This window comes from Novosphingobium sp. PhB57 (assembly GCF_004342985.1).
Lineage (GTDB): Bacteria > Pseudomonadota > Alphaproteobacteria > Sphingomonadales > Sphingomonadaceae > Novosphingobium.
On record NZ_SMBO01000001.1, the window covers coordinates 342507 to 400177 of the forward strand.

The 57671-nt window shown below is 66.4% G+C and carries 41 protein-coding genes and 2 tRNA genes (2 of these 43 cut by a window edge); 31 read left to right on the forward strand and 12 right to left on the reverse strand.

All coding sequences use genetic code 11. The features are described from left to right. Positions 1 to 951 carry the 5' portion of an imidazolonepropionase gene (gene hutI, locus EDF58_RS01495; RefSeq protein ID WP_132262059.1) on the reverse strand. 264 nt of this gene lie to the left of the window's left edge, so only the first 951 of its 1215 coding nucleotides appear in the window; it begins with the start codon at positions 949 to 951; its stop codon lies off the left edge, out of view. Positions 952 to 1037: 86 nt separating this feature from the next. On the opposite strand from hutI, the gene EDF58_RS01500 reads away from it, so the two are divergent. Together EDF58_RS01500 and hutC are read left to right on the forward strand one after the other, a co-directional pair. Next, complete coding sequence (locus tag EDF58_RS01500) at positions 1038 to 2420, forward strand: formimidoylglutamate deiminase (protein ID WP_132262061.1); 1383 nt, start codon at positions 1038 to 1040, stop codon at positions 2418 to 2420. After that, a complete protein-coding gene (gene hutC / locus EDF58_RS01505) occupies positions 2417 to 3145 on the forward strand; it encodes a histidine utilization repressor (RefSeq protein ID WP_132262063.1) in 729 nt (242 codons plus the stop codon). The genes EDF58_RS01500 and hutC overlap by 4 nt, the downstream gene beginning before the upstream one ends. A 34-nt stretch (positions 3146 to 3179) precedes the next feature. Here the strand turns inward: hutC and EDF58_RS01510 are convergent, their stop codons facing one another. From EDF58_RS01510 to EDF58_RS01520, 3 genes are all read right to left on the reverse strand, one after another. Next, complete coding sequence (locus EDF58_RS01510; protein ID WP_165921314.1) at positions 3180 to 4043, reverse strand: aldose 1-epimerase; 864 nt, start codon at positions 4041 to 4043, stop codon at positions 3180 to 3182. A gap of 171 nt (positions 4044 to 4214) precedes the next feature. Further along, a complete protein-coding gene (locus EDF58_RS01515) occupies positions 4215 to 5399 on the reverse strand; it encodes a ThuA domain-containing protein (RefSeq protein WP_243654031.1) in 1185 nt (394 codons plus the stop codon). A gap of 93 nt (positions 5400 to 5492) precedes the next feature. Beyond that, positions 5493 to 6389, reverse strand: coding sequence for a LysR family transcriptional regulator (locus EDF58_RS01520; protein ID WP_132262068.1), 897 nt, complete (start codon positions 6387 to 6389; stop codon positions 5493 to 5495). 255 nt (positions 6390 to 6644) lie between these two features. On the opposite strand from EDF58_RS01520, the gene EDF58_RS01525 reads away from it, so the two are divergent. The 19 genes from EDF58_RS01525 to EDF58_RS01615 all read left to right on the forward strand — a co-directional run bounded on the left by EDF58_RS01525 (position 6645) and on the right by EDF58_RS01615 (position 33992). Then, the gene (locus tag EDF58_RS01525; RefSeq protein WP_243654032.1) at positions 6645 to 8120 is read left to right on the forward strand and encodes an efflux transporter outer membrane subunit; all 1476 of its coding nucleotides are present in this window, start codon (positions 6645 to 6647) and stop codon (positions 8118 to 8120) included. 1 nt (position 8121) lies between these two features. Further along, positions 8122 to 9453 (forward strand): efflux RND transporter periplasmic adaptor subunit, encoded by a 1332-nt coding sequence (locus EDF58_RS01530; RefSeq protein ID WP_132262072.1) that lies wholly within the window; start codon positions 8122 to 8124, stop codon positions 9451 to 9453. Between the two features lie 11 nt (positions 9454 to 9464). Next, positions 9465 to 10241 (forward strand): ABC transporter ATP-binding protein, encoded by a 777-nt coding sequence (locus EDF58_RS01535; protein WP_132262074.1) that lies wholly within the window; start codon positions 9465 to 9467, stop codon positions 10239 to 10241. Continuing rightward, complete coding sequence (locus EDF58_RS01540) at positions 10241 to 11449, forward strand: ABC transporter permease (protein WP_132262076.1); 1209 nt, start codon at positions 10241 to 10243, stop codon at positions 11447 to 11449. Before EDF58_RS01535 ends, EDF58_RS01540 begins: the two co-directional genes overlap by 1 nt. Before the next feature lie 12 nt (positions 11450 to 11461). Then, entirely contained in the window at positions 11462 to 12226 is a 765-nt protein-coding gene (fabI, locus tag EDF58_RS01545) for an enoyl-ACP reductase FabI (protein ID WP_132262078.1), read from the forward strand. Between the two features lie 281 nt (positions 12227 to 12507). Further along, entirely contained in the window at positions 12508 to 12771 is a 264-nt protein-coding gene (locus EDF58_RS01550) for a GlsB/YeaQ/YmgE family stress response membrane protein (RefSeq protein ID WP_132262080.1), read from the forward strand. 86 nt (positions 12772 to 12857) lie between these two features. Then, a complete protein-coding gene (locus EDF58_RS01555) occupies positions 12858 to 13865 on the forward strand; it encodes a L,D-transpeptidase family protein (RefSeq protein ID WP_132262081.1) in 1008 nt (335 codons plus the stop codon). 149 nt (positions 13866 to 14014) lie between these two features. Further along, positions 14015 to 15061, forward strand: coding sequence for a 2-hydroxyacid dehydrogenase (locus tag EDF58_RS01560; RefSeq protein ID WP_132262083.1), 1047 nt, complete (start codon positions 14015 to 14017; stop codon positions 15059 to 15061). Positions 15062 to 15069: 8 nt separating this feature from the next. Beyond that, positions 15070 to 16572 carry an L-lactate permease gene (locus EDF58_RS01565; protein WP_132262085.1) on the forward strand — a complete coding sequence of 501 codons (1503 nt, stop codon included), beginning with the start codon at positions 15070 to 15072 and terminating at the stop codon, positions 16570 to 16572. A gap of 736 nt (positions 16573 to 17308) precedes the next feature. Beyond that, positions 17309 to 19525, forward strand: a complete 2217-nt coding sequence (katG, locus tag EDF58_RS01570; protein WP_132262086.1) for a catalase/peroxidase HPI — start codon at positions 17309 to 17311, stop codon at positions 19523 to 19525. A 211-nt stretch (positions 19526 to 19736) separates the two neighbouring features. Next, entirely contained in the window at positions 19737 to 21155 is a 1419-nt protein-coding gene (gene ahcY / locus EDF58_RS01575) for an adenosylhomocysteinase (RefSeq protein WP_207912788.1), read from the forward strand. A 207-nt stretch (positions 21156 to 21362) separates the two neighbouring features. Next, complete coding sequence (locus EDF58_RS01580) at positions 21363 to 23717, forward strand: PAS domain-containing sensor histidine kinase (protein WP_132262090.1); 2355 nt, start codon at positions 21363 to 21365, stop codon at positions 23715 to 23717. Beyond that, on the forward strand, positions 23714 to 24205 hold the full coding sequence (locus tag EDF58_RS01585) for a tRNA (adenosine(37)-N6)-threonylcarbamoyltransferase complex ATPase subunit type 1 TsaE (RefSeq protein ID WP_132262091.1): 492 nt from the start codon (positions 23714 to 23716) through the stop codon (positions 24203 to 24205). The genes EDF58_RS01580 and EDF58_RS01585 overlap by 4 nt, the downstream gene beginning before the upstream one ends. A 98-nt stretch (positions 24206 to 24303) precedes the next feature. After that, entirely contained in the window at positions 24304 to 25302 is a 999-nt protein-coding gene (locus tag EDF58_RS01590; RefSeq protein ID WP_132262093.1) for a phosphotransferase, read from the forward strand. After that, positions 25299 to 26024, forward strand: coding sequence for a nucleotidyltransferase family protein (locus tag EDF58_RS01595; protein WP_132262095.1), 726 nt, complete (start codon positions 25299 to 25301; stop codon positions 26022 to 26024). Before EDF58_RS01590 ends, EDF58_RS01595 begins: the two co-directional genes overlap by 4 nt. Then, complete coding sequence (locus EDF58_RS01600; RefSeq protein ID WP_243654033.1) at positions 26017 to 29052, forward strand: PD-(D/E)XK nuclease family protein; 3036 nt, start codon at positions 26017 to 26019, stop codon at positions 29050 to 29052. Before EDF58_RS01595 ends, EDF58_RS01600 begins: the two co-directional genes overlap by 8 nt. Further along, positions 29049 to 32603 (forward strand): double-strand break repair helicase AddA, encoded by a 3555-nt coding sequence (gene addA / locus EDF58_RS01605; RefSeq protein WP_132262097.1) that lies wholly within the window; start codon positions 29049 to 29051, stop codon positions 32601 to 32603. Before EDF58_RS01600 ends, addA begins: the two co-directional genes overlap by 4 nt. A gap of 81 nt (positions 32604 to 32684) precedes the next feature. Further along, positions 32685 to 33005, forward strand: coding sequence for a thioredoxin (trxA, locus tag EDF58_RS01610; protein WP_132262099.1), 321 nt, complete (start codon positions 32685 to 32687; stop codon positions 33003 to 33005). A gap of 204 nt (positions 33006 to 33209) precedes the next feature. After that, positions 33210 to 33992, forward strand: a complete 783-nt coding sequence (locus EDF58_RS01615; RefSeq protein WP_132262101.1) for a DUF4019 domain-containing protein — start codon at positions 33210 to 33212, stop codon at positions 33990 to 33992. A gap of 58 nt (positions 33993 to 34050) precedes the next feature. Here the strand turns inward: EDF58_RS01615 and EDF58_RS01620 are convergent, their stop codons facing one another. From EDF58_RS01620 to argJ, 3 genes are read right to left on the reverse strand one after another with little or no spacing between them, the layout of a single operon-like run. Then, positions 34051 to 34863, reverse strand: coding sequence for an inositol monophosphatase family protein (locus EDF58_RS01620; protein WP_132262103.1), 813 nt, complete (start codon positions 34861 to 34863; stop codon positions 34051 to 34053). 23 nt (positions 34864 to 34886) lie between these two features. Next, positions 34887 to 35525 (reverse strand): glutathione S-transferase family protein, encoded by a 639-nt coding sequence (locus tag EDF58_RS01625; protein WP_132262105.1) that lies wholly within the window; start codon positions 35523 to 35525, stop codon positions 34887 to 34889. Between the two features lie 2 nt (positions 35526 to 35527). Then, a complete protein-coding gene (gene argJ / locus EDF58_RS01630) occupies positions 35528 to 36754 on the reverse strand; it encodes a bifunctional glutamate N-acetyltransferase/amino-acid acetyltransferase ArgJ (protein ID WP_132262106.1) in 1227 nt (408 codons plus the stop codon). A 150-nt stretch (positions 36755 to 36904) separates the two neighbouring features. Between argJ and EDF58_RS01635 the strand changes: the two genes are divergently transcribed. Further along, complete coding sequence (locus EDF58_RS01635; protein WP_132262108.1) at positions 36905 to 37183, forward strand: hypothetical protein; 279 nt, start codon at positions 36905 to 36907, stop codon at positions 37181 to 37183. Positions 37184 to 37286: 103 nt separating this feature from the next. Further along, the gene (gene secA, locus EDF58_RS01640; RefSeq protein WP_132262110.1) at positions 37287 to 40025 is read left to right on the forward strand and encodes a preprotein translocase subunit SecA; all 2739 of its coding nucleotides are present in this window, start codon (positions 37287 to 37289) and stop codon (positions 40023 to 40025) included. A 336-nt stretch (positions 40026 to 40361) separates the two neighbouring features. Here the strand turns inward: secA and EDF58_RS01645 are convergent, their stop codons facing one another. Then, a complete protein-coding gene (locus EDF58_RS01645; protein WP_243654034.1) occupies positions 40362 to 41723 on the reverse strand; it encodes a GGDEF domain-containing phosphodiesterase in 1362 nt (453 codons plus the stop codon). A 133-nt stretch (positions 41724 to 41856) separates the two neighbouring features. Here EDF58_RS01645 and EDF58_RS01650 point away from each other — a divergent pair, with 133 nt between their 5' ends. The 3 genes from EDF58_RS01650 to EDF58_RS01660 all read left to right on the forward strand — a co-directional run bounded on the left by EDF58_RS01650 (position 41857) and on the right by EDF58_RS01660 (position 44331). Next, positions 41857 to 42636, forward strand: coding sequence for an NAD kinase (locus EDF58_RS01650; RefSeq protein ID WP_132262111.1), 780 nt, complete (start codon positions 41857 to 41859; stop codon positions 42634 to 42636). A 120-nt stretch (positions 42637 to 42756) separates the two neighbouring features. Further along, a tRNA-Asn gene (locus tag EDF58_RS01655) sits at positions 42757 to 42831 on the forward strand. Positions 42832 to 43038: 207 nt separating this feature from the next. Continuing rightward, complete coding sequence (locus tag EDF58_RS01660) at positions 43039 to 44331, forward strand: HAMP domain-containing sensor histidine kinase (protein ID WP_243654035.1); 1293 nt, start codon at positions 43039 to 43041, stop codon at positions 44329 to 44331. Positions 44332 to 44435: 104 nt separating this feature from the next. On the opposite strand, the gene mfd is transcribed toward EDF58_RS01660, so the two are convergent. The 3 genes from mfd to EDF58_RS01675 all read right to left on the reverse strand — a co-directional run bounded on the left by mfd (position 44436) and on the right by EDF58_RS01675 (position 48864). Then, positions 44436 to 47921, reverse strand: coding sequence for a transcription-repair coupling factor (gene mfd / locus EDF58_RS01665; protein WP_132262115.1), 3486 nt, complete (start codon positions 47919 to 47921; stop codon positions 44436 to 44438). 103 nt (positions 47922 to 48024) lie between these two features. Next, entirely contained in the window at positions 48025 to 48306 is a 282-nt protein-coding gene (locus EDF58_RS01670) for a succinate dehydrogenase assembly factor 2 (protein WP_132262116.1), read from the reverse strand. A 135-nt stretch (positions 48307 to 48441) separates the two neighbouring features. Next, positions 48442 to 48864: a host attachment protein gene (locus tag EDF58_RS01675; protein ID WP_132262118.1), complete on the reverse strand. Its 423-nt coding sequence runs from the start codon at positions 48862 to 48864 to the stop codon at positions 48442 to 48444. 109 nt (positions 48865 to 48973) lie between these two features. Here EDF58_RS01675 and recG point away from each other — a divergent pair, with 109 nt between their 5' ends. Then, complete coding sequence (recG, locus tag EDF58_RS01680) at positions 48974 to 51031, forward strand: ATP-dependent DNA helicase RecG (protein ID WP_132262120.1); 2058 nt, start codon at positions 48974 to 48976, stop codon at positions 51029 to 51031. Between the two features lie 66 nt (positions 51032 to 51097). On the opposite strand, the gene EDF58_RS01685 is transcribed toward recG, so the two are convergent. Beyond that, complete coding sequence (locus EDF58_RS01685; RefSeq protein ID WP_132262121.1) at positions 51098 to 51688, reverse strand: hypothetical protein; 591 nt, start codon at positions 51686 to 51688, stop codon at positions 51098 to 51100. Between the two features lie 354 nt (positions 51689 to 52042). Here EDF58_RS01685 and EDF58_RS01690 point away from each other — a divergent pair. The 4 genes from EDF58_RS01690 to EDF58_RS01705 all read left to right on the forward strand — a co-directional run. Beyond that, a tRNA-Pro gene (locus EDF58_RS01690) sits at positions 52043 to 52119 on the forward strand. A gap of 272 nt (positions 52120 to 52391) precedes the next feature. After that, positions 52392 to 54581, forward strand: coding sequence for a TonB-dependent receptor (locus tag EDF58_RS01695; RefSeq protein ID WP_132262123.1), 2190 nt, complete (start codon positions 52392 to 52394; stop codon positions 54579 to 54581). 112 nt (positions 54582 to 54693) lie between these two features. Then, positions 54694 to 55893 (forward strand): helix-turn-helix domain-containing protein, encoded by a 1200-nt coding sequence (locus EDF58_RS01700; RefSeq protein WP_132262125.1) that lies wholly within the window; start codon positions 54694 to 54696, stop codon positions 55891 to 55893. Positions 55894 to 55994: 101 nt separating this feature from the next. Then, positions 55995 to 57671: the 5' portion of a TonB-dependent receptor gene (locus EDF58_RS01705; protein WP_132262126.1), read on the forward strand. The gene runs 612 nt beyond the window's last position; only the first 1677 of its 2289 coding nucleotides appear in the window; the start codon lies at positions 55995 to 55997; the stop codon falls past the right edge of the window.

The following is a 57671-nucleotide window of genomic DNA, read 5'->3' on the forward strand; positions in this document are numbered from 1 at the left end:
CGTGGCGAGCGCGATGGGCACGCGGGCCAGGCGCAGCGCTTCGATCGGGGGCAGCACTGTTTCGCGGCAGAAATAGTAGGCGCCGGGCAGCAGGGTGGCGACCGTGCCGGAAACGGCCATCGCGGCGATGCCGGCTTCGTCGAGATGTTCGAGGTGATCTGCCGAAAGCGCCCCGTGGCGTGCGGCCAGGGCGGCGCCGTGAAGGTTGGAAAGTTGCTCGGCATGGAGCTTGACCGGCAGGCCCAGCGCCGTGGCGGCGCGGAACAGGCGCTCGGTCTGGTCGGGCGAAAAGCCGATTCCCTCGCAGAAGGCGTCCACCGCATCGGCAAGGCCGGCCTGCGCGGCGGCGGGGAGCATGACGGTGCAGAGATGATCGATATAGGCGTCGGCATCGCCTGCGAATTCCGGGGGAAGCGCATGGGCGCCGAGGAAGGAAGTGACGATCCGCACGGGCCGAACCTCGCCGAGGCGGCGGGCGGCGCGCAGCATCTTGAGTTCGCTGGCAAGGTCGAGGCCATAGCCCGACTTCACTTCGAGTGTCGTGACGCCCTCGGCCAGCAGGGCGTCGAGACGGGGAAGGGCGGCAGCGACCAGTTCGTCCTCGCCGGCCGCGCGGGTGGCCTTCATGGTGGAGACGATCCCGCCGCCGGCGCGCGCGATCTCCTCGTAGGAAGCGCCTTCCAGCCGTAGTTCGAACTCACGCGAGCGATCGCCGCCGAAAATGAGGTGGGTGTGGCAGTCGATCAGTCCCGGCGTGATCCAGCGGCCTTCGCAATCGATCACTTCGGCGGCATCGAATGCGGGAGCATCGGCCTCGGGACCGGCGTACAAGATCATGCCGTCCTGCGCCGCGATCACGCCCTGCTCGACAATGCCCAGGGGCTCCCGGGCCGACCCGGCACTGGCCATCGTGGCCAAACGGGCGTGTTTCCAGAGCCTGTCGCAGCGCATGACGAGTCGATCCTTATTGCTTGCCCCGGTTATTGCATCGGTCGTTTTTAATGTATAGACAAAATAGCGAAGGAGTTCCGAAAGCGATGTCCGCCATTTCGCCCGAAGCCATGTCCTCCGCGATATTTGTCGACCTTGCCTTGCTGGAACAGGGCTGGGCCAGCGACGTGCGATTCATACTCCGGGACGGGCGGATCGCCGCCATCGAGCGCGATACGGCGGTGCGCGCGGGCGACGAGCGCCACGGCTGCGTGCTCCCGGCGCTGGGCAACCTGCATAGCCATGCCTTCCAGCGCGGCATGGCCGGCCTGGCCGAGCGCCGCGGCGCGACCGACGACAGCTTCTGGACCTGGCGGGACGTGATGTACCGCTTCCTCGATCGCATGGACCCGGACGACCTCCAGGCCGTGGCCGCCATGGCCTACGTGGAGATGCTGGAGAGCGGCTTCGCGCGGGTGGGCGAGTTTCACTACCTCCATCATGCCCCGGACGGCCGGGCTTACGACGATCCGGCGGAAATGAGCGCCGCCATTGCCCGCGCTTCGGCGGAAACCGGCATCGGGTTGACCTTGCTGCCGGTTTTCTACGCCCATTCCGGCTTCGGCGGGCAGGCTCCGAGCGAAGGACAGCGGCGTTTCCTCCACGACCTCGACGGCTTTGCGCGCCTGCTGGAAGGCGCCCGATCGGCGGTCAAGGGATTGGATGAGCCAGTGGTCGGCCTTGCCCCGCACAGCCTGCGCGCCGTGTCGCCGCAGCAGCTTGGCGCGCTCGAAAGCATGGCAGGCGGCCTCCCCATTCACATCCACATTGCCGAGCAGGTCCGCGAAGTGGAGGACTGCCTTGCCTGGAGCGGGAGCCGTCCGGTCGCCTGGCTTCTGGACAATGCCGCGGTGGACCATCGCTGGTGCCTCGTCCACGCCACGCACATGACCCCGGAGGAAACGCGGCGGATGGCCCGCAGCGGCGCCGTGGCGGGGCTCTGCCCGGTGACCGAGGCCAATCTGGGTGACGGCCTCTTTCCGGCGCGGGACTTCCTTGCCGCGGGCGGCTGCTGGGGTGCCGGCAGCGATTCGAACGTGATGATCGATGCGACCGAGGAACTGCGCCTTTTCGAATATGGCCAGCGGCTGCATCATCGCGGGCGCAATATCCTCTCCAGCCCCGCCATGCCCTCCACGGGCGAGGCGCTTTGGGGCCAGGCGCTCCGCGGCGGCGCGCGGGCGCTGGGGGTAAAGGGCGGGCTTTCCATCGGCTTGCCGTTCGATGCCCTGTCGCTGGACCTCGACCACCCCTCGCTCACGGCGCGCGGCGCGGATCGGCTGCTGGACGGGTTGGTCTTCGCGGCCGGGCGCGGGGCCGTGGATTGCGTGTGGCGCTTCGGCGCGCAGGTGGTAAGCGGTGGCCGGCACCGCGCGCGACACGAGGTCGTCCGGCGTTACAGGGACAGGTTGGGCAGGCTGATCGGGTGAATAGACCGCTCCACGAACGCATCCGGCAGGATTTCGAGACGCGGATTCTCGCGGGCGCGCTGGCGCCCGGCGAACGGCTGCCGACCGAGCAGGCGCTTATGGCGCATTACGACTGCGCGCGCATGACGGTGAACAAGGCGCTTTCGGCGCTGGCCACGGCTGGCCTGGTGGACCGCCGCAAGAAGGCCGGCACTTTCGTCGCCCGCCCGCGCGTGCATTCCATGGCCATGGATATTCCCGACCTCGGCGCGCAAGTGGCCGAGCGCGGCCAGGCCTATCGCTTCGATCTGGCGCTGCGGCGGGAAATGCACGCGGCAACGGGCCGGGCGCAGGCCCCGATGGAATGGAAGGTCGATGGTTCCGTGCCGCTGCTGGAACTGGAGGGCATTCACTTCGCGGACGGCGCGCCTTTTGCGCTGGAGCATCGCTTCGTGAACCTGACCGCCGTGCCGGAGATCCTCGACGCCGATTTCACGGGTTCCTCGCCCGGAACCTGGCTCCTGGAGCATGTGCCCTGGACCGAGGCCGACGCCCGCATCACCGCGACGGGTGCCGGTGCGACGGAGGCGCGCCTGCTGGCGGTCGAACCCGGCGCGCCGTGTCTTTGCGTGGAGCGCAAGACGTGGCGCGGCTCCGAGCCGATCACTTATGTGCGGCAGCTCTTCGTCGCCGGGGCTTACGAACTGACCGCGCATTTCGGACCCGGCGCGCGCCGCGACACCTGACGCGGCACTCTGATCTTGCCGTGGCCCGACAGACTTATGCGGCAGGGGGCAGGGTTCGGGCGGAAAGGGTCATGCTGACGGTGGCGGTCTGGCCGGGTTCGAGCCAGGCCAGTGTTTCCGGGGCGCGGTTGATGGCGTCGGTGGCGTGGCTGACGGGCTCCACGCAGAAGTAGTCCTGACCCTGGGGCGTGAAGACCACCGTCGTCGTCAATTCCTCGGAAGGCGCGATCGTCAGGCCGAGGCCGCGTGCCGGCCAGTCGATTTCGAGCATGCCCTCGCGGCCGGTATAGGCGGTGTCGACGGCGCGGGTGTCCACGGATTCGCCCTGCCACCAGTCGATCGCTTCCTCATGCTCGTCAAGCGAACTCGGCAGGCAGTCAGGCGTGTTGTACCATTCTCCGCGATGCAGTCCGCGATAGACGGTTTCGGCGTCCCGGGGGAAATAGGGGTGGAAGCCGAGGCCCGCCGGCATCGGCGCATCGCCCAGGTTGGTGATGCTGAGCCTGTTGGTCAGCCCTTGCGCACCGAGTTCGAAGGTTTGCCGCGCGCGGTAGGGCCAGGGCCATTCGCCGCCGGGGTAAGTGTGCTCCAGCAAGGCGTGGTTGTCGTCTTGTTCGATTACCGACCAGGCCGTGAGCCAACCGAAGCCGTGCAGCGGATGGGGGTGGTCGGACCCCGGGAAGTTCGGCGCAATCGTGCCTTTGCGCGCGCCGGTGTTGAAGCGGCCTTTGGCGATGCGGTTGGAGAAGGGGACCAGCGGAAAGCTCCCGACATCGAAGATCGTGCTGCCGCAGGCGGGGCGCATCAGGGGTTCGCCATGCCAGTCCAGCCGCAGCACGGCGCCGCCGCGTTCCGGTGCCAGTTCGAGTCGATAGCCTTGCGCTTCGAGGATGATCATCGCTTCCGGTCCACTCCCATGGGACGCGCCTACCTTGTGTTTCGGGCCTGAACGTCCAGGTCTGAACTTACAGGCCCGATCTGCCTGCAAGATCGCGCGGCGGGTTTTCGGCGGGGTGGAGGTAGCGCTAACAAAGGGGGCGTGGCAAGACCCTGCCATGATCGGCAGCGATCATTCTCCTGCTACGCACGCCTTCCGCTGCGAAACCCAGGCCAGGGCGTTCTTCACCATCGTGCGGTATTCCGCGGTACTGTACGTTTCCGGACGGTGCCCGATCGCTGAGTAGAACATCCGGCCCTTGCCCAGGCACTTGCTCCAGGCGATCGGGTGGTCGCCCATGCGCAGGTCCTGCCCGCCCACGCCCTTGGGGGCGTAAGTGTTTTCGTCCAGAGTGGCCAGGACCGTGGCGCCGGCTTTGCGCGGATTGGTGGTGAACGAGTACCACTCGTCGTTCATCGTCCATTCCGCGGGAAGCCCCTTTGCGAGCGGTGAGGAAGGCGTTTCCAGCCGGACTTTCGCGTCCTGGAACTGGGGCGACATCGGATGGCCGGCGAAACGCGCGCCGATCAGGGTATCGGCGTACCAGTCCCAGAAATAGGCCGGATCCCCCGCTGAGCCATGGACGGCCAGGAAACCGCCGCCATTTTCGAGATAGGCCTGCAGGGCTTTGCGCTGGGTGAGGGTGAGCACGTCGCCGCTGACGTTGTTCCAGATCACCGCGTCGAAATTGCGCAGGGTCTCGGCGCGGATGGCCCCGCCCTTTTCGGTGGAAGTCACGCTCCAGCCGTTCTCCCGCGCGAGGTCAACGAAGAGGGCATGCGCGGCTTCCACGCCGGGGGTATCCTTGAAGCCGTTGATCTTTTCGAAGATCAGCAGGCGCGGCGCCCTGGCTGCGGATTTGCCTTCTGCGGATTTCCTGGCGGCGGGAATCTCCAGACGGTCGTCGTCGTAGCGCGCGCAGCGGGCCTTGCGATCGGCGTCGGTGACCGCCAGCTTGCGCAATTCGCCGTCGGCGCGGTCCACCGCATCGGCGGGCATGCCGAAGAACCCGGCGGCCTTGCGCAAAGTGAGAATGGCGGCGAAGCTGGGCGTCTGGGTGCCCATGAAACGCGGCGGGGCACGGTCCAGCGCGGCACCCATGTCACGCGAGACGATGGCTTTGGCCTCCGGGCTGAGCAGCAGGTCTATCAGCGGGGAATCCGCGGAGAACGGAGCATCGCGCAGCGGACAATCGAGCACGGCGGTGCCGGCCATCGTGGCTGGGGCAGGCCCTGCCATGGCCGAGACTGTAAATATCGACGCAGCAAAAAAGGAAGCGGCCAGCGCAGCGCAGGCTTTCAGGGTCCGTCTCATCATGGTTTCCAGCTCTCCCGGTCTGGTCCGTCCTGCCTAAAGCAGGGCCATGATTTGGCAAGTGCCACGAAGAGACCGATAGATCCGTTTCCGCCGCTATTCTCCGCGGTAGCGCAAGGCGTCCACCACCAGCCGGAACGCCGCCGAAGGCTGGCGGCGGCTGGGGTAATAGAGGTGGTAACCGGAGAAGGGCTGGCACCATTCGTCCAGCAGCGGCACGAGGTGCCCGGATTCGATGTGCGGCCTGGCGTAGGTGTCCATCATCATGGCGATCCCCGCTCCGTCGAGCGCAGCGCGCAGGATCATCGCCATGCTGTCGAAGGTCAGCTGGCCGTCGACGCGAACGGTCAATTCGCGCCCGTCCTTCTCGAACTCCCAAGCATAGAGATTGCCGCGCGAGCGGAAGCGCAAGTTGATGCACTGATGGCCGGCGAGGTCGTGCGGCGTTTCGGGGATGCCGTGCCGTGCGACATAGTCCGGGGAGGCGACCGGAACCAGCCGCGCATGCGGGCCGATGCGGACGGCGATCATGTCGCGCGCGATGGATTCGCCCAGTCGTACACCGGCATCGAAGCGCTCGGCGACGATGTCCACGAAGCCTGCGTCGATATTCAGTTCCACGTTGATGTCGGGATAGAGCGGCAGGAATCCCCGTAGCGCCGGCCAGATCACCGAATTGGCCGCGTGTTCCGAGGCTGTCAGGCGGACGGTGCCGGCCGGCTTGTCGCGCAGCTCGCTTACCGTGGCCAGCCCCATCGCGATCTCGTCCATGGCGGGGCGCAGGGTGCCGAGCAGCCGCTCGCCCGCCTCGGTGGGGGATACCGCGCGGGTGGTGCGTGACAGCAGGCGCACGCCCAGTCGCGATTCCAGGCGGCGGATCGTATGGCTCAAGGCCGATTGCGAGGACCCGAGCTTGGCGGCGGCGCGCGTGAAGCTGCCTTCGTCGGCGACGGCGATGAAAGCGGTGAGATCGGCGAGGTGTTCGCGTTGCATTGATGAGCGCTTATCATGACTGTCATGCGCTTGGCGACGGATAACGCACGGCCGCCGGGGATGGCGACAGCCGATGAAATTCCGTCGGAAAGCCGCGTCCCGTCGGAACGACGGTCGGGCTGCGGCGCCAGTGCCGATAGTCGGGAACCGCGGGCGATGACAAGACTTTGTAATTGCCGAAGCTTCTTCTTGACCTTTGTTCCCGAAACAGATCATCTTCGCCCTGGTCGAGGGATCACCTGGAGCCCGATGATTTTGCGAGCTGGATTCGATCGTTTCCTAATCGTCCCGCTCGCGGCAAGCCTGCTTGCCTCTTGCGCGGTCGGTCCCGATTACAAGGTCCATGGCGCGCCGGAACTTGGCGTGCCGGACCAGTGGTCCGTGACGGCGCCCCCGCAGGCCGAAGACCTGACGCGCTGGTGGCGCAACTTCGACGATCCCATCCTGACGCAATTGGTGGAGCAGGCGGCCGCCGCCAATCTCGATCTCGAACAAGCTGTGGCGCGCCTGCGCCAGGCGCGGGAATCGCTGGTGGTGAGCCGGGCCGCGCTGTTTCCATCCGCGAGCGGATCGGCCGGTGTCAGCCGGACCGAGGCGCTGCGCGGCGGCGGCACCGTCATCACCCTGCCGGACGGCACGGTCACGCAGACCGGCGGCGGGGGTAGTTCCAGCTTCTCGCTCGGGCTGGATGCCAGCTATCAGCTCGACCTGTTCGGCGGCAATCGCCGGGCGGTGGAAGCCAGCAAGGCCCAGTTCGAAGCCTCCGGGTTCGACTATGCCACCACTCTGCTGACGGTGGAGAGCGAAGTGGCGCGCAATTATGTGCTGGCGCGTGCCTATCAGGCCCAGCTTGCCAATTCGCGGGCCAGCCTTGCCATTCAGGACGACAATCTGCAGATCGCCGGCTGGCGCGTCATAGCCGGACTGGTGTCCTCGCTCGACCAGGAACAGGCCCGCGCCAGCCGCGCGCAGACCGCGGCGGGCATTCCGCAGATCGAGCAGCAATATAACGCCGCCGTCTCGCGCATCTCGGTGCTGACCGGGCAGGCGCCGGGGGCGGTGAAGCCGCTGCTGCAGACCGTCCAGCCGATCCCCAAGGGCCCCGGCCAGGTCGGCGCCGGCATTCCCGCCAACGTCCTGCGCCAGCGGCCCGACGTTCGTTCGGCGGAGCGCCAGCTTGCCGCCACCACCGCCCAGATCGGCGTCGCCAAGGCGCAGCTGCTGCCCCAGCTCAACATCAGCGGCAGTCTCGACACCAATGCGTCGAGTTTCAGCAGCTTGTTCGACACGATCACCGGCGGCCTGTTCGGCGGCATCAGCCAGGCGATCTTCAACGCCGGCCGGTTGAACGCACAAGTCCGCTCCAGCCGGGCGGCGGCGGACGGTGCCTTTGCCGCCTACCGTTCTTCGGTGCTGACGGCGCTGGAGGATATCGAGAACGCCGTGGTCGCCCTGAGATCGGCCGAGGAGCGGGAGCGGCAATTCGCCATCGCGCTCGATGCCTCGACCAATTCCGCCTTGCTGGCCCGTGCGCAGTATCGCAGCGGGCTGACCGACTTTACCACGCTCAACACGCAGGAAAGCGCGCTGATCTCCGCCCGCAACGGGTTGGTGCAGGCGCATTCCGACCGGGCGACCGCCCTGATCGCGCTTTACGATGCGCTCGGCGGCGGCTGGGATCCGACATCCGACTACACCGTGCTGGCAACCGAGCCCCGGGGAACCAACTGAGATGGCCGACGAAAAACTCGACGAATTCCTGGGTGCGGAAAAGAAGCCGGTATGGCGCCGCAAATGGGTGTTCTGGACTGGCCTGGTGGTGCTCGTCCTGTTCTCGCTCCTGCTCGTGCGCTGCTTCGGGACGACCGAGAAACAGAACTACGCCACCACCAAGGCCGAGAAGGGGCGTCTCGTCACCAGCGTCTCGGCCACCGGCAAGTTGGCGCCGACCACGCAAGTGACGGTGGGCTCGCAGCTTTCCGGCCTCGTCGTGAAAGTGCTGGTGGACGTCAATGACCGGGTGAAGGCCGGGCAAGTGCTGGCCGAGATCGACCCCGAGCAGATCGAGGACCAGATTCGCCAGGGCCAGGCCCAGTTGAACGCCAATCGCGCGCAAGTGGACCAGGCCAAGGCGACGCTGGCGGAATCGCAGGCCCAGCTGGCGCGGCTCGAGGAAGTCTCGCGCCTGTCCGGCGGGAAGGTGCCGTCGAAGACCGAGCTTCAGGCCGGACGCGCCGACATGCAGCGCGCTGCCGCAGCGGTGAAGACGGCGCAGGCCAATGTGGTGGCGGCCGAGGCCTCGCTGGCGCAGAACCAGACGCAGCGGGCGCGGGCGCGGATCATCTCGCCGGTATCGGGCGTGGTGCTGGCACGGCAGGTCGATCCCGGCCAGACCGTGGCCTCCTCGTTCAACACGCCGACCCTGTTCGTGATCGCCGAGGACCTCAGCGAGATGAAGCTGGAAGTGGCGATCGACGAGGCCGACGTCGGCACCGTGGCCGAGGGGCAGAGCGCCAATTTCACCGTGGACGCCTTCCCCGGCCAGACGTTCCCGGCGAAGATCACCCGGGTGGAAATCGCCTCCAACCTCACGGCATCTTCGGCCAGTTCCTCCAGCTCTTCCAGCAGTTCCACCACCAGCACGAGCGGTCAGGTGGTGTCCTATGCGGCCGATCTTTCCGTGGCCAACCCGGATTTCAAGCTGCGCCCGGGCATGACCGCCACGGCCGATATCGTCACTTCGGACAAGAAGGACGTCATGCTGATCCCGAACGCGGCTCTGTCCTATAGCCCGCAGGCGACCGGCAATGCCAAGAAGAAGGGCGGCGGCGTGACCGACGCGATCGGGTTCCGCCCGCCCCGCCGCGGCCAGCGCGCGGCCAAGAGCGCCACGCTCGACCGGGGGACGCGCCAGACGATCTACGTGCTGACGGCCGAGGGCAAGCCGCAGGCGATCGAGATCGTCACCGGCAGCACCAATGGCCAGCAGACCGAAGTGGTTTCGGGCGATCTCAAGCCAGGCATGCCGGTCATCACCGGCGAGCTTGCCGGGACCGGGAGCTGAGGGCAGGGCACATGGCCGGCAGCGCTCCCGTCGCCACCCCGATCATCTCGCTGCGGGGGATCACCAAGGTGTTCGGCACCGGGGCCACCGCGTTCCGGGCGTTGAAAGGCGTCGACCTCGACATCGCGGCGGGAGACTTCGTGGCCGTCATGGGGCCGTCCGGTTCGGGCAAGTCGACGATGATGAACATTCTCGGCTGTCTCGACGTATCGACCACCGGCGAGTTCCTGTTCCATGGCCATCACGTCGAGAGCCTCGACCGGGACCAGCGCGCCCTGCTGCGGCGCCGCTATCTGGGTTTTGTGTTCCAGGGCTTCAACCTCCTGGCGCGCACTTCCGCACTGGAAAACGTCGAACTGCCGCTGCTCTACCGGGGCGATGTCAAGCAGGACCGCCGCAAGGAGGCCATGGCCGCGCTCGACAAAGTGGGGCTTGCCGACTGGGCGGGGCATACGCCGGGAGAGCTTTCCGGCGGGCAGCAGCAGCGCGTGGCGATCGCGCGCGCCATCGTCACCAATCCCGAGGTCCTGCTGGCCGATGAGCCGACCGGCAACCTCGACAGCCAGCGCTCGGTGGAGATCATGGAGTTCCTCTCGGTGCTCAACCGCGATTCCGGGATCACCGTGCTGATGGTCACCCATGAGCCCGACATGGCCGAATATGCGCGGCGGATCGTCCACTTCAAGGACGGCCTGATCGACCGGATCGAGCAGGGGAACGGAGCGCCGGCGGCTGGGCTATCGGCGGCCGGGCTATCGGCCGCAACACCCGATGGCGTGCCGGGCTGATGCTGGGCACAATCTTCCTTCTCGCGCTGCGCTCGATCCGGCGGCACATGTTGCGCTCGCTGCTGACCATGCTGGGCATCGTCATCGGCGTGGGTGCGGTGGTCTCGATGGTGACCCTGGGCAAGGCGACGACGGCGGCGGTGACGCAGCAGATCGCCGCGCTGGGCACGAACATTCTCCAGGTGCGTCCCGGCCAGGGCTTCGGCCGTGGTGGCGGCGGTCCTTCCCCGCGCGATTTCGACCCTTCGGATATCGTGGCCATCCGCCAGCAGGTGGGCGGGGTCATGGCCGTGGCGCCGCAGGCTTCCTCCAGCGGAACCGCCATCTACGAAGGCGCGAACTGGTCCACCACGATCAACGGGACGACCTCGGACTATTTCAAGATCCAGCCCTGGCCCTTGCAGGAAGGCCGCCTGTTCAACGAGGACGAGGAAACCGCCGGCAAGTCGGTGTGCATCATCGGCTCGACAGTGAGCACCAACCTGTTTCGGAATGCCGACCCGATCGGCAAGCGCTTCCGCATCGGCAACGTGTCCTGCGACGTGATCGGGCTGCTGACCACCAAGGGACAGGCCGGCTTCGGCGGCGACCAGGACGACATCGTCATCATGCCGATCAAGACGGTGCAGCGCCGTTTCCTGGGCACGACGTCCATCCGCACGATCCTCGTCGGCGTCGATGACAACTATTCCACCGAGCAAGTCCAGCAGACCCTCACCAGGCTGCTGCGCGAGCGCCGCCACCTGACCGAAGGCAAGGACGACGATTTCAACATCTTCGACACCAAGCAGATTTCCGACACGCTGACTCAGACGACGACGATGCTCACTCAGATCGTTGCCGCCGTCGCTGCCATCAGCCTGGTCGTGGGCGGGATCGGCATCATGAACATCATGCTGGTCTCGGTGACCGAGCGCACGCGCGAGATCGGCATTCGCCTCGCGATCGGCGCGGTGGCCAACGAGGTGCTGCTGCAGTTCCTCGTGGAGGCGGTGGTGCTCTCCTGCCTCGGCGGAGTCATCGGTCTGCTGCTGGCACAGCTCGTGGTGGGCGTGGCCACGCCCCTGATGGGCCTGCCCTGGATATTCGATCCGGTCGTCAACCTGGGCGCCTTCGCGGTTTCGGCGGTGATCGGCGTGGTCTTCGGCTATTTCCCGGCGCAGCGCGCGGCCAGCCTCAACCCGATCGACGCACTTCGTCACGAATAAGGAGAGCGGCGTATGGCCGGATTGCCGTTACGCGGACTGATCGTGGGCATGGCGAACGACCAGTCTCTGGCCTGGGGCTGCGCCGAGGCGCTGCGCGCGGACGGTGCGGAGCTGGCCGTGACCTTCCAGGGCGACAAGGCGCGGTCCCATGTCGAGCCGCTGGCACAGGCCCTTGGCGCGCCCATCTTCCTGCCGCTCGACGTGACCGCGCCGGAGCAGATGGAGGCGCTATTCACCGAGATCGCCGCCCGCTGGGGACGGCTGGACTTCCTGCTCCACTCGGTGGCCTTTGCGCCCAAGCAGGACCTGCACGGCCGGGTCGTGGACAGCTCGGTGGAGGGCTTCACCAAGGCCATGGACGTGTCCTGCCACTCGCTGATCCGGCTTGCGCGCTTTGCCGAACCGCTCATGGCCGAAGGCGGCTCGATCCTGACGATGAGCTTCTACGGTTCGGAGAAAGTCGTGCCCGGCTACGGCCTGATGGGGCCGGTAAAGGCGGCGCTGGAGGCCAGCGTGCGCTACCTGGCCGACGAACTGGGGCCGACGGGCATTCGCGTCAATGCGCTGTCGACCGGGCCCGTCCGCACCCGTGCCGCGTCCGGCCTGTCGCATCTGGACGAACTGATCCGGCTGGCGGCGGAAAAGGCGCCGCTGCACCAGTTGGTGACGATCGAGCAGATCGGCCACATGGCGGCCTTTCTGCTCGGCCCGAAGGCCCGTTTCGTGACGGGCCAGACGATCTACGTCGACAGCGGCTACAACAGCGTAAGCGGTTAGGCGGCCTTTCGAGGATGCCGCGGCGGAACTGAAACAGTGAATTCGCGCGTCGTGGAATATCGCCCGGGTTCCGAATGCGCCGCGATCGCGGCGCATTCGGTAGAAACGCCTATGTATCTGTTGACGTTTTGAACAGACGGGCGCAGCTTCCTGTCTGACGGGTTCAAGGTTCGGATAAGTCGCCGATTTCATTCTCTTGGGCCCGGTATTTAAGATCTTCGCAGTCATTTCTACAGAGCAGTTGTCCCCGCGCGTCGCGAGGAATTGGTCGGGAGAACGTCATGGGCTGGATTATCGCATTGATCGTTGGCGGCATCGCCGGCTGGCTTGCCAGCCTGGTCATGAACCGCGATGCCTCGATGGGCATCTTCTGGAATATCGTTGTGGGCTGCGTGGGCTCGGTGATCGGCAACCTCATCGCCAACCAGTTCGGCATTGGTGGATCGGTGAAGGAATTCTCGATCGTGGGCCTCCTGGTCGCTTTCCTGGGGGCGGTGGTCCTTCTGGCAATAGTGAACCTGGTCCAGCGCGGCCGCGTGCGCTGATCGAATGCCGACCTGCTCCGGGCCGCGGCGCGGAGCAGGTCGGCACCGGTCCGGGCGGCGCGAACTCATCTGCTACAGGGATTTCGATGCGACTATTGAAGGTGCCGGTGCTTTGCGCATCGGCGGTCTGGTGGATGGCCCTGGCGGCGGCACCCGCTCATGCGCAAGGCGCCAAGGCGACGTCCCCGCCTGAATTCGCGCGGCGCATGGAGCACCTCAAGCCCGGCGAATGGGTCTGGGCGCCGGACGTTTCGCCAACCGGGCCGATCATGGTCTATGTGGACCTCTCAAGGCAGATCGGCATCGTCTACCGCAACGGCGTGCGGATCGCCGCGACCACGGTCTCCAGCGGCAAGGCGGGCCATGCCACGCCCACCGGCGTGTTCACGATCCTCCAGAAGGACGCGAAGCACCGGTCCAGCACTTACAACAATGCACCGATGCCCTATCAGCAGCGCCTGACCTGGGACGGTGTGGCGCTCCATGCCGGGGGACTTCCGGGCTATCCCGAAAGCCATGGCTGCGTGCACATGCCCTATGGCTTCGCGAAGGAGCTTTTCGCCATCACCAAGCTGGGCGTGACGGTCGTGGTGGAAGGCGATGCCGAGAAGCACGTCCGCACCAGCGACAACAGCCTGCTCGTCCCCTTCGACGACAAGGGCCGGCCGGTCGATCGCACTCCGCTGTCCGGCGGGGAGCAATATCGCTGGCGCCCGCAACTAGCGCCCAGCGGGCCGCTGTCGATCATCGTCTCCAAACTGGACCAGCGGGTGGTCGTGCTGCGCAACGGCATCGAGATCGGCCGCAGCGTGGCCGAAGTGAACGATGACGATCCCGGCTCCCACGTCATCACGATGATCCTGCGGGACGGCAAGCCGCGCTGGGTCTATGTCGGCCTGCCCGGCCACGGCGATGACGAAGGGCGCGAAGTGGACGAGGCGATCGTCAATCGCCTGCGCCTGCCGCGGCCCTTCTACGAGAAGGTCAAGGCGCAGCTCGCGCCCGGCACGACGATCCTGGTCACCAATTCGCGCGTGGCCGAAGGACCGCCCGAGCACCTGACGGTGATCGACGCGGTCATGCCCAAACCCTGAACCTTACTGGTCTCGCTTCACGCCTCGGGATGGGGTGTGCATGCACCGGGCTGACCGGAGCGGCGCGGTCTGCCGAACCCGGCTCTTCCGGTTGTGCGGACCGATTGCAGTGGTAATCTGAAAATTGTCCTGATGACAGGAGGACTTCCTTGAAAGTTGCGGTCTTCAGCACGCGTCCCTACGATCGCGAATTCCTTGACAAGGCCAATGACGAGGCCGGTGCCGGTCACACGTTGTTCTATCTGGAGCCGCGCCTGAATTCGCACACCGCCCATCTGGCGCGGGGCCATGACTGTATCTGCGCTTTCGTGAACGATCAGCTTGGGCGCGAGGAACTGGAAATCCTGGTCGCCGGCGGAACGCGCATGATCGCGCTGCGCAGTGCCGGGTTCAACAATGTCGATCTCGACACCGCTCGCGAACTGGGCCTGCGCATAGGCCGCGTTCCCGCCTATTCACCCGACGCCATCGCCGAGCACGCCGCGGCGCTGATCCTTTCGCTCAACCGCAAGATCCACAAGGCCTATGCCCGCGTGCGCGAGGGCAACTTCGCCCTCGAAGGCCTGCTCGGTTTCGATCTCAGGGGCAAAGTGGCCGGCGTGATCGGCACCGGCAAGATCGGCATCAACTTGGCCCGCATTCTCAAGGGCTTCGGCTGCGAGGTGCTGGCCAGCGATCCTTTCGAAACCCCGGAACTCACAGCCATCGGCGGCCGCTATGTTCCGCTGGACGAACTGCTGGCCCGCTGCGACGTGATCAGCCTCCATTGCCCGCTGACGCCGGACACCCATCACCTGATCGGCCGGGAGGCGATCGGCCGGATGAAGCGCGGGGTCATGCTCATCAACACCAGCCGCGGCGCGGTGATGGATGCCCGCGCGGTGATCGCCGGGCTGAAGAGCGGGCAGGTCGGCTATGTCGGGCTGGACGTCTACGAGGAAGAGGAGGACCTGTTCTTCGAGAACTTGTCCGACCGGGTGATCCGCGACGACGTGTTCGTGCGGCTGATGACGTTTCCCAACGTGCTCATCACCGGCCATCAGGGCTTCTTCACGCGCGAGGCGATGACCGCCATCGCCGGCACCACGATCGACAATATCAGCACGTTCGAGCGCAGCGGCGCGCCGCGCCATCCCGTGCCGCCCGAGCCGGACCTCGTGCCGCAGGAGCCGCTGGCCGCCGGGCAGGGGGACTAGCCCCGCCGATGGCCGCGCTGGCGCTCGTTCCGATCCTGGCGCTCGTGTTCCTGATGACGGGGCTGCGCTGGTCGGCGGCGGCAGCCGGTACGGCCTCGGCCGTGATCGCGGCGATCGTCTCGGTCGCGGCCTTCCAGTTCGGAGACACGCCCGCCGATCTGGCCGGGCCCGTGCTGGAGGCCGGCTTCACGGCAGCGACGATCCTGTGGATCGTGTTTCCCGCGCTCTCCATCCACGAATACCAGATGCGGACCGGCGCCACCGGGGTGATCGGGGAGTGGTTGTCGTCGATCTCGTCCGATCCGGCGGCCACGGCGCTGCTGGTGGGCTATTTCTTCGCGATGTTCCTGGAAGGCGCCTCGGGCTTCGGCACGCCGGTGGCCATCGTCGCGCCGATGCTGGTCGCGCTGGGCGTGGCGCCGGAGCGGGCGCTGCTGGTCGCCCTGATCGGCCATGTCGTGGGCGTTTCCTTCGGGGCGGTGGGCGCGCCGATGGTGCCGCTGGTGGAGGCCGGGCCGGTCGACGAGCGGCGGCTATCGCTGGCCATCCTGCTGCTCCATGCCTGCATCGGCTGGAGCCTGGCGCTCATCGTCGTGAGGCTCGGCAGTGTGACGCTGCGGCACGGCGGCGCCGCTTCGTGGCAGGTGGCGGCAATGGCGGCGGCCTGCTTCTTCCCGGCGGCCGCCTTGATTGCGGGGCTGGCCGGGCCCGAACTGCCGACGCTGGGCGGTGCGCTGCTGGGCGGGGCCCTGTTCATCGTCTGGCTGCGCCGCGGAGCGCCGCCGACAGCGCGGGCGCAAGGGCCGGAGACGAAAGCCTTGCTGCGCGCCGGATTGCCCTATCTTCTGCTGGTCGCACTCATTCTTGCCAGCCGCCTGATCGATCCGCTGCGCACGGCCCTGCGGTCCTATCATGTCGAGTGGACCTACCGGCAGGGCTTCGGCGACCAGATGCTGCCGTTCTACCACCCCGGCACGATGCTCTTGCTGGCCTTCCTGCTGACGGCGCTGATCAACGGCTTTCGCCCGCGCCTCGTCGCCGGGTCGATGCTCGCCGCGCTCCGCCGCCTGCCGCAAGTGGCGATTGCGCTCGTCTCCGTGCTGACCCTGGCGCGCTTCATGGTTCACGGCGGGCTGATCGATGCGCTGGCCGTTGGGGCGACCGGCCTGTTCGGTCAGGCCTGGCCGCTCGCCGTGCCCCTGGTGGGGGCGCTGGGGTCGTTCGTGACGGGATCGGGAACGGCCTCCAACATCATCTTCGCGAACTTCCAGGTGGCCGCGGCCGATGCCGTGACCCTGCCGCACTGGCTCGCGCTGGCGGGGCAGAGCCTCGGTTCGGCTATCGGCAACATCATGGCGCCGCACAACATCGTGGCGGGCACGGCGACGGTCGGATTGGTCGGGCACGAGGGGAGGGCACTCGCCCGCACGGCGCCGATCTGCCTTGCCTATGCGCTGGCGGGCGGGGTGATCGTGCTGATCGTGCGTTGGGCCTTGGGCCTGCTCACCTAGAATTGTTCGGGGAATTTCAGTCATGTTGCAGTGATATCTTGGTATGCTGCAGTCATGTCATTTGCTGATGTCTTGGTTAATTCAGTAATTCTTCACCGATATCGCCTGAGACGATGTTGAGTATTATGTCTTGCGGGTGTAATAATCCCGGCTGATAGCGAGCGCGACATGATCACGAACCTCTCTTCCTCCGGCATTGCCACGCGGGTTTCCCGCCGCAGCAGGGCGGCAGGCCGGGGTTGGGAGCAGCGACGTGATCGTCCCAGAGATGCGGGAGGGCCGCGGCCTTCCCCCCAGGCGTGCAACGGCGGGTCCTGACCTGCCTTTGCCACTTCCGCCTCCTGTCCACATGTCCACCGAGAGCGACAGGAGGCGGAAAAACGCCCGGCCCGGCATCTCGTTCGATCGGTGCCGCGAACTTCGCGGGTCACGATCTTTCGAACGGACTCTCATCACTTTCCCCCCGATCGATGATCGGAATTTTGCGTGAGCCGGCAGGCGTGCGGCGCTTGATCGTGGCTGCATATCTGGCAAGCTGCAGGCGGTGCCGAAGGGCGCCGGGAGAGTGGCCTTGCCGGGTTTCAGGCCCGGTTGGAGACGACAAGGGTTTTCAGGATCGGTCTGGAGCGGGCGCGCCCGTGGCCAGTCGATAGCGCGCCGGATGGTGCGGCGCGGACAGTTCCAAACCGTTCGATGACAGGACGGAATCGACAGACCCGACCGGAAGGAGAATGACATGGACGCGAAGACCAGCGGCTGCCCGATGCACGGCGAGCCGGTAAGATCGCTGCTTGGCCGCACCAACCGTGACTGGTGGCCCAACCAGCTTTCCCTCGACATCCTCAGCACCAGCGGCGCCAGCGCCAATCCGCTCGGCGACGACTTCGACTATGCCGCCGCTTTCAAGTCGCTCGACTATGCGGCGCTCAAGGCAGACCTCACCGCGCTGATGACCGACAGCCAGCCCTGGTGGCCGGCGGATTACGGGCACTACGGACCCTTCTTCATCCGCATGGCCTGGCACAGCGCGGGCACTTATCGCACCGGCGACGGGCGCGGCGGCGCCTCTTCCGGCAACCAGCGCTTCGCCCCGCTCAATTCCTGGCCGGACAACGCCAATCTCGACAAGGCGCGGCGTTTGCTCTGGCCGATCAAGCAGAAGTACGGCGCCAAGCTGTCCTGGGCAGACCTGCTGATCCTCACCGGCAATGTCGCCATCGAATCGATGGGCGGCCCGACTTTCGGCTTCGGCGGCGGGCGAGAGGACATCTTCGAGCCTGAAAAGGACGTCTACTGGGGCACCGAGGAAGAATGGGTGGGCCAGGGCGCCGAGACACGCATCCAGCCCGAAAAGGAGATGGCGCTCGAAAACCCGTTGGCCGCGATCCAGATGGGCCTCATCTACGTCAATCCCGAAGGTCCCGGCGGCGATCCCGACCCTGTCGGCTCGGCCCGTGACATCCGGGAGACGTTCGCGCGCATGGGCATGAACGACGAGGAGACCGCGGCGCTCACGGCGGGCGGCCATACTTTCGGCAAATGCCATGGCGCCGGCGATGCGGCGAAAGTGGGCGCCGAACCGGAAGGCGCGGACATCGCGCAGCAGGGCCTCGGCTGGCAGAGCGGACACGAAAGCGGTTTCGGCGATCACACGATCACGTCGGGTCTCGAAGGCTCGTGGACGCCTACGCCGATCCAGTGGGACATGAGCTTCCTGCACATGCTGCTGGACTACGAATACGAACTCGTGCGCAGCCCTGCCGGCGCGCAGCAATGGCAGCCTGTCGCCCAGAAGCCCGAGGACATGGCGCCCGGCGCACATAGCCCCGAACGCCGCGTGCCGACGATGATGACCACGGCCGACATGGCCTTCAAGGTCGACCCCGAATATCGCAGGATCCTGGAAGGCTTCCGTGCCGACCCGAACCACTTCGCGGATGCTTTTGCGCGCGCCTGGTTCAAGCTCTGCCACCGCGACATGGGTCCCAAGGCGCGTTACCTCGGGCCGGAAGTTCCGGCGGAAGACCTGCTCTGGCAGGATCCGATCCCGGCCGCCGACCATGCTGCGATCGGAACGGCGGACGTGGCCGTGCTCAAGCAGAAGATCCTCGCTTCGGGCCTGACCGTGGGCGAACTGGTCTCCACCGCCTGGGCTTCGGCATCGACATATCGCGGGTCGGACCACCGCGGCGGCGCCAATGGCGGCCGTATCCGCCTTGCCCCGCAGAAGGATTGGGAGGTCAACGAACCCGAGAAGCTCGCGAAAGTCCTCAAGGTCTACGAAGGCATCAAGGCTGAATTCGACGGTTCGGCCGGAGGCAGGAAAGTCAGCGTGGCCGACCTCGTCGTGCTGGGCGGCAACGCCGCGATCGAGAAGGCCGCAGCCGATGCGGGAACGCCCGTGGATGTGCCGTTCCTGCCCGGTCGCACCGATGCCACGCAGGAGCAGACCGATGTGGAAGGCTTCGCGGTGCTGGAACCCCGCGTCGACGGCTTCCGCAATTACCTGCAGGTGGCCTTCACCGTTCCGACCGAGGAACTGCTGATCGACCGGGCGCAGCTCCTTGGCCTCAGCGCGCCGGAGATGACGGTTCTGGTCGGCGGCCTGCGGGTGCTGGGCGCCAACTACGGCGGCTCGAAGGACGGGGTCTTCACCGATCGCGAAGGGCAGCTCACCAACGACTTCTTCGTCGGCCTGCTGGATATGGGCACGGCGTGGAAGCAGGTGGACGACCAGGCCGACGAGACGTTCGTCGGTACCGACCGCGCCAGCAACACGCAGAAGTGGACGGCAACGCGGACGGACCTGGTGTTCGGCTCCAACTCCCAGCTTCGCGCGCTCAGCGAAGTCTATGCCTGCGCCGATGCAGGGCCGAAGTTTCTCAAGGACTTCGTCTCGGCCTGGACCAAGGTGATGAACGCGGATCGGTTCGATCTGGCCGGAAAGGCGTAAGATAGCGGAGCCCTCGCGAAGGCGGGGGCTCCCCTGCCTTCTGCGAGCGAATTTGCCTCCTCGGGCGGATTTGGCGAACAGGCGGGAAGCCATATAAAGATATCTTTATATTTGCGTCGCGAAAGCTGACGGGGTAGGGACCATGCATTCGAGACGCCGGGCTTTGCCGTTCGGCGTCTCCACGCAACGTCCAACGTACCAGGAGCTTCCCGTGGCCACTGCCCAGATCGCCCACGACTACGCCATTACCGATATCTCGCTTGCCGATTTCGGCCGCACCGAGATCAACATCGCCGAAACCGAAATGCCGGGCCTGATGGCGCTGCGCGAGGAATTCGGCGCTTCGCAGCCGCTCAAGGGCGCGCGCATCACCGGCTCGCTGCATATGACGATCCAGACCGCCGTGCTGATCGAGACGCTGGTCGCGCTCGGTGCCGACGTGCGCTGGGCCACCTGCAACATCTTCTCGACCCAGGACCACGCTGCCGCCGCCATCGCTGCTGCCGGTATCCCGGTCTACGCGATCAAGGGTGAATCGCTGGCCGATTACTGGGACTACGTCGGCAAGATCTTCGACTGGTCGACCGAAGAGAACCCTGACCTCACTGCCAACCTCATCCTCGACGATGGCGGCGATGCCACCATGTTCGCGCTCTGGGGCGCCCGCGTCGAAGCCGGTGAGCCGCTGTTCGAGCCCACCAACGCCGAAGAAATCGAATTCGTCCGCGCGCTGAACGCCTTCCTCAAGGCGAAGCCGGGCTACCTGACCGCTTCGGTCAAGGCCATCAAGGGCGTTTCGGAAGAAACCACCACCGGCGTTCACCGCCTTTACCACCTCGCCAAGGACGGCAAGCTGCCGTTCCCCGCGATCAACGTGAACGATTCGGTCACCAAGTCGAAGTTCGACAACCTCTATGGCTGCAAGGAATCGCTGGTCGACGCGATCCGCCGCGCCACCGACGTGATGCTGGCCGGCAAGGTCGCTTGCGTTGCCGGCTTCGGCGACGTCGGCAAGGGTTCGGCTGCCTCGCTCCGCAACGGCGGCGCCCGCGTGATGGTCACCGAAATCGACCCGATCTGCGCCCTTCAGGCCGCCATGGAAGGCTATGAAGTCGTCACCATGGAAGACGCCGTGAAGCGCTGTGACATCTTCGTGACCGCTACCGGCAACGAAGCCGTCATCACCGGCGAGCACATGGAAGCGATGCGCGACAAGGCGATCGTCTGCAACATCGGCCACTTCGACAGCGAGATCCAGATCTCGGCGCTCGACAACTACGACTGGAAGGAAGTCAAGCCGGGCACCGACCTGGTCACCTTCCCGGACGGCAAGCAGATCATCGTGCTCGCCAAGGGCCGCCTGGTGAACCTGGGCTGCGCCACCGGCCACCCCAGCTTCGTCATGTCGTCGAGCTTCACCAACCAGACGCTCGCGCAGATCGAACTCTTCGTCAAAAACGACGAATACAAGAACGAAGTCTATGTGCTGCCCAAGCACCTCGACGAGAAGGTCGCCGCGCTGCACCTCGAAAAGCTGGGCGTGAAGCTCACCAAGCTTTCGAAGAAGCAGGCCGACTACATCGGCGTGCCGGAAGCCGGTCCGTTCAAGCCGGACCACTACCGTTATTGATGCTTTCGGTAGGGAATGCCCATTCGGGCATTCCCTATGCGGCACCGGCCCACGCCCCCACCCGACCTCCCATCAGGATACGCTAGTGGGAGGTCGGGTGGGGGCGTGGGCCGGTGCCGCAAGCCTTCGACGGATGTCGAAGGCGTACTAAACACAGACGTTCTCCCCATTGTCTTTGCGAGCCGGGACAAGCATAGCCGTTGGTGAATGGACCAGGATCGCCTCGTACCCCTCCTGATCGGTCTCCTGCTCGCTGCCTGGATGCTGGCGGCGGCCTGGGCCGTGCTTACGGCGCGCAGCCGACAGAAGCGGGCTGAAAACCAGCTTCGCTCCGCGCGGCGCCTTGGCCGCATGGTCGAGGAATCGCCCGCATCTCCGCTGCTTGTCCGCTCCGACGGGCGAATCGAAGCCAGTCCGCGCCTGGCGCAGTGGCTGGGGCTGGACGAAGTGCCGCAGTTCCTGTCCGAACTCGACACGGGCGAGCGGGGCTTGCCGGCAGAGAAGCTGGAAGAGCTGACCGAGGCCGTACGCCGCACCCAGAAGACCGCGACGCCCTTTCGCATGGTGCTGACTCCGCGCGGTTCCACCCGGTCGCTGGCGCTGCGGGGGCATCTGGCCGACCCGCAAGTCTCGCCCGGCGGCGCCGCGCTGGTCTGGGTCTTCGACTTTTCCGACAGCGAGACCGAACTCACCCGCCTGCGCGACGAAGCTTCGCGGGCGAGGGGGGATTTCACCGCGCTGGTCTCGCTGATCGAGGCGGCGCCGATGCCGATGTGGTTCCGCCGTCCGGACGGCGAACTGCAACTGGTCAATTCGGCTTATGTCGCCGCGGTCGGCGGCGACAGCGCGCAAGGCGTCGTGGCCAGCGGGACCGAACTGGTCGAGAACGTCGATGGCCTCACCCCGGCGCAAGTCGCGCGCGTCGCGGCCGACAAGGGCTCGCCGATCCAGCGCATCGTCTCGACCACGATCAACGGCCAGCGCCGCGCGATGCGCGTCAGCGACCTGCCCCTGGGCGAGGACGGGGTCGCGGGATACGCGGTCGATATCGAGGACCTTGAGGAAATGTCGCGCTCGTTCCGCGCTTTCCGCGAGGCGCAGCGCGGGTTGCTCGATCAGCTTTCGGCAGGCGTGGCCCAGTTCGACGCCAAGAAACGCCTGACGTTCGCCAACCAGCCGTTCCAGCGCCTGTTCAAGCTCTCGGCGCAGGCCATGCAGGATCTTCCTGCCTTCGAGCGCCTGCTCGATGCCGCGCGCGATGCCGGGCGCGTGCCCGAAGCGCGCGATTTCCCCGCCTGGCGCCGTGAGAAGGCGGCCTGGTTCGCTTCGGGTGAAGCGAGCGAGGAAGCCTGGACCCTGGCGGACGGCACGCACTTGCGCATCGTCGCCCAGCCGGTGCCCGATGGCGGGCTGATGCTGATCGCCGAGGACCGCACCGAGCAGCTGCGCCTGTCGGCCGTGCGCGATACCCTGCTGCGCACCCGCACGGCCACGTTCGACAGTCTGTTCGAATCGATTGCGGTCTTCGCGCCGGACGGGCGCATGCAGATCTGGAACCGCCGCTTCGCCGCCGACTGGGGGCTCGACAGCGACTTTCTCGACACCCATCCGCATATGCAGGACCTGCTCAAGAAGATCGCGCCGCGCCTCAAGCGGCCGGCCGAAGCGGAGACGGTGGGCAGCGTCATGCGCACCGCCACGCTGGACCGGGCGCAGAAGGGCGGCCGCATCGCGCTGGCCGACGGGCGCATGCTGGAGTTCGCGGGCGTGCCGCTGCCCGATGGCAACGGGCTGCTGGCCGTGCTCGACATTACCGATTCGCAGAAGGCCGAGGCCGCGCTGCGCGAGAGCAATGCGGCGCTGATCGAGGCGGATACGATCAAGACCCGGTTCCTTGCCAAGATGAGCTACGAACTGCGCACGCCGCTCACCTCGATCGGCGGTTTCGCCGAACTGCTGGAGGCGGGCGTCGGCGGCGAGCTTTCGGACAGCGGGCGCGAATATATCGAGGCGATCCTCACTTCCGTGGAAGCGCTGGGCGATCATATCGACAGCCTGCTGGATCTTTCGCAGGGCGAAGCGGGGCTGCTGCCGCTGAAGAAGGAAGAGATCGACCCGATGCCCTTCATCCGCTCCGTGGTGGAGGAGCGCGCGTCGCGGCTCCAGAAGGCGGGGCTGGTGCTGGATCTTCAGGCGAGCGGCCTGCTGCGGCCGATTTCCGGCGATCGCAAGCGGCTTGCGCGGGCCGTCGGCCATCTCGTCGACAATGCCATTGCCGCTTCCCGGCAGGGCCAGCGCATCCTGGTGCAGCTCGGCCGCCGCAAGTCGGGTGACGGGGAATGGCTCCAGATCCTGGTCCAGGACCAGGGGGCGGGGATGGACAGCCGCAGCGTGGCCCTGGCGCTTGACGGCATGAAGGCCAGCGCCGACGGCAAGTCGGTGGAGCGCAGCCAGGGCCTTGGCCTGCCGCTCGCGCGCCAACTGGTCGAGGCGCATGGCGGCGCGCTGCGCCTCGCTTCGGAGCCCGGCCAAGGTACCAGCGCGCTGGTGGAGCTTCCGTGAAGATTGCATTGCCCGACCTTGCCGCGATGGAACGCTTCGGCCGCGCCATTGCCGACCGGCTGCGCCCCGATGACGTCGTCGCCCTCACCGGCGGTCTCGGCGCGGGCAAGACAACGCTCGCCCGCGCCATCATCGCCGCCCTTGGGCACGAAGGCGAAGTGCCGTCGCCGAGCTTTGCCATCATCGAGGTCTACGATCCGCCGCAGGGCGACGTGTCTCCTGCAGGCCAGCCCGATTCCGGCCGTCCGGGCGTGCGCCTGCCGCTGGTCCATGCCGATTTCTACCGGCTCCAGGATCCGTCCGAGGCCGATGAGATCGGGTTGGACGACTATCGGCAGGGCGCCGTGCTGCTCGCCGAGTGGCCCGATCATGCGGGCGGCTTCGCCCATGAGCCGGCCTGTCTCTCGATCACGCTGGAAGTTGCGGGCGACGGGCGGACCGCCATTGTCGAGCCGGGGCCCGATTGGCGGGATCGCCTTGGGTTCTGATTTTATCGGAACAGCGATCACCGTTGTTTGTTTGTCGCATTTTCCGAGTCGTCAGGTGTTTCCACCCGACTTGAAAATGCTCTAGGGCGAATCCCGAAATGAGCACGAACCCAGCGAACCTTCCCGAGGACCTCGAACCCTTCCTGGCCGACGCCGGATGGGCAGGCGCCGCCGTCGAACCGCTTGCCGGGGACGCTTCGTTCCGGCGTTATTTCCGCGTTACCCGCGCGGATGGCGAAACGGCGATGCTGATGGATGCGCCGCCGCCCAACGAGGATCCCACGCCGTTCCTGCGCGCCGCGCGCTGGCTCGATGCCAATGGGCTGCGCGCGCCGCGCATCCTGGCGGACTGGGCGGAACGCGGGCTCGTGCTGATCGAGGACTTCGGCCACGCACGGATGCGCGACTATCTCGACCAGTGGCAGGACGACGAAGTGGCCGTCTACCGGGGCGCCGTGGACGTGCTGGCGCAGCTCCGCCAGCTGCCGCCGGGGCCTTTCCTCGACTATTCGATGAGCGAGTATCAGCGCGAGGTGCGCCTGTTCATCGACTGGTACTGCACGGCGCAGAACCTCTACGTCGATTCCGCGGGCTTCACCGCCGCCTGGGAAGCGGTGATGGGTGAACTGCTGCCTCGCCAGCGCCCGGGCGTGACCGTGCTGCGCGATTACCACGCCGAAAACATCATGCTGCTCGGCGCGCTGGAAAAGCAGGGCCTGCTTGATTTCCAGGACGCGCTGATCGGCCATCCCGCCTACGATCTGGTCTCGCTGCTGCAGGACGCGCGCCGCGATGTCTCGCCCGAACTGGAGGCCGAGATGTTCGACCATTACATCCAGGCCACCGATGCCGATCCCGAGACGTTCCTGGCGGACTATGCCCGCCTCGGTGCGCAGCGGAACACCAAGATCATCGGCATTTTCGTGCGTCTCTGGCGGCGTGACGGCAAGTCGCGTTATCTGGAACTGATCCCCCGCGTCTGGGCGATGCTCGAACGCGACCTGGCGCATCCGGCACTGGAGCCGGTCGCGCGCTGGTTCGATGCCAATATCCCCGCCCATTTGCGCGACGCCAATGGCGGGAGCTACGCGGTATGAACGAAGTGAAGCTGGCCAGCGATACGGCCATGGTGCTCTCCGCCGGCCTCGGCAAGCGAATGCGGCCGCTGACTGCCACCCAGCCCAAGCCGCTGGTGCGCGTCGCCGGCAAGTCGCTGATTGACCATGCGCTCGACAAACTCGATGCGGCCGGGGTCGAGAAGGCGGTGGTCAATGTCCATTACCTTGCCGACGCGCTGGAAGGCCACTTCAAGGCCCGCCACAAGGGGCCGCAGGTCACCGTGTCGGACGAGCGCGAACGTCTGCTGGAAACCGGCGGCGGCATGGTCAAGGCTGCGCCGCTGCTGCCCGAGACGTTCTTCTGCCTCAACAGCGACAATATCTGGCTCGACGGACCGGAAGACGTGTTCCACGAGCTTTCGCGGGCCTGGAACCCGGAAATCATGGATGCACTGCTCTTGCTCGTCTCGCATCCGCGCGCGGTGAATTATCGGGGCGAAGGCGACTTTCATCTCGATCCCGCAGGGCGCATTGCCCGCCGCAAGCAGGGCCGCATCGCGCCCTTCATCTATTCGGGCATCCAGATCGTGTCGAAGCGTCTCCTGCGCGATGCGCCGGAAGGACCGTTCTCGACCAACGTGCTGTGGAACCGCGCCATCGGGGAAGGGCGCCTCTACGGCATTTCCCATACCGGGCTCTGGTTCGAAGTGGGCGAGCCGACCGCGATCAAGCCCACCGAGGAATGGCTGACCCGTGCCTGACAGGGCGGGGCCCGACAAGAGAGGGCCGCGCGTATTCTCGATTGCCGCTCACCGCGGCTTCGCAGATGCCCTGGTGGCGGGATTGGTGCCGCGTTACTCCGAAGGTGAACTCGGCCTGGCGCGGCTGACGCTGCTGCTGCCAAGCCGCCGCACGGTCCGCACGGTGACCGAGGCTTTCGTGCGCTTTTCCGGCACGACCGACAAGCCGGGTCTGCTGCTGCCGCGCATGGTGGTGGTGGGCGATCTCGATCTGGACGAGACGCTGGGGCCCTTGCTCGATCCGCTGGGTGCCTCGGACATCCCGCCCGCGGCCGATCCGACCCGGCGCTGGCTCCGCATCGCTCACTTCCTGCGCGAGGTAGAGGGCGCCGAGGCCGGAAAGGGCGCCGCCCTGCTGCGCCGCGCCTGGGAACTGGGGCGTACGATGGACCGCCTGCTGGTGGAAGGCATCGCCCCGATCGACCTGATGAGCGAACGGGTGATCGGCATCGTCGGCGATCTGGCCGGCCACTGGACCGACAATACGCGCACGTTCCTGAAAGTGCAGCAGCACTGGATCGCGGAACTGGCCGAGCGCGGCGAGATCGACGCGCCGGAACGCCGCAACCTCCTGTTCGAGCACGCCGCCCGCGAATGGCAGGCCTCGCCGCTGGCCTATCCCATCGTAGCGGCCGGTGTGACCAGTGCCTCACCTTCGCTGGCAAGATTGCTGCGCGTGGTCAGCGAATTGCCCGGCGGCAGCGTGGTCCTGCCCGATTTCGATCTTTCCCTGCCGCCGGAAGTCTGGGACGAACTCGGCACGGCGGGGCGTCCCGACAGTCCGGACGATCCGCCGTTCGGCCGGGGCGATGCCGTCACCCATCCGCAATATCACCTCAAGCTGCTGCTCAATCGCATGGGCATTTCGCGCGAGGAAGTAGCGCATTGGCACCGTTCGGGGCTGGGCGCCTCGCCGGCCGAGCGCAGCACCGTGATTTCCAACTTGTTCCTGCCCCCCCGCGCATCGGCGGCCTGGGTCGCGCTTGGTCCCGAAAAGCGACGGCTGGCCGGGGTGCGGCTGATGGAAAGCACTCATCCCGAGCAGGAAGCCCAGGCCATCGCGGTGCTGGTGCGCCAGGCGCTGGAAGTCCCGGAACGCCGCGTGGCGCTGATTACGCCCGACCGCGGGCTTGCGGGGCGGGTCGTCGCCCATCTCACCCGCTGGGGCATCGAGGCGGACGACACCGCAGGACGCCCGCTCGCGCAGACCGCCTCTGGCCGCCTGCTGCTGCTGCTGGCCGAAGTGATGGCGGAGCAGGCCGCGCCCGTGCCGCTGATCGCCCTGCTGGTCCATCCGCTGGCAGGGGGCGGCGAAGGCCGTGCCCGCTGGCTCGAGAATGCCCGCCGACTGGACCTGGCACTGCGCGGGCCGCGCCCCGGGGCCGGTCTTGCCGCCCTGGCCGAACTGGCGGTGCAGGAGAAGCTGGAAGGTTGGTGGGGCGAGGTCGAGGCGATGCTCGCGCCGCTTTTCGCGCTGAGCGAAGGCGATCCGCTGGACTTCATGCTGGGAAGGCTTGCTGACGCGGCCGAGGCGATGTGCGGCGAAGCGATCTGGGGCGGTCCCGACGGCCGGGCACTGAGCGCCCTGGTCGAGGAACTGCGCGCGGCGGCCGGTTCTGCGGGAACGCTGTTCGATCCGCGCGAACTTCACGCCATGCTGCGCGATGCGATGGACCGCGTCTCGGTGCGCCCGCCCTGGGGCGGCCATCCGCGCGTGGCGATCTACGGCCTGCTGGAAGCGCGGATGAGCCGCGCCGACCTGGTCATTTGCGGGGGGCTGGTGGAAGGCATCTGGCCTGCTTCCCCCTCGCAGGACGCCCTGTTGCCGCCTGCCGTGCTGCGCGCGCTCGGCGTGCCGGGGGCCGATTTCCGCATCGGCCTTGCCGCGCACGATCTGGCCGCCGCGTTGGGAGCGCCGGACGTGGTGCTGAGCTGGGCCTTGCGCGACGCCGGGGGGCCGGTGATCCCCTCGCGCTTCGTGCTGCGGGTCAAGGCGCTGCTCGGCGAGCAGGGCGAGCGTCATATCGAAGCCGAGGCGCTGCGCCTGGCGCGCATGCTGGACGATGCCGCACCGGTGCCGCCGCACCCTCGGCCGCAGCCGATGCCGGCGCCCGAGCAGCGCCGCGTCGACCTGGCGGTCACCGGGCTGGACCGCCTGCGGGGCGATCCCTACGAATTCTACGCCAATGCGATCCTGCGCCTCCGCAAGCTCGACGCGCTCGATGCCGAACCGAGCGCGGCGTGGAAGGGCGAAGTGGCGCACAAGATCCTGGAGGACTGGCACAAGGCGGGTGAGCCGGTCGACGGGCTGCACACGATTGCCCAGTCCGTGCTGACCGAGAAGAACGCGCATCCGCTGATGCGCGCGCTGTGGTGGCCGCGTCTCTCGGCCGCGCTCGACACCTTTCGCGACCTCGTGCTGCGGCACAAGACCGAGGGGCGGCGCGTGGTGGCGAGCGAGGCCTGGGGCGACATGCGCCACCGCGACATCCGTATCCACGGCCGCGCCGACCGCATCGACCGCCAGGCCGACGGGACGCTGGCCGTGGTCGACTACAAGACCGGCTCACCGCCCACTCCGCGGCGAGTGGAGGAAGGTTTCGCGCTCCAGCTTGGCCTGATCGCGCTGATCGCCGAAGCCGGCGGTTTCAAGGACATGCAGGGCCGTGAGATCGAAGGCGAGGCGGGGGGCTTCGAATACTGGTCGATGGCCAAGGACAAGAACCAGTTCGGCTACGCCGCCACCCCGCTCAAGGTCGGCAAGCGCCGCTCCGGGATCGAGCCGGACGATTTCCTGCCGGAAACCGAGCGCTACCTGAACGATGCACTGGACCGCTGGATCCTCGGCAACGAGCCTTTCACCGCGCGTCTCAACCCCGAACTCGGGTCCTATGCCGATTACGACCAGCTGATGCGTCTCGATGAATGGATCACCTCGCTCGGCAGCCGTGAACGCGTGCCGGGCAGCGCCACGGAGGAGGAGGCATGAGCGGTCCTGCCGCCGTCCATCCGCTGCACGGCAACCAGATGCTGGCGGTCAATCCGCGCGATACCGTCTGGCTCTCGGCCTCGGCGGGCACGGGCAAGACGCAAGTGCTGTCTTCCCGCGTGCTGCGCCTCCTGCTGCAGGAGGGGGTGGAGCCGTCCCAGGTATTGTGCCTTACGTTCACCAAGGCCGGCGCCACCGAAATGGCCGCGCGCATCAACGGCACCCTGGCCGAATGGGTGCGGCTGGAAGATACCCAGCTGTTCCAGCGGCTCGACGCGATCGGCGCGCCGACCGATCCGGACACGCGCGCCCGTGCGCGCACGCTGTTCACCGCGGTGCTCGACAGTCCGGGCGGGGGGCTTCGGATCGACACCATCCACGCCTTCTCGCAGTGGCTGCTGGCGACGTTCCCGCTGGAGGCGGAGCTGGTGCCGGGCGCCCGGCCGATGGAGGACCGCGAGCGCGCCCTGCTGGCACGGCAGGTCTTGGCCGATCTGCTGGTCGCGGCCGAGAATGATCCTTTCGACGGTGCGCCGCTGCTGGAAGCCATCGCCCAGCTTTCGCTGCGGCACGGGCCGGATTCGGTCGTCGAGTTCCTGCTGCGCTGCGCCGGTGCGCGCGAGGCCTGGTTCGGCCCGGGATCGTGGCAGGCGGGCGACATCCGCAGCCATGTCCTGCGCCTGCTGGGACTGCCCGCCGACGCCGGAGATGACCTGCTCGCGGAAATGTGTGCGGACGATGGCTTCGATGTGCGCTCGCTGCGCCGGTGCTGCGAAGTCCTGGCCGATTGGAACACGGCTACCGCCCACAAGGCAACCGACGTGCTGGTGCCCTGGCTCACCCAGTCTGCGGCGCGCCGGGCGGAGGGTATCGACGATGTCCATGCCGCGCTGTTCACCAAGGACGATTCGGTTCGCAGCCTCAACCACTTGTCCAAGCGCGATCCCGACTACGAGGGTTATGCCTTGCGCGTCGGCGAGGGACTTGCCCGCATTCGCGAGGTCAAGGCGCTGCTCGGTCTGGCCGAGCGGCTCGTGCCGGCATTGCGGCTCGGCCGGGCTTTCGCGCTTGCCTGGGACGAGGCCAAGCAGCGCGAAGGCCTGATCGACTTCGACGACCAGATCCGCCGCGCCGCCGATCTTCTGCGCGGTCAGGCTTCGGCGGACTGGATCCGCTACAAGCTGGATCGCCGTTTCGATCATATCCTGGTCGATGAGGCGCAGGACACCAATGCCGCGCAGTGGGACATCGTCTTCGCCATGGCGGAGGAGTTCTGGGCCGGGCTGGGCCAGCACGAGCGTCAACATGCCGTGGAACACGGGGATCGACACGGGCAGCCCCCCTTGCTGCGCACCCTGTTCGTCGTGGGCGATTACAAGCAGGCGATCTTCCGGTTCCAGGGCACCAGCCCCGAGAACTTCCGCCGTGCGGCCGACCGCGTGCGGGGCAAGATGCGCGAAGCGGCTGAAAACGCCGATATGCTGCGCAGCAACCTGTCCGCGCGGCCATTGGTGGAACTCGGGCTGGACCGCAGCTTCCGCACGGCGCAGCGCGTGCTCGACTTCGTGGACGAGGCCATTGCCGGCATCGGCCATGCCAGCTTCGGCCTCGATCGTCCGGCCGAGCCCCATGTCGGGCAGGAGCGTCCGGGCTATGTCGCATTGTGGCAGCCTGTCTCGGAGCAGATCGGCGAAGACGACGACGCGCCGCTGGCAGATGACGAGGGCGCGGAGGAGCATGACGGGCAGCAGCCCAACTGGCTCTCCCGCCCGGACCGGCAGATGGCGGAACGCATCGCGCAGCAGGTCCGCGAATGGCTCGACCCCTCGGGGCCGGGCTTCACGCTGAACAAGGGCAAGCCGCGCCGTGCGGGTGCGGGCGACGTGATGGTGCTGGTGCGCCAGCGCAAGGAACTTGCGGGGCTGATCGTTGCGCGGCTTCACGCGGCCGGCGTGCCGGTGGCCGGCGTCGACCGTCTGCGCCTGGGTGCGCCGCTGGCCGTGAAGGACCTGATTGCGGCGCTGCGTTTCGCGGTGCAGCCGCTCGACGATCTCAACCTCGCCGCGCTGCTGGTATCCCCGCTGGTCGGTTGGAGCCAGGAGCAATTGCTGCGCCACGCCTATCGCGACCGGCACAGGCATCTCTGGGAACACTTGCGCGCCGGTTCCGGTCCCGAGATCGCGGCGGTGCTGCAGCAACTCGGCGATCTGCTGGCCCTGGCCGACTTCGCGCCGCCGCAGGCCATGTTGCACTGGCTGCTCGTCGGGCCGTGGCAGGGGCGGCGCAAGCTGGTCGCCCGGCTCGGCAGCGAGGCCAACGATCCCATCGACGAACTCGTCAATGCCGCCCAGGCCTATGTCGCCACCGATACGCCCAGCCTCGCCGGGTTCCTGGCCTGGTTCGATGCCGGCGACGGAGAACTGAAGCGCGAGGCCGATGCCGCCTCGGGCCTGGTGCGCGTGATGACCGTCCACGGCTCGAAGGGCTTGCAGGCGCCCATCGTCATCCTGGCCGACGCGACCGGCAACCCCGAAGCTGCGCGCGAACGCGGTTTCGACCTGGCCGATCCGCGCGACGAGCGGCGCAAGGTGCCGCTGCCGCCCCTGTCCAAGGACGAGAAGGTCGGCCGTATCGCCGCGCGAATCGCGGAGAACCGCGAGGGCGACGAGCAGGAGCATTGGCGCCTGCTCTACGTCGCCATGACCCGCGCCGAGGAGGCGTTGTTCATCGGCGGCGCGCTGGGGCGGCGCGACAAGGACGGCCCGGCCGACAAGAGCTGGTACGCCCGGCTGCGCGCCCTGTTCCCGGCCGAGGCGGACGTCGAGGACGCGATCTGGGGCACGCGGTGCGAGAACGGGCAGCCGCCGGCGCCGCTCCCGGCGGAAGTTCGCGCGGTCGAACTGCCCTTGCGCGAGCCTCTGCCGCGCTGGCTGGAGTGCGCGCCACCTGCGGAGCCGCGCCCGCCCCGTCCGCTGGCGCCGTCTTCGCTGGGCGAGGACGACGCACCCGATCCGCCGTTCCCGCCGGGGGCCGGGCGCGATGCCTTGCGGCGTGGCACTCTGGTGCACAAGCTGCTCGAACGCCTGCCGCAAGTTGCTGCCGACTTGCGGCAGGAAGCGGGCTGGCAATGGCTCGCGCGCAACGCTGCCGATTTGGCCGAAGACGCCCGCGAGGCCATGTTGGCCAGCGCCATGGCGGTGCTCGGCAATGCCGAGTGGTCCGAGATATTCGGCCCGGCCAGTCTTGCGGAAGTCCCGGTGGCCGCCGTGGTCGGCGGGCAGGTAGTGGCGGGCACGATCGATCGTCTGGTGGTCGAGCCAGACCGCGTCCGGCTGGTCGACTACAAGACCGCGCGCCGCCCGCCCGAAAGTCTGGAACAAGTGCCGCGCGGGGTGCTGCGCCAGATGGGCGCCTATGCCGCCGCGCTGGAAGTGGCCTTCCCGGGAAAACGCGTGGAAGTTGCCTTGCTCTACACCGCCGTGCCGCGCCTGATCGCGGTTCCTGCGGATATTCTGGCCGCTCACAAGCCGGACTTTTCCCCGCCGCAGTAAACCTATGGCCGTGCAAGCGTTGCCTCATGGCAATTCGTCCCTAGATTGCGTTCAACCGAGATACCCGAGGAGTTTCAATTCATGGCGACCATCGCTGTTACCGACGCCAGCTTCGAACAAGACGTTCTCAACTCCGACAAGCCCGTGCTCGTCGATTTCTGGGCGGACTGGTGCGGCCCGTGCAAGATGATCGGCCCCGCTCTGGAAGAGATCAGCGAAGAGCTTTCCGAGCAGGTGACCATCGCCAAGATGGACATCATGGCCAACACCGGCATCCCTGCCGAGATTGGCGTGAAGTCGATCCCGCTGATGGTGCTGTTCAAGGACGGCAAGCCCGTCGCCCAGAAGCTCGGCGCCGCTCCCAAGAGCGCGCTGAAGGGCTGGATCGAAGGCGAACTCTAAGCGTTCGCTGCGGCTTCGGCCGGTTCCAAGACGGATAGGAAAACCCCTTCCGCCGCGAGGCGGGAGGGGTTTTTGCTTGTGGGGCGAGCAGGACCGCCCGTGTGGTTCGGAAATAGCGAGGAGAACGAAAACCCTTGATCCGCGCCTTGGGTACAGATTTTTTGGGGTAGCGAAGGCAGCGCGTCGAACTTACCCGCAGAGAGTATGAACATGCCGGTGAACGATATTCTCTGGGGGCTTACCGAGAAGGAAAAACAGACCCTCCGTCTGATCGTGCGCGGCCATGATGCAAAGTCGACCGCGCGCTGCCTGGGGCTTTCCGTTCATACGATCAACGAGCGCCTTCGCGAAGCACGGCGCAAGATGGAAGTGTCGAGTAGCCGCGAGGCGGCGCGCCTGTTGCTCGATGCGGAAGGCGAAAACGGGCAGACGGCTTCCCCCAATTCCTTGGGGGACACGGCAATCGGGGATGACGCGGCGCGGCGGGAGATGGATCAGGCCAGTGCGCCGATCGGCGGCGCGGGGCGGGCGGATCGCTCTCCCCGGATCGTTACCGGAGTATTGCTCATGTCGATTGCTCTTGGCCTTCTGGCGCTCGTCACCGTTACGCAGGTCACGCCGACCTTGCCCACCGAACCTGCTCCTTCGACCACGACTGCCAGTTCGGAAGTGGTTGAGATCGCACGCCAGTGGTTGACCCTGATCGATCAGGGGCATTGGAAGGAAAGTTACGAGGGCACCGGCTCGGCCTTCCATAAACTGAATACGTTGCAGGTGTGGGCCGAAACCAATCAAAATGTGCGCATACCGTTAGGGCCGGTGATCTCTCGGACGTTTCTTCGTCAGGAGAACCTTCCGGCCCCGCCTTCGGGGTATGAGGTCGTGAAATTCCGCACCAGTTTCGCTAATAAGGCGAACGCGGTGGAGACGGTCTCCCTCTCGCGAGAGGACGGCAGTTGGCGTGTCGCGGGTGTGACGATCGAATAGGGTCCGCTCGGATTCTCCGGCTGCGAGACGGTCTTTCGTTATCGCAGGCGAGTGTCCCTCAATCTTCCAGTGCGGACAAGCGGTTGGCGAGCGCTTCGAACAAGGCGGGCGAGGCGGCGCCGATCAGGCCTTTGCGGTCGAACTGGTCGACGCGGTAGGGGGTGCCGTCGGGGCGGGCGCATTTGCCGCCGGCTTCGTCGAGGAACAGGGCGCCCGCCGCGTGGTCCCAGGGCAGGGTGCGTTCGAACACCGCCACATCGTTCTGGCCGAGGGCGAGGCGGGGGTATTGTTCGGCGGCGCAGCGGGGGATGTCGACCATGCGGTAGTGCGGGGCGACTTCGGTGCGCAGGCGCTCGCGGCGCGCTTCCTCGGTGAAGATCAGCGAGATCGCGGCGACGGGCGGCTGCTCTCCGGTGGCGCGGGCGGTGAGGCGTTCCTCGTTGACCCAGGCGCCGCCGTTCAGAGATGCGCGGCAGAAGCGCCCGGTGAGGCAATCGAGAATCCAGCCGCCCAGCGTCTCGCCCCGGTCGGCCAGCGCGATGAGCATGCCGAAGGGGGGCTTTCCGGCGGCGAAGTTATTGGTGCCGTCAAGGGGATCGACGATCCAGCAGAGCCGGTCTTTCAGTTTCAACAGTTCGCTCTCGTCGGCGAAAGTGGCTTCCTCGCCCACCACCGAGGCGTCGGGGAGCAGGGCGGTGAGGCGCTCGGTGAGGATTGCCTCGCTTTCCTGATCGGCCACGGTGACGACGTCGTTCACCGCCTTGCTGACGATCTGCGCGGCCGTAAGCGACTGGTAATGCGGCAGGATCACATCGCGCGAAACCTCGCGCATGATCGTTTCGACGGCGGCGTTGAGCGTGGGCGTGATCATGCGGGAGGCTTTCGAAGAGAGGATCAGGTGAGCGGGATCATGACCTGCTGGGCATAGCCCGTGCGCGCGCGGATGCGGGCGTACCATTCGGTCAGGGCCGGGAATGCGGGGCGCTCCAGCCCGAACTGGTCGAGCGGCAGGCTGAACCAGGTATAGGCGTAGACGCCCATGGGGATGTCGCCCAGGCCGAACACGCCGCCGGAGAGCCAGGGCTTTTCGCTCAGGGCACGCTCCAGCACGGCAAGGTGGGCGATGCAGGCCTGCACGTCGCGCGCTATGGCGGGCATGTCCCACTGTTCGCGCGGGGTGCGGGCCATGGCCAGGAAGGGTACGCGCTGGGCGTCGGCATACGTGATCTGCCAGTCCATCCAGCGGTCGGCCAGGGCGCGGTCGATGGGATCGCGGGGAAACCAGCGCTCGCCGCCATATTCGGCCGCCATGTAGCGCAGGATCGCGTTCGATTCCCAAAGCGAGAGCTTGCCGTCCTCGATCATCGGCACCAGCCGGTTCGGGTTCTTGGCGAGGTAGTCCTCGGTATAGCCGAACTGGCCGCCGATATCGTGGCGGACGTAATTGAGGCCCAGCTCCTCGGCGAACCAGGCGACTTTCTTGACGTTGTGGGAGTTGAGGCGACCCCAGATCGTGAACTGCGGAGCGGCCATCGTCAGCTCCTGTAGTCGGCGTTGATCGAGATGTAGCCGTGGGTCAGGTCGCAGGTCCACACGGTGGCGGCGCCTTCACCAAGGCCGAGATCGACCTCGATGGTGACGTCCTGCCCCTTGAGGTGTGCAGCGACGGGCGCTTCGTCGTAGTCGGCCAGCGGCAGGCCCTCGCGCGCGGCCCAGGTGCCGCCGAAGCCGATCGAGAGCTTGTCGCGGTCGGCCGGTTCGCCTGCCTTGCCTACGGCCATGACGACGCGGCCCCAGTTGGCGTCTTCACCGGCGATGGCGGTCTTCACCAGCGGCGAGTTGGCGATGGCCATGCCGACCTTCCGGGCGCTCTCGTCCGAGACGGCGCCGGAAACGGCCACTTCGATGAACTTCTGCGCGCCTTCGCCGTCACGCACGACGAGGTGGGCGAGCTGGCGGCAGACGTCATGGATCGCGGCGGCAAAGGCATGGGCGCCGGGCGAGGCGATGGTCGAAAGCGGCGCATTCCCGGCCTTGCCGGTGGCGAAGGCGAGCACGGTGTCGCTGGTGGAGGTGTCCGAATCGACGGTGATGCACGAGAAGGTGCGGAAGTTCGCGGCGGAGAGGCATTCCTGGAGGAAGGCAGGTTCCACGGCGGCATCGGTGAACACGTAGCCGAGCATCGTCGCCATGTCCGGCGCGATCATGCCCGAGCCCTTGATGACGGCGGCGAGGGTGACCTTGGTCTCGCCGATCATCGCCGTGGCCGTCGCGCCCTTGGCGAAAGTGTCGGTGGTGGAGATGGTGTTGGCGACGTCTTCCCACGAGCAGGGCTCGGCGGTGAGGGCCTTTTCCACGCCTTCGCGCGCCTTGTCCTTGGGCAGGGGCACGCCGATCACGCCGGTGGAGGAGACGAAGACCTGTTCGCGCGGGCAGCCGATATGGGCGGCGACCTGGTCCATGATCTGTTCCACCGCCTCGCGTCCGCGATAGCCGGTGAAGGCATTGGAATTGCCCGCGTTGACGACGAGCGCGCGGGCCTGGCCCTGCTTCACGTTGTCACGGCCGAGTTCCACTTCGCTGGAGCAGCAGAGGTTCTTGGTGAACACACCGGCGACGGCCGTGCCTTCGTCCAGTTCCACATACGTCAGGTCGCATCGGCCCCAATCCTTGTACCCGGCGCGCACGACGTGCGGGGTGACGCCGGCGATCGGCGGCATGGCGGGGAAGGGCGAGGCGAGCGGGGAGGTGGGATAGGCCATGGCGGGTGCGTAGCGCGTGGGTGTGACAGGTCAAGAGTCGCTGCATCAGGGAAGTAACGGAGAAGTCTTGCGGCGATCTTCCGTGCGTAATTTGGGGCGCGGCGCTCTCTTGTGTGGACACGGGGTCAAGCGCCCCCTATCTGGTCCGCCATGGCAAATCGCCTGCTCTTGACCCTGCTGGCCCTGTTGACGGGCTTTGCCGCGCAGATCGGCCCTGCCGAAGCGCGCGCTTCGCAGGTGGCGAGCCTGCAGGTCGTGCTGACCGAAGCCGCCGTCGCCGCCAAGGCGCCGCGTGCCCCGGTCGCCCTTGCCCAGCTTCCCGAACCCGGATTGCGCAATACCCGCCGTCACGCGCCGCCTTTGGTGGCCGCGCCGGTTTCGCGCATGATTCCCGCGGTTCTGACCGGGATAGACCGCGCGCGCGAATAAGCGCGCTGCCCATTCGCTCTTTCGCGAAACCTTTCCCGCGCCTGCGCGCTACGCAGGCGCGCTCATCCGACATACGCATTCACGAAAAACAGGGATTTCCGCCATGTTCGGCGCCATCGCCAAGTCCATTTTCGGTTCGTCCAACGAACGCTACGTCAAGTCGCTCGACAAGATCGTCGCCCAGATCAACGCCTTCGAACCCGCCTTCGAGGCCATGAGCGACGAGGAACTGGCCGGGCAGACCGCCAAGTTCCGCGAAATGCTGGCGAACGGCAGCACGCTCGACCAGATCATGCCTGAGGCGTTCGCCACCGTGCGCGAAGCCTCGAAGCGCGTGTTCGGCATGCGCCATTTCGACGTGCAGATGATCGGCGGCATGGTGCTCCATCGCGGCGAAATCGCCGAAATGCGCACGGGTGAGGGCAAGACCCTGGTGGCCACCACCGCCACCTACCTCAACGCGCTTGAGGGCAAGGGCGTTCACATCGTCACCGTCAACGATTACCTGGCCCGCCGCGACGCCGAGCAGATGGGCAAGCTCCACAATTTCCTGGGCCTCACCATCGGCGTGATCGTGCCGAACCTCAACGAGTACGAACGCCGCGAAGCCTATGGCGCCGACATCACTTACGGCACCAACAACGAATTCGGCTTCGATTACCTGCGCGACAACATGAAGCACGAGCGCAGCCAGATGGTGCAGCGCCCCTTCAACTTCGCGATCGTCGACGAAGTGGACTCCATCCTCATCGACGAGGCGCGCACCCCGCTCATCATTTCGGGTCCGACCGACGACAAGTCGGAACTCTACATGCAGGTCGACGCGGTCGTTAAGCAGTTCGTCCCCGAAGACTACGAGATGGACGAGAAGACCAAGAACATCAATCTGACCGAGGACGGCGTCGAAAAGGCCGAGCGCATGCTCGAAGCCGCCGGTCTGCTGGTGGGATCGAACCTCTACGACGTCGAGAATACCCAGGTGGTCCACCACCTCGACCAGAGCCTCAAGGGCGTGGTCATGTTCAAGCGCGACATCGACTACATCGTCAAGGACGGCAAGGTCGTCATCATCGACGAGTTCACCGGCCGCATGATGGACGGCCGCCGCTGGTCGAACGGCCTGCACCAGGCGGTGGAAGCCAAGGAAGGCGTCCGCATCGAGCCCGAGAACCAGACGCTCGCCTCGATCACCTTCCAGAACTACTTCCGCATGTATCCCAAGCTCTCGGGCATGACCGGCACGGCCGCCACCGAAGCGCCGGAATTCTACGACATCTACAAGATGAACGTCGTCACCATCCCCACCAACGTGCCGGTGCAGCGCGTCGACGAGGAAGACGAGTTCTACAAGAACACGCACGACAAGTTCGGCGCCATCGCCAAGCTGATCCGCGAGCGCTACGAAACCGGCCAGCCGGTGCTCGTCGGCACCGTGTCGATCGAGAAGTCGGAACTGCTGTCGGACTTCCTCAACAAGGAAGGCGTCAAGCACTCGGTGCTGAACGCGCGTTTCCACGAGATGGAAGCGCATATCGTCGCACAGGCGGGTTCGCTGGGGGCCGTGACGATCGCCACCAACATGGCCGGTCGCGGCACCGACATTCAGCTCGGCGGCAACGTCGAGTTCCGCGTCGAGGACGAACTGCGCGACATGCCCGAGGGGCCGGAGCGCAACGAGGCGATCGCGCGCATCAAGCTGGAAGTGGCCGAGCAGAAGCGCCTCGTGCTGGAAGCCGGTGGCCTCTGCGTGATCGGCACCGAGCGCCACGAAAGCCGCCGCATCGACAACCAGCTGCGCGGCCGTTCGGGCCGTCAGGGTGATCCGGGCCTTTCGAAGTTCTATCTCTGCCTGGAGGACGACCTCCTGCGCATCTTCGGCCCGGACACGCTCTTCGCCAAGATGATGAACAGCAACCTGGCCGATGGCGAGGCGATCGGTTCGAAGTGGCTGTCCAAGGCGATCGAGACCGCGCAGAAGAAGGTCGAGGCGCGCAACTACGAAGTGCGCAAGCAGGTCGTCGAATACGATGACGTGATGAACGACCAGCGCAAGGTCATCTACGAGCAGCGCGCCGACATCATGGATTCGGAAACGGTCGACGAAGTCGTCGTCGACATGCGCAACGACACCGTCAACGCCATCGTCGCCGACACCTGCCCGGCCGGCTCCTATCCTGAGCACTGGAACCTGCCGGAACTCAAGGCGCGGGCGCTGGACATCCTGGCGGTGGACGTGCCGATCGAGGATTGGATCGAGGAAAACGGCATCGATCCCGAAGTGGTCGAAGAGCGCATCGCCGCCATGGCCAACGAGCACATGGCCGCCAAGATGTCGCAGGACGATCCCGCGATCTGGCGCCAGGTCGAGAAGTCGATCCTGCTCGACCGGCTCGATCACTACTGGAAGGAGCACCTTTCCACCCTCGACGCGCTGCGCCAGGTGGTGTTTCTGCGCGCCTATGCGCAGAAGACCCCGATCAACGAGTACAAGACCGAGGCCTTCAGCCTGTTCGAACGCCTGCTCGACCAGATCCGCGAAGACGTGACGCGCATTCTCTCGGTGAGCGAACTGCGCATTCCGGAACCTGCCGGGCTGCCGGAACTCCCGGACTTCCTGACCGGCCACATCGATCCGCTGACCGGCCTCGACAATTCGAACGATGGCGATGGCTCGGCCTTCATGCCGGAACTGTTCGGCTCGCTGGCAGGCAGCCCGCAGGCCAATGTCGGTGCGGGTGCCGTGGGAGAAAACCCCTATGCGGACCTGCCGATCAGCCGCAACGCGCCGTGCCCCTGCGGTTCGGGCCAGAAGTACAAGCACTGCCACGGCGCCCTGGCGTAACGGGTAGAGTTAAAGAAAACCGTCGTCCCGGACTTGATCCGGGACCGCGGGCAAAACCACGCGCGCTTTCAGAAAGGCTGAAAGCGCGCGTTTTGCTGCGAAGGTTGATCTAGCGGCTTCGGTTTAGCGCGATGGGTCTGTCATCCTCGCCGTTGCAACAGCCGCTTGCGGTTATCCAAACCGCTCGCGGTTATCCCCCTCGTCATTGCGAGCGTAGCGAAGCAATCCAGAGTCGCTCAGAGCCGCTCTGGATTGCTTCGCTACGCTCGCAATGACGAAAGTAGGCGAGGGCGGCGAAAGAACGAGAAGGGAGTGGAATGCAGCCCCGCGCCCCCGTCAGTCTTTCGGCTTCTCGCCGCCGACCCGCGCCAGCTTGGCGAACATCGCCACCGACATCGGCTGGGCGCGCAGGAAGCCCTGGTAATAGGCGCAGCCCTCGCGCGCGGCGACGACGCGCTGTTCTTCTTCCTCGATGCCCTCGGCAATGACTTCGAGGTCCAGCGCCCGCGCCATGGCGACGATCGCGCGCAGCACCGCCACGTCGCGGCGGTCGGTGGCGACGCCCTCGATCATCGTGCGGTCCAGCTTGAGATAGTGGATCGGCAGGACCTTGAGATAGCGGAAGTTGCAGAACCCCGCGCCGAAGTCGTCCAGGGCGATGCGAATGCCCTGCGAGGAGAATTCCGCCATCATCTGCGCGGTCTGGGTAATGTCACTGATGAGCGATTGCTCGGTGATCTCCAGCGTCAGTCGGCGCGGCGGAAAACCGCTCTCGCGCACGAGGTCCAGCATCTGGCGCACATACGTGCCGAAGGCGAGGTCGGCCGGGGTGACGTTGATCGAAAGGCGCAAGTCGCCCGGCCACTGCCCCGCCGCCGCCATCGCCTTGGCGGCGATGTGGCGCGAGAGCGGGCCGATGTGGTCGGCGCGCTCGGCAATCGCGAAGAGGGCGCCCGCGCCGATGCGGCCGAGGACGGGGTGATTCCAGCGGGCGAGGGCCTCGGCGCCGGTGAGCGATTCGTCCACCAGGCTGAACTGCGGCTGGAACAGGATCTCGATCTCGTCACCGTCGATGGCGCCCAGGAGGTCCGCTTCGAGCTGCGCGGCCGAGCGGCCCGGCACGGTGACTTCGCCGTCCGCCCAGCCCAACCGCGTGGCGGACTGGTCCTGCAGGCCTGTCAGCGCATGGCCGAGCCGGTCCAGCATCGAATCGACGCTTTCGCCGGTGAGGGCGCGAATCAGGGCGATGCGCGGCGAAAGGCGCAGCACGCCGGTGGGCAGCGCGATCGGGCGGGCGATCGCGTCGGCCAGCTGGTCGGCCACGAGGTGCCAGCGCTCGCGGCTGCAGGCCTCGTTGGCGACGAGCACGAAGGAGCCGCCCCCGGCGCGGGCCACCAGCCAGGGACCGTCGAGTTCCTCGCCCGCGAAATGGGCAATGCGGCCGGCGACTTCCTCAAGGGCGCCGTCGCCCGCTTCGGCGCCGTAGGCCATGTTGATCGTGTCGAGCCGCCGCAGCGCCACCAGCATGGCATGGACATGGGCATGCTGCGGCGCGCTTTCGGCGTCGCTGCGCCACCCGGCGATGCGTTCGCGCACGGCTTCGAGGCCGGGAATCCCGGTCAGTCTGTCTTCAAGCCGGCGGGCATGGCCTCGCGGCAGCCCCTTGCGTCGTTCGCCCATCGCAAGTGCTATAGCCAAAGGCCTTGCCAAACGATGCAAAATTCGAAAGGTCCGCGGCATGAAAAGGGCTTCAAAATGAGACGGGCGCTGATGCATTCTTCGGAACGGGCGTCCCTTTCGGTGCGAGCGCCGCTTTACGCCGGGGATTTCAATGGCTGACGTACCCACGCTGGGACTGATCGTATCGGACAGCGCCAAGGCCCAATATGGCGCGGCGGAGCTTCGGCGCGCGCACGCCTGGGTCGATCCGGCGGAAGCCGAGGTGCTGGTGGTGGTGGGCGGCGACGGCTTCCTGCTGCATGTCCTGCACGAAATGCTCGACCGCGACGTGATAAAGCCCGTCTACGGCATGAACCTCGGGACGGTGGGCTTCCTGATGAACGGCCCGCACGACGGGGTGCCGATCGCCGATCGCATTGCCGAGGCGCATGCCGTGCCGGTGCGGCCGCTGCAGATGCATGCCTCCAGCCACGATGGCCGCAGCTTCGTCTATTACGCGATCAACGAGGTCTCGCTGCTGCGCGAGACGCGCCAGACGGCCAAGCTGGAAGTGACGATCAACGGCAAAGTGCGGATGGAGGAGCTTGTCGGCGACGGCGTGCTCGTGGCCACGCCGGTCGGGTCCACGGCCTACAACCTGTCGGCCAATGGGCCGATCCTGCCGCTGGGTTCGCGGATGCTGGCGTTGACCCCGCTCAGCCCCTTCCGCCCCCGCCGCTGGAAAGGCGCGATCCTTCCCGAGAGCGCCGAAGTCGAATTCCGTATCCGCGAACCCGGCAAGCGGCCCGTCGCCGCCGTGGCCGACCAGAAAGAAGTGCGCGACGTGAAGACCGTGCGCATCGTCGCCAATGCGGAGAAGGAGCTGACCCTGCTGTTCGACCCGGGCTTCACGCTGGAAGAACGCATCTTCGCGGAGCAATTCCAGGTCTGACCGCGGGTATCGGCCTGTGGAAAAGTTTTCTCGACATTTTCATTACAGAGTGCTTGCCAACCCCGAATACCCCTTTTATAGGCGCACTCCTGCCCGGCGGTGGTAACACTGACAGGCTGCTCCCCGATAGCTCAGCGGTAGAGCATTCGACTGTTAATCGAATGGCCGTAGGTTCGAATCCTACTCGGGGAGCCACTTCTTTCTTCCCTCCGGACCGGAGGAAGAAAGCAAGTCGCTCTGCACCTTACATGCATTTGAGCAAGCGTCTGCGGCAAGGCCGCAAGTGTCAAAACGTTTCCCAACTCCACTTCGCATTGACGAACGGCGCATCCGGTGAGAGCGCTGGTTATGGGCGCCCCCGCTAGATCGCGAATGACAATCGGGCATCCTGCGAGAGGAAACGTGGTCCGAATCAGCATCCCGCGCCTGGCGGTCCTAGCTGCCGTCGTCTTTCTGGGGCTTGGTATCGTCCAGCTGATCGGCAGCCTGCTGTTCTACCAGGCGATCGACCGGCAGACCCTGCGCGCCGACCATGCGCGGCGAATTGCGGAACTCATCGTCGTCAGCGACCGCATTCATTCGCTCGAACCGAATCTGGCGGCGCCGATCATGACGACCGGACATCTCAAGGCGGAGTTCTCGCCCGAACCGGCGGTTCGCGCGATGATGGATTCGGATACGCTGCACAAGATCGCCGGGCAGGTGATCGAATGGGAACCCTCGCTCGCCTCGCGTCCGCTCAATCTCGCCACGGCCGATGCCAGCGGCGGCAAGAGCGACCTGATCGGGTCGATCCGCCTCGACGACGGCAAGTGGCTGAATTTCCGCTCGCGCGACATCACTTCGATGTGGCCCATAGCGCTGCGGGCCAGCGCGCTGATGTTCTGCACGGCGCTGGCCTGTATCGCCATCGGCTTGATCGCCCTCAGGCTCCTGACCAATCCGCTGCGCCGCCTGACGCAGGCCGCCGACGCCATCGGCCACGGCCAGCGGGTGGAGATCCGCGAGAGCGGGCCGGAGGACCTTCGCAACCTCGCCCATTCGATGAATGTCATGCAGGAGCGGATCGCCCGCCTGCTCGAAGACCAGGCGCGGTCGTTCGAAGCGATCAGCCACGACTTGCGCACACCGCTCTCACGCCAGCAGATCGCCACCGATCTCATCGACGATCCCGAGATCTCCGAGATCATGCAGGCCAGCATCGATGAGATGGAAGGCCTTCTGGCCTCGCTCCAGGGCTACCTGAGGGCGCAGCACATGTCCGCCGAGGCGGAACCGGTCGATCTGGGCGAACTGGTGCGGGCGGTGATCGCGCCTTATGAGGATCGTGCGCGACTGTCCGGCGCGGACAAAGTCGTGGTCGAGAGCTTCCCCCAGCCGCTGGCCCTGGCGACAGGCGCGCTGGTCGAGAACGCGATCCACTTCGGGGGCCGGGCCGAGGTCGCGATCCGCCGCGAAGGCGCGGACTGGCTCATCGAAGTGGAGGACACCGGCCCCGGCATTCCGCCCGGTCATTTCCAGGACGTGCTGACGCCGTTCTTCCGGCTCGACGAGGCGCGTACCCGCGATACGCCGGGCTTCGGCCTGGGCATCCCCACCGCGCACCGGCTGATGATGCGTTTCGGGGGAGACCTGTCCTTCGCTACGTCACCCTGCGGCGGCCTGATCGCGCGGATCAGGGTGCCGTTGATGTAGTTCGGCGCGTCAGCGGCCTCGGCTTGTCCGGGGGATCCGCGCGCATCCGTCATCCCGAACTGGTTTCAGGATGACGGGCGTGGAGGCGCGGCGTCCTTTTCGGTTCAGCCCTTGCGGGCGACCGAGGCCAGGCCCTTGGTCAGTTGCAGCAGGCCGTTCAGGCGGCTCTTGGGATCGCCCCAGGCGCGTTGCAGGACCAGCTTGTTGTCCGGACGGAGCTTGACGGTGCCCTGAAGGCGCTCGGCATAGGCGATGAGGCCAGCCGGGTTCGGGAAGCTGTCGTTGTGGAAGCTGACGAGAGTGCCGCGCGGGCCGACGTCGATCTTGGCGATATGCGCCTCGATCGCCTGACGCTTGATCTGGATGAGCTTGATGAGGTTCGAGGTCGCCGAGGGCAGGGGGCCGAAGCGGTCGATCATCTCGGCCGAGAGCGATTCGATCTCGTCCTTGCTGTCGGCATCGTTAAGGCGGCGATAGAGCGCCATGCGGACGGCCAGATCGGGCACGTATTCCTCGGGGATCATGATCGGCGCTTCCACCGTGATCTGCGGGGACAGGCCGGAGGTATCCTTCTCCAGGCCTACCCCGCCTGCGCGGGCGGCCAGGATCGCGTCTTCCAGCATCGACTGGTAGAGTTCGAAGCCCACCTCGCGGATATGGCCCGACTGCTCGTCGCCCAGCAGGTTGCCGGCGCCGCGAATGTCCAGGTCGTGGCTGGCCAGCTGGAAGCCGGCGCCCAGGGAATCGAGGTCGCTCAGGACCTTGAGCCGCTTTTCGGCCACTTCGGAAAGGGCATTGCCGGCAGGGGTCGTCAGGTAGGCATAAGCGCGGAGCTTGGATCTGCCCACTCGGCCGCGCAGCTGGTAGAGCTGGGCCAGGCCGAAGCGGTCGGCGCGGTGGATGATGATCGTGTTGGCGCGCGGAATGTCGATGCCGCTCTCGACGATGGTGGTCGAGAGCAGGACCTCGTACTTGCCTTCGTAGAAGGCGCTCATGCGCTCTTCCACTTCACCCGCGCTCATCTGGCCGTGGGCGGAGATGACCTTTACCTCGGGCACGTTCTTGGCCAGCCATTCCTCGACTTCGGCCATGTCGGTGATGCGGGGCACGACGATGAAGCTCTGGCCGCCGCGATGGTGTTCGCGCAGCAGGGCCTCGCGCATCACCATCTCGTCCCATTCCATCACGTAAGTGCGGACCGCCAGGCGGTCGACCGGCGGGGTCTGGATGGTCGAGAGTTCGCGCAGGCCGCTCATCGCCATCTGCAAGGTGCGCGGGATCGGCGTGGCGGTGAGCGTCAGGACGTGAACGTCGGTGCGAAGCTGCTTCAGCCGCTCCTTGTGGTTCACGCCGAAGCGCTGTTCCTCGTCGACGATGACGAGGCCGAGGCGCTTGAAATTGACCGTTTTCGACAGGATCGCATGCGTGCCGCAGACGACATCCATGGTGCCGGCGGAGAGCCCGTCGCGCGTGGCCTTGGCTTCCTTTTCAGGAACGAGGCGCGAGAGGCGCCCCACTTCCAGCGGAAAGCCGTTGAAGCGCTCGGCAAAGCTCGAATAGTGCTGGCGCGCGAGCAGGGTGGTCGGCGCGACCACGGCGACCTGCTGGCCGGCCATGGCCGCGACGAAAGCGGCGCGCAGGGCTACTTCGGTCTTGCCGAAGCCGACGTCGCCGCAGACCAGGCGGTCCATCGGCTTGCCTTCGGCAAGGTCGCCCAGCACGTCGTCGATGGCGTGTTCCTGGTCCTCGGTTTCCTGCCAGGGGAACCGGTCCACGAACTGGTCGTAGGAGGACTTTTCGGGCAGCAGCGCGGGCGCGACGCGAAGGGCGCGCTCGGCGGCGGTCTTCATCAGTTCGCCCGCGATCTCGCGGATGCGTTCCTTCAGCTTGGCGCGGCGCTTCTGCCATGCCTCGCCGCCCAGTTTATCGAGAGCGACGCCTTCCGCCTCGCTGCCGTAGCGCGAGAGAACGTCGAGGTTTTCGACCGGGATGTAGAGCTTGTCGCCGCCTGCGTAAGTCAGCATCACGCAGTCGTGGGGCGACTGGCCGACCGGGATCGACTGGAGCCCTTCGTAGCGGCCGATGCCGTGGTCCATGTGGACGATCAGGTCGCCCGGCGTCAGTGCCGCCAGTTCGGCGAGGAAGGCGTCGGAATCCTTCTTCTTTTTCTTCCGGCGGACCAGGCGGTCGCCGAGAATGTCCTGCTCGGTGACGACTTCGACGGTATCGTTGGAAAAGCCGGTTTCCAGCGGCAGCACCAACGCGGCGCTGCGCCCCTGAACCGCCAGGCCGAGCGCTTCCTGCCAGGTGTCGGCAAGCCGCGGTTCCGGGCCCTGCGCTTCGCCCAGGATCGAGACGAGGCGGGCGCGGCTGCCGGTGGAATAGGCGGCCAGGATCGCCTTGCGGCCGGTCTTGGCGACGGCGTGCAAGTGCTTGGCCGCTGCCTCATAGGCATTGTCGCCGCGCGCCCGTTCGGGCGTGAAGTCGCGGGCATTGCCGAAGCCGAAGTCGATGACCGTCTTCGATTCGGGCTGCGCGAAAGGATCGGCGCGGTGGACCGGGAAGGCAGCGACGGCCTGCTCGAATTCCTCGCGCGCAAGATAGAGCGCGTCGGTCGCCAGCGGGCGGTAGGATCCCGCCTTCTGCCCCGAGGTTTCGAGGCGGGCCTTGTGATAGTCCGCGATGTCGTTGAAGCGCTCGTCCGTGGCGCCCAGCGCGGAGCTGTCGATCACCAGCAGATCATCGTCCGCAAGGTGATCGAACACCGTGACCAGGCGATCCTCGAACAGCGGCAGCCAGTGCTCCATGCCGGCAAGGCGGCGGCCGTCGCTGACGGCCTGGTAGAGCGGGTCGGCCGTGGCATTGGCGCCGAACATCTCGCGGTAGCGGGCGCGGAACCGCTTGACGCTGTCGTCGTCGATCAGCGCCTCGCTCGCGGGGAGCAGGAGATGTTCCTGCACCGAGCCGGTCGTGCGCTGAGTGCCGGTGTCGAACAGGCGCAGCGTTTCCAGCTCGTCACCGAAGAAGTCGAGGCGCAGGCCGCCATCCAGACCCGAAGGGACGATGTCGAAGATCGAGCCACGCACGGCGAATTCGCCGGCGTCGATGGCAGTATCGCTGCGCTGGTAGCCCTGGCGGCGCAGCAGCGCGATCAGGCTCTCATGGCCGATGTCGAGATTGGGCTTGAGCAGGCGCACCGATTCGCGGATGCGGAACGGCGTGAGCACGCGCTGCAGCACGGCATTGGCGGTCGTGACCAGAAGCTGCGGGCCGGAGCGCTTCTGCTGAAGCCGGTGCAACGCGGCCAGGCGGCGCGCGCTGACCGAGAGCGCGGGGCTGGCGCGGTCGTATGGCAGGCAGTCCCAGGCCGGGAATTCGACGACGTCCAGTTCCGGCGCGAAGAACTGCGCGGCATCGGCCACGGCGCGCATGGCGCTTTCGTTGTCGGCGATGAAGACCGCGCGGCCGTTTCCGGCCTTGCTTGCCGCGGCGCGGGCAAGATCCGCCATGACCAGCGGCTGTGCCCCCCGCGTCACCGAGGCGAGGGTCAGGGGCGAAGTCGCCGCGAGAATACGTTGGAAGTCGGTCATCTGGTCGTTGTTGGGCCTTCGACAAGCTCAGGCTGAGCGGGTCCGAGAGTTTGCGTCATTCTCTGCTCACGCCGCGTTCCGAGCGTGCCGAGGGGGCACGGCATCAACGCGGAATGTCGACGTAATCGAGCTTCATCATGCGGTCCATCAGCGGGCCGCGATATTCTTCGGGGATCGACAGGGTGCCGAGCGCCCAGGCCATGATGTCCACGTCCTCTTCCTCGATCATCTTCTCGAAGAGGTCGAGATCGCTTCCGGACCATTCGGCGTGAAACCGGTCGAAGTAGCAGCCGATCATGTAGTCGGCCTCGCGCGTGCCGCGATGCCAGGCGCGAAACTTCAGTTTGGCGAGACGCGCTGCGGCTTGAGGCGAAAGTTCGGTCATATCCGCGCCGTTACCGCGCCGCGCCGGTTGGGGCAAGGTTCGGCGGGGCAACCCTGGCCTTGAGGACGAACGAGCGGCGCCCGCCGGGATCTCTCGCGATCCTCCCGGCAGGCGCCGTCGGGTCTGCCGGCGCGCTTAGCGCTGGAACACCTTGATGATCTCTTCGCTCGGGCGGCCGGTCATCGTCTTGGGCACTTCGGTCAGCAGGGCGCCCTTCAGTTCCTTGTGATAATGTCGCCGCATCTCGCCAAGCGAGCGGGGATCGGCGACGATCACCAGTTGATCGATCTCCCGGTCCAGCACCTGCTGGTTGAGCCAGCCGGCCACGGCGGCGGCGTGGGCGCTCTCGTCCAGGGCATCGTTGCTGCCGTCGCCGGTACGCGCCTGATGGCGCTTCTGGGCATCATGGCGGCGGAACCCCGCGCTGAAGTTGGTCGGTTCGAGGTCCGGGGTCTCCAGCGAGGTGAGCCTGGGTGCGGCTTCGCGCCCCGAGTTGCGATAAAGTTCGAAGTTTTCACCGTCGACGATCGCGAACACGGTTCCGTGCGGAAGAAGCATGCATTTCTCCTATGCTGGTGGGGGGAACATCCAAAGCAACGTGGCTGTCCGCAAATCCGTTCCCCATCGGTCTGGCGAACGGAGCCGTTCTCGCGCTAAGAGGCTGACCATGCGGCCCGAAGCACTGAATTGCCTGTTCACCGAGACCGATGCCCTCGACGGCGTGGGACCGAAGCTCAAGCGTCCGCTCGAAAAGCTCGGGCTCACGCGTATTCGCGACCTGATCTACCATCTGCCCGATCGTTTCGTGGAGCGGCGCGCGGTGACCAATCTCGACGACGCGAGCGTGGGCGAGAACGTGATCGTCCAGCTGACGGTGCGCGAGCATCGCTCCCCCGCCGGACGCGGGCCGTTCCGGGTCCTGGCCGAGGATGCCGCGGGAAATGTCTGCACCATCACTTATTTCGGCCGCGCGTCCTTCACCGCCCGCAAGCAATTGCCGGTGGGCGAGACGCGCTGGGTGGCCGGCCGGCTCGACCAGTATGGCCAGATGCTCCAGATGGTCCATCCCGAACATGTCTCGGAAGACAGCGCCGCGCCGGTGGGCCAGCTTTGCGAGGCGGTCTATCCGCTGTCGGAAGGGCTGACCCAGGGGCGCGTCGCGGGTCTTGTCCAGCAGGCGCTCAAGGTCTTGCCCGAACTGCCCGAGTGGATCGAGACCAGCCTCTACGACAAGATGAAGTGGCCGGCCTGGCACGACGCCGCGCGCGAAGTGCACCGCGGGGTCCATGCCTCGGCCCGCGATCGCCTGGCCTATGACGAACTGCTGGCCAATGCGCTGGCGCTGATGCTGGTGCGGGAGAGCAATCGGAAGCAGTCCGGCACGCCGCTGAAGGGCGACGGCTCGCTGCGCGCCAGGCTGAAGCTGCCCTTTGCGCTGACCGGCGCGCAGAAGCGCTCGATCGACGAGATCGAGGGCGATATCGCCCAGAACGCCCCGATGCTACGCCTGCTTCAGGGGGACGTTGGCGCGGGCAAGACGGTGGTGGCGCTCAACGCCATGCTGATCGCGGTGGAAGCGGGCGCGCAGGCGGCCCTGCTGGCGCCGACCGAGATTCTGGCGCGGCAGCATTACGAGACTCTGGCGCGGATGCTCCAGGGCACCGGCGTCGAGATCGCGCTGCTCACCGGGCGCGACAAGGGCAAGGCGCGCGAGGCGATTCTCATGGGCCTGGTCGGCGGCACCATCGACATTATCGTCGGCACTCATGCGATCTTCCAGGACACGGTGTCCTACCGCAATCTCGCCCTGGTGGTGATCGACGAGCAACACCGCTTCGGGGTCGGCCAGCGGCTCATGCTCGCGCGAAAGGGCCGCCGCACGCCGCATACCCTGGCGATGACGGCCACGCCGATCCCCCGCACGCTGACTCTGGCGCAATATGGCGAGATGGAAGTCTCCAAGCTCGACGAACTGCCGCCCGGGCGCCAGGCCATCGATACCCGGGTCGTCTCCGTAGAACGGATGGACGACGTGGCCGGGGCCATCGCCCGTCATATCGAAACCGGGCAGCAGGCCTATTGGGTCTGTCCCATGGTCAGCGAGAGCGAGAACGACGACCTGGCCGCGGCCGAGGCCCGCTACGCCGTGCTCAAGGAGCGCTTCGGCGAACAGGTGGTGCTGGTCCACGGCCAGCTCAAGCCCGATGTGAAGGACGCGGGCATGGAACGCTTCGCCAGCGGCGCGGCATCGGTGCTGGTGGCGACGACCGTGATCGAGGTGGGCGTCGACGTGCCGAATGCGACGCTCATGGTCATCGAGCAGGCCGAGCGCTTCGGTCTTGCCCAGCTACACCAGCTGCGCGGACGGGTAGGGCGCGGCAGCGAGAAATCGACCTGCCTGTTGCTGCGCGGGCAGCAACTCAGCGAAACCGCGCGCCAGCGCCTGGCGCTGATGCGCGAGACTCAGGACGGCTTCCGGCTGGCGGAGGAAGACCTCGAGCTGCGCGGCGGCGGTGAACTGCTCGGCACGCGGCAGTCGGGAGATACTCCGTTCCGCATCGCCAGTCTGGAGCAGATCACCAAGCTGCTGCCGCTGGCGCATGACGACGCGCGCCTGCTGATCGAGCGGGATGGCGGTCTGGCCGGGCCGCGCGGGGAAGCGGCGCGCCTGTTGCTCTACCTGTTCGAACGCGACTGGGGCGTGCAACTGCTTCGCGGCGGCTGAATGCCCGTCGCCGCGGGCCTTGTGCAAGGCCGCTGGCGGGGTTCGGCTACCGCTCGGCGCCTGGCCTCAGCATCCCGTCGGCGTCACGCGCCCGGCGTAAATGGGTGAGAGCGGGAAGTTCAGCTCCGCCAGGAGCGCCGCGTCGGCATGGCAATACTTCTGCGCGGCCACGAAACTACGCACCGGCGCGAAGTCGAAAGCCGCATGATCCTGCACCAGAGCGAAGGACTGTATGTGCGTGGTCGCCGCCTCATAGGGCGAAGTGCCGACATCGCGGCTGGCGATCAGCATATAGAGTGTGGACTTGCCGCGAAAATTCCCGCGCGCGAAGCGGACGGACCGGATCACGTCGTCACCCACATGGGGCATGTCGATGATTTGCTCGCGGCCTTCCAGCGTGGCGGCGATCTCTCCGACCTTTACCAGGAAGATGTGCTGGCCGCGCACTTTGTTGTTCTGCCGCCAGAGCTGCGCGATCGAGCCTTCCTGTCCGGTGCCGGCAATGTCAGGCACGGCGTTGAGGCCGGGGGAGAGCGCTAGGGGCGTCAGCGCGGCCTCCTGCCCGGATGCGAGGGCAGGGCCAGACAGCGCCGAGCAGATGGCGGCGCAAACGGCGGCGCAGACTGGCGGGATAAGGCGGAAAGGCAGGTTTCGCATCGTCACTCCTGGCGACCACGCATCCTCACAGCCGTTCTGCCCGAGCGTCGGAGGTGCGACAAGAGGGCTGGCCGAAAGAGGTATCTGCCCGTGCGAACCACGCGATTCGTGCCCTTTCACCGAGAGCAGGACCCGCAAGCGCATGGCTTCGGCAGGGTAGGATCAAGAAAAACGAGCCTGTGGAAATTTCTGTTTTTGCTGGAATTTCCTTGGTTTTCGGGTGGCGGGCAGGGGTGTTTGCGGGCTCTTTCGGGGTCATGGCGCACAAAAATCGGATTGGGCCCTTGCCACCCCCGGAGTCGCCCTATATAGGCGCGCTCCTGCCCCGGGCGCTCTTCGGAACGCCCACCCGGTCGGGGAATAGCTCAGCCTGGTAGAGCACTGTCTTCGGGAGGCAGGGGCCGGAGGTTCGAATCCTCTTTCCCCGACCATTTCACCTTCGGGTGAGGCTTAGAAACCCAGCGGAAACGCTGGGTTTTTTGCTGTCTGGGGTTCGCGTCGGACCCAGGTGTCCGGCAGCGGCGGAAGCCGGGTTCCTCGAAAGGAAACCCGCAGGAGCCTGTCCTCATTATCGAGATTGCCGACCAATGCTGCATTGCGGGGCGGGCATCCCGGCACGCTTCGTGTAACCGCCATATTTCAGTTATTGCAACTCATTCGCACATGCGTCATGCACCCGGGAACAAGATTCAGGGTGGAATTCATGACAATCAACAATCGCGAGACCTTTCGTTTTTCCGCGCTTCTCCTGGCCGGCGTGAGCGCCCTGGCGCCGATGGCGGTGCTGGCGCAGGAGGCCGATCCCGCGCCGGAAAGCGCCGCGGAAATTCTCGTTTCCGCGCAGCGCATGAACCAGACCCAGGTCAGCGGCAGCGGCAGCCTCGGCGCGCTGGGGAACAAGGCGGCGGAAGACATCCCGTTCAACTTGCGCGCCTATAACGAGGCGCTGATCCTGAACCAGCAGCCCGACACCCTGGGTGAAGTGCTGGAGAACGATCCGACGATCCGCACCACTCTGGGCTTCGGCATTGCCGGGGAAGTGTTCGTCATCCGCGGTTTCGAACTCAATTCGGACGACATCGGCTTCGATGGCCTCTACGGCATCACCCCGCGCCAGCTCGTCGCGCCGGAGCTGTTCTCCTCGGTGCAGGTCATCAATGGTGCCAGCGCCTTCCTGAACGGTGCGGCTCCCGGCGGCAGCGGCATCGGCGGCAGCGTCAACCTGATGCCCAAGAAGGCCGAGCGGGACATGATCCGCGCGACGGTGGGCTATACTTCCGATTCCCATTTCTCGGGCGCCGTGGATGTCGCACGCCGCTTCGGTGAGAACGGCGAGTGGGGCATTCGCGTCAACGGATCGGCGCGCCGCGGTGACATCGCGATCAAGGACGAGTTCCATTCGAGCTATGTCGTGGGCGCCACGGTCGATTACGACAGCGGCCCGCTGCGTGCCATGTTCAACGTCAACTACCAGCGCCTGCGCCAGTCCAACTGGCGCCCCAAAGTCGCGATCGGCGACGAGATTCCGCGCGTACCGGGCGCCGATGCCAATTATTCCCAGCCCTGGAGCCTCATCCAGACGACGGACTTCTTCGGCACTTTCAGCGCGGAATACGACTTGTCCGACAATGCCATGGTCTACGCCAAGTTCGGCGCGCGCGACGGCAAGGAAGACCAGATCACGGCCGGGATCACCCTGCTTGATCCGGCCACCGGCGCCGCTACGGGCAGTGGCTCGCGGATCCCGCGCACTGACAACAACGAATCGGCGACGGCGGGCCTTCGTGTCAAGCTGAACGGCGGCGGCGTCAGCCACGAGGTGAACGTCGGGGTGGCTGCAAGCTGGCAGGTCAACCGTAACGCCTACGATTTCTTCCAGAGCTATACGACCAACCTTTACGATACCCCCGAGGTGGCGCGGCCGGCGTCCTCCTTCTCGGGCGGCGACCTGGACGATCCGTTCCCGATCAGCCGCACGCGAGTGGCCAGCGTCTTTGCGTCCGATACGGTCGGTTTCTGGGACGATCGCATCCTCGTTACCGGCGGCCTGCGCCTTCAGCAGATCAAGACGACATCTTACGCCTATAGCGATGGCGCCAGAACCCAAGGGTATGACAAGGACGCGATCACGCCGGTGGTCGGCGTGGTGGTCAAGCCGGTCGCGGGTCTGTCGCTCTACGGCAACCGTATCGAAGGCCTTGTACAGGGCACTTCAGCGTCCAGTTTCGTCACCATCAACGGCGTCGATGTGGCCGTGTCCAACGGCGGGCAGGTCCTGCCGCCGGTCAAGTCGGTCCAGTACGAAGTGGGCGGCAAGGTGAACCTGGGCCGCTTCAATGCCGGGCTGGCGGTGTTCCAGATCGACAAGCCGAACAGTTTCTATCGTCCCGATGCGGACAACCTCGGCCTCTATGAATTCGGCAACTTCGGCACGCAGCGGAACCGCGGCATCGAATTCACCATGGACGGCGAGCCGACCGACGGCCTGCGCGTCATCGGCGGCATCACGTACAACGATGCCAAGCTGCGCCGTACCGATGGCGGCGTGGATGAGGGCAATGACGCGGTGGGCGTGCCGGACCTGCTGGCGAACGCCAACGTGGAATGGGACATGCCCTTCCTTCCCGCGCTCACCCTGACCGGACGCGTGGTCTACACCGGCAAGCAGGCGGTGAACCGGGCCAATACGCTGGAGCTGAACGATTGGACGCGCTTCGACCTCGGCGCGCGTTATGTCGCGCTGCTGGGCGGTGACAGGCCGCTGACGCTGCGTTTCAACGTCGATAACGTGGCCAACAAGCGGTACTGGGCATCCGCCTTTGCCGTGTTCGGCACCCAGCTGCTCCAGGGCGGACCGCGTACTTTCAAGGCCTCGGCCTCGATCGAGTTCTGATCCGCTTCGCGAAGGCGGCCGGACATCGCGATCGGCCGCCTTCGCACTTGCGCCATGCGGAAATACGCGGCGCCGTCTGGACTGCGCCGCCACGGGCGATATGCACGGTGGGATGACATCCCCAGGCGACCGCAAAACCCGCTCCAACCCGCGTGACATCACTAGCCTCGTCGATGCCGCCCGCAGCGTGGCGGCGGCGCGGGGGATCTCGGGCATGAGCCTGCGCACCGTTGCCGAGGAAGCCGAGACTTCGGTCGGTTCGATCAGCTATCGCATCGGCGATCGTGCCGCGCTGATCGCGGCCGTGCTCGACCGGGAGATCGAACTCATGGCCCGCGCGCGGCGGGAATGGGGTGCGCGCGTGGAGGGGCACGATGTGCTCGGCTCGGGGCTGCTGGCCGATCTCGTCTGCGAATGGCTGGACGAGGGCGCGCATGGCCGCCGCACTTCCGCGATCGTCACTTGCGAACTGGCCCTGTTGGCGGCTCGGGAGCCGAGCGCGCTGCCAGCCATCGCCTTGCTGTTCGAAGAGGCCGAGGGGCTCTGGCGCGACATTCTGCCGTCCACGCCGGAGGGCGAGCGAGTGGCGCGCTTCATCGCCTGCTATTGCCTGGATGAGCAGGTCTTCTCGATCGTCCTGTCCGACGAGACCGATTACCGGCTGCTGCGCCATTCCACGGTGCGCGGCATGTTGCGCGGCGGGCAGGGCAGCGGCGACCCGGCTGGGTCGCGGTGGCACATGGCCCTCGTGGAGCGGCTGGCCGTGCCCGCTGCCGCCGCGCTCGACGAGAGCGCGCTGCCGCAGCAGGGAACCAAGAGCACCATCGCCGAGCATATCGCGGACCTGATCGTGGGGCAGGGCGTGGGCGTGCTTTCCCACCGTGCGGTGGCGCAAGTCGCGGGCGTGGCGACGTCAAGCGTGGCCCACCATTTCCCCACCCATCGCGACATTCTCTTCGCGGGGGTGGAGGCGGTCTACTTGCGGCTGCGCGGCCAGATCCGGGACACCGGTGCCAGGCTGGGCAGCGGCGACATCATCCGCCTGACGCATGAGTGCGCGCTTGCGGCGCTGACCGATCCGGGTTTTCGGCCCTTCGCCATCGATATGCGCCGTCGCCGCGCCGAAAACGTCCATGCCCAATATGCCGGGTGGCTGGGTGTTCCCGTGGATTCGGACCGTGCGCGGGCCCAGGCGCTGGTCGTGGCCTCGATCGGCAACGGCCTGCGCAGCCTGGCCACGGGAGCGGATTGGTTGCCGGGGCCGGATATGGTCCAGCTTCTCACGAAGGGCGGTACGGGTGTTTTGATATGACGTAAAATATCGAAAAAAAGACAATACGGCTGTCCTGAAAGAGTCATGATGCCGTTCTAGAGGCGCGTCCTGAGACCCACGGTCAACAGGACGGAGCCCCCATGTCTGCTTTCCCGCGCAAGCGTACCATCCACCTTCTCTCGACGATTCTCGCCGGCGCGCTGGCGCCGTGCTGGTCCATGGCCGCGCATGCCGAAGAGGCGAGCCCGAACGCGGACGACGCCCTTCCCGAAATCACCGTGACGGCCGAGCGCCGCGCCGAAAGCAGCCAGAAAGTGCCACTGGCGATCCAGTCGATCGACGGCGAGGCCTTGGCCAGGACCGGCTACACGTCGATCACCGATCTTCAGTACACGATGCCCGGCGTGCAGTATGACCCGACCCAGGGCGCGGCCTTCCAGATCCGCGGCGTGGGCAGCACCTCGTTCGACTTCTCGAACGCCAAGTCGGTCAGCGTGGTCGTCGACGACGTGGTGATGGACGGGCAGCGCGCCAACGGCCTGACCGGCCTGGTGGACATCGCCCGCGTCGACGTGCTGATGGGCCCGCAGGGCACGCTGTTCGGCAAGAATGCCACTTCGGGCGTGATCGCGGTGACGACCACCAAGCCGCAGATCGGGGAATGGTCCCTGCGCGGCAGCGCCAGCTTCGGCGAGCACGACGAACGCATCCTCAACAGCACGGTCAACGTCCCGCTCGGCCCGATCGCGGCGCTGCGCGTCTCGGGCTTCGACCAGGCCTTCGACGGCTTCGGCCGCAACGTGACGCTGAACCGCAAGGTCGGCTCGCAGCACGAATATGGCGGCCGCGCGCGTCTTTACCTGGAGCCTTCGGACAGCTTCAACCTGACGGTCTCCGGCGACTATGCCTATCACTGGGACAGCAGCGTGCGTACTCCGGTCTCGGGCCAGCCGGCCGAAGTCACGGCTATCCTCAACGAACTGGGCGTTTACCCCGGCCCCCGGAGCGCGGACACGGCGGATTCCTCGTTCGGTGAGATCACCACGGAGGAATGGGGCGCTTCGCTGCGCGCCAATGCCAAGATCGGCGATCACGACCTGACCTCGATCACGGCCTACCGCGTCACCGGCTACGACAATTCGACCCCGGCCAGCCTGACGCCTTACGACCGCTACGCCTATATTCCCTTCAACCTGGGCCAGCTCGATACCGACAAGTTCAGCCAGGAAATCCACCTCGCCTCGCCGACCGGCGGCTTCGTGGAATATCTCGTCGGCGCCTTCTACAACCGCCTTCATGCCCGCCAGACCCAGCTCCAGTGGTCGACCGGCGGCCAGCCGCTCTACAATGCCGCCGGCACGCCGCTGCCCACGCTGATCGCGCTGACCGGCGCCATTGGGGAGGACGGCAATGCCTCGCTGTTCGATGCCGTGAACGAGACCATGGCGGCCTTCGGCCAGCTGAAGTTCAACTTCACGCCGCGCCTGAGCCTGGCGCTGGGCGCGCGCTACACACATGACAACAATTCGCAGAGCCTGGACTACGTCACCATCAACCCGGTATCGGTCGCGGGCTATACGCCCAACTTCGTGGCCTCCAGCGCCGCGCCGGCCTTCGACTTCGGCCGCGTGAAGGGTGACAACTTCTCGTTCCGCATCGCGCCGCAGTACCAGCTTGCCGACAATGTCATGGTCTATGCCAGCTATTCCACCGGCTACAAGCCGGCCGGCATCGCCTTCGTGGGCAACAAGTACGCGCCTTATGCGGACGAGACGGTCAAGGCCTGGGAAGCGGGTATCAAGTCCGAATGGTTCGGC

Bases quoted from the DNA above. Each gene is read 5' to 3' on its own strand.
- addA (WP_132262097.1), top strand. From the start codon at position 29,049: ATGAGCGGTCCTGCCGCCGTCCATCCGCTGCACGGCAACCAGATGCTG.
- EDF58_RS01650 (WP_132262111.1), top strand. From the start codon at position 41,857: ATGGCTGACGTACCCACGCTGGGACTGATCGTATCGGACAGCGCCAAG.
- EDF58_RS01620 (WP_132262103.1), bottom strand. From the start codon at position 34,863: ATGATCACGCCCACGCTCAACGCCGCCGTCGAAACGATCATGCGCGAG.
- EDF58_RS01530 (WP_132262072.1), top strand. From the start codon at position 8,122: ATGGCCGACGAAAAACTCGACGAATTCCTGGGTGCGGAAAAGAAGCCG.
- EDF58_RS01520 (WP_132262068.1), bottom strand. From the start codon at position 6,389: ATGCAACGCGAACACCTCGCCGATCTCACCGCTTTCATCGCCGTCGCC.
- EDF58_RS01550 (WP_132262080.1), top strand. From the start codon at position 12,508: ATGGGCTGGATTATCGCATTGATCGTTGGCGGCATCGCCGGCTGGCTT.
- EDF58_RS01535 (WP_132262074.1), top strand. From the start codon at position 9,465: ATGGCCGGCAGCGCTCCCGTCGCCACCCCGATCATCTCGCTGCGGGGG.
- EDF58_RS01595 (WP_132262095.1), top strand. From the start codon at position 25,299: ATGAACGAAGTGAAGCTGGCCAGCGATACGGCCATGGTGCTCTCCGCC.
- EDF58_RS01540 (WP_132262076.1), top strand. From the start codon at position 10,241: ATGCTGGGCACAATCTTCCTTCTCGCGCTGCGCTCGATCCGGCGGCAC.
- katG (WP_132262086.1), top strand. From the start codon at position 17,309: ATGGACGCGAAGACCAGCGGCTGCCCGATGCACGGCGAGCCGGTAAGA.
- EDF58_RS01625 (WP_132262105.1), bottom strand. From the start codon at position 35,525: ATGGCCGCTCCGCAGTTCACGATCTGGGGTCGCCTCAACTCCCACAAC.
- EDF58_RS01515 (WP_243654031.1), bottom strand. From the start codon at position 5,399: ATGATGAGACGGACCCTGAAAGCCTGCGCTGCGCTGGCCGCTTCCTTT.
- EDF58_RS01500 (WP_132262061.1), top strand. From the start codon at position 1,038: ATGTCCGCCATTTCGCCCGAAGCCATGTCCTCCGCGATATTTGTCGAC.
- EDF58_RS01615 (WP_132262101.1), top strand. From the start codon at position 33,210: ATGAACATGCCGGTGAACGATATTCTCTGGGGGCTTACCGAGAAGGAA.
- EDF58_RS01555 (WP_132262081.1), top strand. From the start codon at position 12,858: ATGCGACTATTGAAGGTGCCGGTGCTTTGCGCATCGGCGGTCTGGTGG.
- fabI (WP_132262078.1), top strand. From the start codon at position 11,462: ATGGCCGGATTGCCGTTACGCGGACTGATCGTGGGCATGGCGAACGAC.
- argJ (WP_132262106.1), bottom strand. From the start codon at position 36,754: ATGGCCTATCCCACCTCCCCGCTCGCCTCGCCCTTCCCCGCCATGCCG.
- EDF58_RS01700 (WP_132262125.1), top strand. From the start codon at position 54,694: ATGACATCCCCAGGCGACCGCAAAACCCGCTCCAACCCGCGTGACATC.
- EDF58_RS01590 (WP_132262093.1), top strand. From the start codon at position 24,304: ATGAGCACGAACCCAGCGAACCTTCCCGAGGACCTCGAACCCTTCCTG.
- EDF58_RS01635 (WP_132262108.1), top strand. From the start codon at position 36,905: ATGGCAAATCGCCTGCTCTTGACCCTGCTGGCCCTGTTGACGGGCTTT.
- secA (WP_132262110.1), top strand. From the start codon at position 37,287: ATGTTCGGCGCCATCGCCAAGTCCATTTTCGGTTCGTCCAACGAACGC.
- EDF58_RS01565 (WP_132262085.1), top strand. From the start codon at position 15,070: ATGGCCGCGCTGGCGCTCGTTCCGATCCTGGCGCTCGTGTTCCTGATG.
- mfd (WP_132262115.1), bottom strand. From the start codon at position 47,921: ATGACCGACTTCCAACGTATTCTCGCGGCGACTTCGCCCCTGACCCTC.
- recG (WP_132262120.1), top strand. From the start codon at position 48,974: ATGCGGCCCGAAGCACTGAATTGCCTGTTCACCGAGACCGATGCCCTC.
- EDF58_RS01685 (WP_132262121.1), bottom strand. From the start codon at position 51,688: ATGCGAAACCTGCCTTTCCGCCTTATCCCGCCAGTCTGCGCCGCCGTT.
- EDF58_RS01695 (WP_132262123.1), top strand. From the start codon at position 52,392: ATGACAATCAACAATCGCGAGACCTTTCGTTTTTCCGCGCTTCTCCTG.
- EDF58_RS01675 (WP_132262118.1), bottom strand. From the start codon at position 48,864: ATGCTTCTTCCGCACGGAACCGTGTTCGCGATCGTCGACGGTGAAAAC.
- trxA (WP_132262099.1), top strand. From the start codon at position 32,685: ATGGCGACCATCGCTGTTACCGACGCCAGCTTCGAACAAGACGTTCTC.
- EDF58_RS01670 (WP_132262116.1), bottom strand. From the start codon at position 48,306: ATGACCGAACTTTCGCCTCAAGCCGCAGCGCGTCTCGCCAAACTGAAG.
- EDF58_RS01580 (WP_132262090.1), top strand. From the start codon at position 21,363: ATGGACCAGGATCGCCTCGTACCCCTCCTGATCGGTCTCCTGCTCGCT.
- EDF58_RS01510 (WP_165921314.1), bottom strand. From the start codon at position 4,043: ATGATCATCCTCGAAGCGCAAGGCTATCGACTCGAACTGGCACCGGAA.